This window comes from Deltaproteobacteria bacterium (assembly GCA_020848905.1).
Classification (GTDB): Bacteria; Myxococcota_A; Polyangia.
The window spans coordinates 1-57537 of the sequence record JADLHG010000029.1; the positions used below are offsets into that span (position 1 = coordinate 1).

General features: G+C 70.1%; 49 protein-coding genes and 2 tRNA genes. 22 read left to right on the forward strand and 29 right to left on the reverse strand.

The window, feature by feature from the left end; genetic code table 11:
- From IT371_11335 to IT371_11350, 4 genes are all read right to left on the reverse strand, one after another.
- On the reverse strand, window positions 1-214 hold a 214-nt coding region (locus tag IT371_11335), incomplete at its 3' end, for a pilin (GenBank protein ID MCC6748246.1).
- A gap of 262 nt (window positions 215-476) precedes the next feature.
- Window positions 477-1832: a sigma-54-dependent Fis family transcriptional regulator gene (locus tag IT371_11340; protein ID MCC6748247.1), complete on the reverse strand. Its 1356-nt coding sequence runs from the start codon at window positions 1830-1832 to the stop codon at window positions 477-479.
- 68 nt (window positions 1833-1900) lie between these two features.
- Complete coding sequence (locus tag IT371_11345; protein MCC6748248.1) at window positions 1901-4147, reverse strand: hypothetical protein; 2247 nt, start codon at window positions 4145-4147, stop codon at window positions 1901-1903.
- Window positions 4144-5850, reverse strand: coding sequence for a hypothetical protein (locus tag IT371_11350; protein MCC6748249.1), 1707 nt, complete (start codon window positions 5848-5850; stop codon window positions 4144-4146). The genes IT371_11345 and IT371_11350 overlap by 4 nt, the downstream gene beginning before the upstream one ends.
- 50 nt (window positions 5851-5900) lie before the next feature.
- Here IT371_11350 and IT371_11355 point away from each other — a divergent pair, with 50 nt between their 5' ends.
- The gene (locus tag IT371_11355; protein ID MCC6748250.1) at window positions 5901-7706 is read left to right on the forward strand and encodes a tetratricopeptide repeat protein; all 1806 of its coding nucleotides are present in this window, start codon (window positions 5901-5903) and stop codon (window positions 7704-7706) included.
- Window positions 7707-7708: 2 nt separating this feature from the next.
- The gene (locus tag IT371_11360) at window positions 7709-9910 is read left to right on the forward strand and encodes a hypothetical protein (GenBank protein MCC6748251.1); all 2202 of its coding nucleotides are present in this window, start codon (window positions 7709-7711) and stop codon (window positions 9908-9910) included.
- 4 nt (window positions 9911-9914) lie between these two features.
- Here IT371_11360 and IT371_11365 read toward each other — a convergent pair whose 3' ends face one another.
- Together IT371_11365 and IT371_11370 are read right to left on the reverse strand one after the other, a co-directional pair.
- Window positions 9915-10631, reverse strand: coding sequence for a class I SAM-dependent methyltransferase (locus IT371_11365; protein MCC6748252.1), 717 nt, complete (start codon window positions 10629-10631; stop codon window positions 9915-9917).
- Window positions 10628-11776, reverse strand: a complete 1149-nt coding sequence (locus IT371_11370; GenBank protein MCC6748253.1) for a glycosyltransferase family 4 protein — start codon at window positions 11774-11776, stop codon at window positions 10628-10630. Before IT371_11370 ends, IT371_11365 begins: the two co-directional genes overlap by 4 nt.
- A 126-nt stretch (window positions 11777-11902) precedes the next feature.
- On the opposite strand from IT371_11370, the gene IT371_11375 reads away from it, so the two are divergent.
- Both IT371_11375 and IT371_11380 read left to right on the forward strand, forming a co-directional pair.
- Window positions 11903-13204 (forward strand): response regulator, encoded by a 1302-nt coding sequence (locus tag IT371_11375; GenBank protein ID MCC6748254.1) that lies wholly within the window; start codon window positions 11903-11905, stop codon window positions 13202-13204.
- Between the two features lie 40 nt (window positions 13205-13244).
- A complete protein-coding gene (locus IT371_11380) occupies window positions 13245-13823 on the forward strand; it encodes an isochorismatase family protein (GenBank protein MCC6748255.1) in 579 nt (192 codons plus the stop codon).
- A gap of 37 nt (window positions 13824-13860) precedes the next feature.
- Here IT371_11380 and IT371_11385 read toward each other — a convergent pair whose 3' ends face one another.
- The gene (locus tag IT371_11385) at window positions 13861-15144 is read right to left on the reverse strand and encodes a Stp1/IreP family PP2C-type Ser/Thr phosphatase (protein MCC6748256.1); all 1284 of its coding nucleotides are present in this window, start codon (window positions 15142-15144) and stop codon (window positions 13861-13863) included.
- Between the two features lie 99 nt (window positions 15145-15243).
- The gene (locus IT371_11390) at window positions 15244-15876 is read right to left on the reverse strand and encodes a histidine phosphatase family protein (GenBank protein ID MCC6748257.1); all 633 of its coding nucleotides are present in this window, start codon (window positions 15874-15876) and stop codon (window positions 15244-15246) included.
- Window positions 15877-16035: 159 nt separating this feature from the next.
- Here IT371_11390 and IT371_11395 point away from each other — a divergent pair.
- Together IT371_11395 and IT371_11400 are read left to right on the forward strand one after the other, a co-directional pair.
- Window positions 16036-16106, forward strand: a tRNA-Gln gene (locus IT371_11395).
- A gap of 6 nt (window positions 16107-16112) precedes the next feature.
- Window positions 16113-16184, forward strand: a tRNA-Glu gene (locus IT371_11400).
- A 34-nt stretch (window positions 16185-16218) separates the two neighbouring features.
- On the opposite strand, the gene IT371_11405 is transcribed toward IT371_11400, so the two are convergent.
- The gene (locus IT371_11405; GenBank protein MCC6748258.1) at window positions 16219-17976 is read right to left on the reverse strand and encodes a tetratricopeptide repeat protein; all 1758 of its coding nucleotides are present in this window, start codon (window positions 17974-17976) and stop codon (window positions 16219-16221) included.
- A 33-nt stretch (window positions 17977-18009) separates the two neighbouring features.
- Between IT371_11405 and IT371_11410 the strand changes: the two genes are divergently transcribed.
- Window positions 18010-19470, forward strand: coding sequence for a dipeptidase (locus IT371_11410; protein ID MCC6748259.1), 1461 nt, complete (start codon window positions 18010-18012; stop codon window positions 19468-19470).
- A 58-nt stretch (window positions 19471-19528) separates the two neighbouring features.
- Here the strand turns inward: IT371_11410 and IT371_11415 are convergent, their stop codons facing one another.
- A complete protein-coding gene (locus tag IT371_11415; protein MCC6748260.1) occupies window positions 19529-20494 on the reverse strand; it encodes a hypothetical protein in 966 nt (321 codons plus the stop codon).
- A gap of 163 nt (window positions 20495-20657) precedes the next feature.
- Here IT371_11415 and IT371_11420 point away from each other — a divergent pair, with 163 nt between their 5' ends.
- Genes IT371_11420 through pyrF form a run of 3 tightly spaced genes read left to right on the forward strand, consistent with a single transcriptional unit; the run spans window position 20658 to window position 23718 of the window.
- Window positions 20658-21842, forward strand: a complete 1185-nt coding sequence (locus IT371_11420; protein MCC6748261.1) for an acyl-CoA dehydrogenase family protein — start codon at window positions 20658-20660, stop codon at window positions 21840-21842.
- A gap of 10 nt (window positions 21843-21852) precedes the next feature.
- Window positions 21853-22992: an acyl-CoA dehydrogenase family protein gene (locus tag IT371_11425; protein MCC6748262.1), complete on the forward strand. Its 1140-nt coding sequence runs from the start codon at window positions 21853-21855 to the stop codon at window positions 22990-22992.
- The gene (gene pyrF / locus IT371_11430; protein ID MCC6748263.1) at window positions 22993-23718 is read left to right on the forward strand and encodes an orotidine-5'-phosphate decarboxylase; all 726 of its coding nucleotides are present in this window, start codon (window positions 22993-22995) and stop codon (window positions 23716-23718) included.
- 10 nt (window positions 23719-23728) lie between these two features.
- Here the strand turns inward: pyrF and IT371_11435 are convergent, their stop codons facing one another.
- Window positions 23729-25132: a hypothetical protein gene (locus IT371_11435; GenBank protein ID MCC6748264.1), complete on the reverse strand. Its 1404-nt coding sequence runs from the start codon at window positions 25130-25132 to the stop codon at window positions 23729-23731.
- Between the two features lie 120 nt (window positions 25133-25252).
- On the opposite strand from IT371_11435, the gene IT371_11440 reads away from it, so the two are divergent.
- A complete protein-coding gene (locus IT371_11440) occupies window positions 25253-26185 on the forward strand; it encodes a L,D-transpeptidase (protein MCC6748265.1) in 933 nt (310 codons plus the stop codon).
- Window positions 26186-26213: 28 nt separating this feature from the next.
- Here the strand turns inward: IT371_11440 and IT371_11445 are convergent, their stop codons facing one another.
- Both IT371_11445 and IT371_11450 read right to left on the reverse strand, forming a co-directional pair.
- Window positions 26214-27602: a hypothetical protein gene (locus IT371_11445; GenBank protein MCC6748266.1), complete on the reverse strand. Its 1389-nt coding sequence runs from the start codon at window positions 27600-27602 to the stop codon at window positions 26214-26216.
- A 258-nt stretch (window positions 27603-27860) separates the two neighbouring features.
- Window positions 27861-28943: a hypothetical protein gene (locus tag IT371_11450; GenBank protein MCC6748267.1), complete on the reverse strand. Its 1083-nt coding sequence runs from the start codon at window positions 28941-28943 to the stop codon at window positions 27861-27863.
- Between the two features lie 163 nt (window positions 28944-29106).
- On the opposite strand from IT371_11450, the gene IT371_11455 reads away from it, so the two are divergent.
- Genes IT371_11455 through IT371_11465 form a run of 3 tightly spaced genes read left to right on the forward strand, consistent with a single transcriptional unit; the run spans window position 29107 to window position 31969 of the window.
- Window positions 29107-29823, forward strand: a complete 717-nt coding sequence (locus tag IT371_11455) for a hypothetical protein (protein MCC6748268.1) — start codon at window positions 29107-29109, stop codon at window positions 29821-29823.
- Between the two features lie 11 nt (window positions 29824-29834).
- Window positions 29835-30320 carry a TlpA family protein disulfide reductase gene (locus IT371_11460; protein ID MCC6748269.1) on the forward strand — a complete coding sequence of 162 codons (486 nt, stop codon included), beginning with the start codon at window positions 29835-29837 and terminating at the stop codon, window positions 30318-30320.
- 14 nt (window positions 30321-30334) lie between these two features.
- The gene (locus IT371_11465) at window positions 30335-31969 is read left to right on the forward strand and encodes a hypothetical protein (GenBank protein MCC6748270.1); all 1635 of its coding nucleotides are present in this window, start codon (window positions 30335-30337) and stop codon (window positions 31967-31969) included.
- 19 nt (window positions 31970-31988) lie between these two features.
- Here the strand turns inward: IT371_11465 and IT371_11470 are convergent, their stop codons facing one another.
- Together IT371_11470 and IT371_11475 are read right to left on the reverse strand one after the other, a co-directional pair.
- On the reverse strand, window positions 31989-32510 hold the full coding sequence (locus tag IT371_11470) for a YceI family protein (GenBank protein MCC6748271.1): 522 nt from the start codon (window positions 32508-32510) through the stop codon (window positions 31989-31991).
- The gene (locus tag IT371_11475) at window positions 32507-34756 is read right to left on the reverse strand and encodes a hypothetical protein (protein ID MCC6748272.1); all 2250 of its coding nucleotides are present in this window, start codon (window positions 34754-34756) and stop codon (window positions 32507-32509) included. The genes IT371_11470 and IT371_11475 overlap by 4 nt, the downstream gene beginning before the upstream one ends.
- A gap of 71 nt (window positions 34757-34827) precedes the next feature.
- Between IT371_11475 and IT371_11480 the strand changes: the two genes are divergently transcribed.
- Entirely contained in the window at window positions 34828-35553 is a 726-nt protein-coding gene (locus tag IT371_11480) for a hypothetical protein (GenBank protein MCC6748273.1), read from the forward strand.
- A gap of 171 nt (window positions 35554-35724) precedes the next feature.
- Here IT371_11480 and IT371_11485 read toward each other — a convergent pair whose 3' ends face one another.
- The gene (locus tag IT371_11485; protein ID MCC6748274.1) at window positions 35725-36270 is read right to left on the reverse strand and encodes a DUF2058 family protein; all 546 of its coding nucleotides are present in this window, start codon (window positions 36268-36270) and stop codon (window positions 35725-35727) included.
- Window positions 36271-36363: 93 nt separating this feature from the next.
- Between IT371_11485 and IT371_11490 the strand changes: the two genes are divergently transcribed.
- From IT371_11490 to IT371_11505, 4 genes are all read left to right on the forward strand, one after another.
- Window positions 36364-38364, forward strand: a complete 2001-nt coding sequence (locus IT371_11490; protein ID MCC6748275.1) for a hypothetical protein — start codon at window positions 36364-36366, stop codon at window positions 38362-38364.
- Window positions 38365-38439: 75 nt separating this feature from the next.
- Window positions 38440-38796, forward strand: coding sequence for a hypothetical protein (locus tag IT371_11495; GenBank protein ID MCC6748276.1), 357 nt, complete (start codon window positions 38440-38442; stop codon window positions 38794-38796).
- A 204-nt stretch (window positions 38797-39000) separates the two neighbouring features.
- A complete protein-coding gene (locus IT371_11500; GenBank protein ID MCC6748277.1) occupies window positions 39001-39672 on the forward strand; it encodes a hypothetical protein in 672 nt (223 codons plus the stop codon).
- A gap of 9 nt (window positions 39673-39681) precedes the next feature.
- Window positions 39682-40461 (forward strand): hypothetical protein, encoded by a 780-nt coding sequence (locus IT371_11505; GenBank protein MCC6748278.1) that lies wholly within the window; start codon window positions 39682-39684, stop codon window positions 40459-40461.
- A gap of 20 nt (window positions 40462-40481) precedes the next feature.
- On the opposite strand, the gene IT371_11510 is transcribed toward IT371_11505, so the two are convergent.
- The 7 genes from IT371_11510 to IT371_11540 all read right to left on the reverse strand — a co-directional run bounded on the left by IT371_11510 (window position 40482) and on the right by IT371_11540 (window position 49195).
- Window positions 40482-42563 carry a glycosyltransferase family 39 protein gene (locus IT371_11510; protein MCC6748279.1) on the reverse strand — a complete coding sequence of 694 codons (2082 nt, stop codon included), beginning with the start codon at window positions 42561-42563 and terminating at the stop codon, window positions 40482-40484.
- A gap of 117 nt (window positions 42564-42680) precedes the next feature.
- Window positions 42681-43271 (reverse strand): hypothetical protein, encoded by a 591-nt coding sequence (locus IT371_11515; protein ID MCC6748280.1) that lies wholly within the window; start codon window positions 43269-43271, stop codon window positions 42681-42683.
- A gap of 77 nt (window positions 43272-43348) precedes the next feature.
- Window positions 43349-44143 carry a phosphoribosylformylglycinamidine synthase subunit PurQ gene (locus IT371_11520; protein ID MCC6748281.1) on the reverse strand — a complete coding sequence of 265 codons (795 nt, stop codon included), beginning with the start codon at window positions 44141-44143 and terminating at the stop codon, window positions 43349-43351.
- Window positions 44136-47159 (reverse strand): phosphoribosylformylglycinamidine synthase, encoded by a 3024-nt coding sequence (locus IT371_11525; GenBank protein ID MCC6748282.1) that lies wholly within the window; start codon window positions 47157-47159, stop codon window positions 44136-44138. Before IT371_11525 ends, IT371_11520 begins: the two co-directional genes overlap by 8 nt.
- Before the next feature lie 2 nt (window positions 47160-47161).
- Window positions 47162-47722: a hypothetical protein gene (locus IT371_11530; protein MCC6748283.1), complete on the reverse strand. Its 561-nt coding sequence runs from the start codon at window positions 47720-47722 to the stop codon at window positions 47162-47164.
- A 92-nt stretch (window positions 47723-47814) separates the two neighbouring features.
- On the reverse strand, window positions 47815-48825 hold the full coding sequence (locus tag IT371_11535; protein ID MCC6748284.1) for a serine/threonine protein kinase: 1011 nt from the start codon (window positions 48823-48825) through the stop codon (window positions 47815-47817).
- A 94-nt stretch (window positions 48826-48919) separates the two neighbouring features.
- Window positions 48920-49195, reverse strand: a complete 276-nt coding sequence (locus tag IT371_11540; GenBank protein ID MCC6748285.1) for a hypothetical protein — start codon at window positions 49193-49195, stop codon at window positions 48920-48922.
- 140 nt (window positions 49196-49335) lie between these two features.
- On the opposite strand from IT371_11540, the gene IT371_11545 reads away from it, so the two are divergent.
- Together IT371_11545 and IT371_11550 are read left to right on the forward strand one after the other, a co-directional pair.
- Window positions 49336-50748 (forward strand): hypothetical protein, encoded by a 1413-nt coding sequence (locus tag IT371_11545; protein MCC6748286.1) that lies wholly within the window; start codon window positions 49336-49338, stop codon window positions 50746-50748.
- Window positions 50745-51890, forward strand: a complete 1146-nt coding sequence (locus IT371_11550) for a hypothetical protein (GenBank protein ID MCC6748287.1) — start codon at window positions 50745-50747, stop codon at window positions 51888-51890. The genes IT371_11545 and IT371_11550 overlap by 4 nt, the downstream gene beginning before the upstream one ends.
- Here IT371_11550 and larE read toward each other — a convergent pair.
- The 6 genes from larE to IT371_11580 form a co-directional block, all read right to left on the reverse strand.
- Entirely contained in the window at window positions 51884-52768 is an 885-nt protein-coding gene (larE, locus tag IT371_11555) for an ATP-dependent sacrificial sulfur transferase LarE (protein ID MCC6748288.1), read from the reverse strand. The two genes, IT371_11550 and larE, sit on opposite strands and share 7 nt — an antisense overlap.
- Before the next feature lie 23 nt (window positions 52769-52791).
- Window positions 52792-53154, reverse strand: a complete 363-nt coding sequence (locus tag IT371_11560) for a PilZ domain-containing protein (protein ID MCC6748289.1) — start codon at window positions 53152-53154, stop codon at window positions 52792-52794.
- Between the two features lie 21 nt (window positions 53155-53175).
- Window positions 53176-53613 carry a hypothetical protein gene (locus IT371_11565; protein MCC6748290.1) on the reverse strand — a complete coding sequence of 146 codons (438 nt, stop codon included), beginning with the start codon at window positions 53611-53613 and terminating at the stop codon, window positions 53176-53178.
- Window positions 53614-53622: 9 nt separating this feature from the next.
- Window positions 53623-53931: a hypothetical protein gene (locus IT371_11570; protein ID MCC6748291.1), complete on the reverse strand. Its 309-nt coding sequence runs from the start codon at window positions 53929-53931 to the stop codon at window positions 53623-53625.
- 101 nt (window positions 53932-54032) lie between these two features.
- Window positions 54033-55571: a right-handed parallel beta-helix repeat-containing protein gene (locus IT371_11575; GenBank protein ID MCC6748292.1), complete on the reverse strand. Its 1539-nt coding sequence runs from the start codon at window positions 55569-55571 to the stop codon at window positions 54033-54035.
- Complete coding sequence (locus tag IT371_11580; GenBank protein MCC6748293.1) at window positions 55558-56802, reverse strand: response regulator; 1245 nt, start codon at window positions 56800-56802, stop codon at window positions 55558-55560. Before IT371_11580 ends, IT371_11575 begins: the two co-directional genes overlap by 14 nt.
- A 164-nt stretch (window positions 56803-56966) precedes the next feature.
- Between IT371_11580 and efp the strand changes: the two genes are divergently transcribed.
- Window positions 56967-57530 (forward strand): elongation factor P, encoded by a 564-nt coding sequence (gene efp / locus IT371_11585; GenBank protein MCC6748294.1) that lies wholly within the window; start codon window positions 56967-56969, stop codon window positions 57528-57530.
- The last annotated feature ends 7 nt before the right edge of the window (window positions 57531-57537 follow it).

The window sequence follows — 57537 nt, forward strand, 5'->3', positions numbered from 1 at the left end:
CGGCCGTGTCGTAGTGGTCCGCCTGGAAGTACTGCGACGCGCCGACCTTCACCTTGTCCAGACCCTCGGTGGCCTCCACGGTCTTCGACTTCCTGAGGTACTTGATGAAGGCCGGGATGGCCACCGCAGCCAGGATGCCGATGATCGCGACCACGATCATGAGCTCGATCAGCGTGAAGCCGCCCGTCTTGCGATTCTTCAGTCTGCTCAACATCGTCTGCTCTCCTCCTTGCACTTCGTCGAGAGATTCTGCGCTGAGCCCTCGGCACTCGCCGTGGCTCGTTCCGTTCGATGCGGACGCAGGTTGCTTAAGCAATTGCCTTGCCAAGACTCGAGCTGCGCGCCGATCGGTCAAGGCCCGGCGGCCACGGAAGAAAGCGTGATGCGGGATCCGCACGCGCTCGGACGAGACGCGCTCCAGGGACAAGTTTTGTCAGGTGGGCCGACAAATTCCGTCGGCGCGGCGTTCTCTGGGGTCAGGGACGGCTTTCGGCTCCGGGCTTCTCCATGCCGAACTTGGCCAGCCGGTAGCGCAGGGAGCGCAGGCTGATGCCGAGCAGCCGGGCCGCCTCGGTGCGGTTCCCGTCGGTGCGGTCGAGCGCCTGGAGCACGAGCACGCGCTCGATCTCCGTCATGTGCATGTCGAGATCCAGGCCGGCCTCCGGCAGCGCCGCCGGTGATCCCGCAGCCGGCAGGGTTGGCCGTTGGCGCAGCTCGGGGAGCGCCGACGCATCCAGTTGATCGCCCGGGCTGAGAGTCACCGCGCGCTCGATCATGTTCTCGAGTTCGCGCACGTTGCCAGGGTAGTGGTAGCTGCAGAGGAGCGAGAGCGCCTCGGGGGTCACGCCGCGGATGGCGCGCCCTTGCGCCGCCGCGAACTTCCGCACGAAATGCTCCACGAGCAGCGGGACGTCGGCCCGTCGCTCGCGCAGCGGCGGTAGGCAGACCGGGATCACGTTCAGGCGGTAGAAGAGATCCGAGCGGAAGCGCCCAGCGGCCACCTCTTCGTCGAGGTTCCGGTTCGTGGCAGCGACGATCCGGACGTCTACCGGGAGCTCGCTGACGCCGCCCACCGGCTTGATCGTGCGCTCCTGCAGCGTGCGCAAGAGCTTCACCTGCATGGCGGGGCTGAGCTCCGCGATCTCGTCGAGGAAGAGGGTCCCGTGGTTTGCGGTGGCGAAGAGCCCCTCCTTCGTGCTCGTGGCCCCGGTGAAGGCCCCCCGCACGTGCCCGAAGAGCTCGCTCTCGAGCAGGGCGTCCGGGATGGCACCGCAGTTCACCGCCACGAATGGGCCCTCGGCGCGGTCGGAGTGGGCGTGGATCGCGCGTGCGGCGAGCTCCTTGCCCGTGCCGGATTCGCCCATGATGAGCACGCTGGTCTTCGTTACCGCCACCTTCCGGATCAGCTCGAAGACCTGCTGGATCCCCGACGACCGCCCGACGAGGCTGCCGAGGTGGAAGCGATCGCTGAGCTGCGCCCGCAGGGTAACGTTGTCGCGGACGAGAGCCCGCTTCTCGAGGGCGCGCTCGACGGTGACGAGGATCTCGTCCACCTTGAACGGCTTGGTGAGGTAGTCGTACGCGCCCTGCTTCATGGCGGCGATGGCGGTCTCCGCCGTGGCGAAGGCCGTGACCATCACGACCTCCGTCTCGGGGTGCAGGCGTTTCGTCGCCGCCAGGACCTCGAGGCCCCCCACCTTGGGCATGTTGAGATCCGTGATCACGAGGTCGAACTCCTCGGTGGTCAGGATCTCGCAGCCAAGCTCGCCGCCGTCGGCGGTGCGGACCTGATACGCGTTGCGCTTGAGCAGGATCTCGAGAAACTCCCGCATCGAGCGCTCGTCTTCGACTACCAGGATCTTCGCCTTGTGCGCCACGGCGGCATTGTAGCAGAAGGGGGTCAGGGTGCCGACCGGAGCTCGAGCGGAATCCGCTCCCCGCGCTCCACGGCGGCGGCTGTCACTTCGAAAGAGATCCGGCCGGCCGGCCAGACGAGGACCGCAGGCCCGACCGCACGCGTACGGTCGGATCCAGATCCGGGGCCGAACGCCGCCTCCCGCGTGGTCGGGTACGGCAGCCGGAACACCGCGCCTCCTTCGGAGCCCACGCGACGGCGATCCCGGAAGAGGAAAGGTCGGCCTCGGTTCGTGAGGAGCGGCAGCCGCAGCTCGACAGGCGTGCTCGGCGGCAGTCGGGCCTCGACGAGGGCACCCCGCACGCGGCGAAAGACCATGGTGCGTCCGGGGCGCAGGTTGCCGTGGCTCTCCCAGACGTGCTGCGCGAACCCGAGCGCCGGCACCCAGCGGCTTGCGAGCCAGGCTCCCGACCCGTAGTCGAGGTGGAGGCGGGAGGCCACGGCGCGCTGGAACTCGATGATCGGCAGCAGCTCCGAGGCAGTGCGGCCGATGAGGTCCCGCTGGCGCGCGAAGCTTCGCAGGGGGAGATCCTGGGTCAGGATCCACCCCACGCGGCGGCGTCCGAGGAGCGCCTCGGCCTCGCGCGTATCCGCGGTCAAGTAGAAGACGAGGGCGTCGCGGTTGGCCGGCCAGGTGGTCGGCTCGATGAGCGTGCTCCCCACCACCGGAAGGCCGCTGAGGTGGGCGACCGGCTGACCGGCGCTGAGCGGGACCATGACCCCCATCGGTAGCGGGTCGGCACGGTGCTGGGTCCGAAGCCAGCGGGCCGCGCGATCGCGACCACGGTGCGCCGGCCCGGGCAGGTGCTGCCCGTGCGCGAGGTAGTCGACCACCGGCCAGAGCAGACAGAGGCCGCCGAGCAGGACGACCCAGGGGAGGGCGTGGAGCAGCGAGGGGCGCGCGTGTCCGCGGGCGCGCTCGGTGCATCGCACGGCCACGCGCTCGAGCGCGAGCGCAGCCAGAGGGGCGACGAAGATCCAGGCCAGGGGCAAAAAGCGGATCTGGAGCAGCCCCACCACGAGCAACGGCGCACCGCAGGCCGCCAGGAACCCGCGCGCCTCGAGCCCCTGCGGCGCACGCACGGCGAAGGGCAGGAGGAAGGGGACGACGAAGACGAGGTACGTGCCGAGCAGTGGGATCTGCGGCCAGGGGAGCTCGAAGAGGGGCCGCTGTTCGCGCACCAGGCTCCAGAGCCCGCTCCGTTGACCGAAGGCCCAGGCCTCGACGACGGCGGCGCGCACCGGGGGAAGGAGCAGCACGAGCGCGCCCACGAGAGCGGCGAGCCCCGACGCGACCAGCGCGTCCTTCGCGGTCGAGAGCCGGGGCCCGTTCCGGCGTCGAACGAGCGAGATCCCGAAGCTGGCCACCAGTAGCGCCGCAAGGATCACGACGTGCGTGCGCGAGGGGGCATAGAAAACCCAGCCGTGGGCGGCGTGATGGCCGAAGGCCAGCGGCAGGAGGAGTGAAAGCGTCGACGAGAGCGCCCCGGCCAGGATCCTTCCGGGTCGCGGATCGCCGGGGCGCAGGATCTGCTCGGCCAGAAGCACTCCGGCGAGCAGCGCCACGGGGAAGAAGGCGCTCGGCCAGAGCCAGAAGCTCGCCCCGAGGAGCGCGCCCGCCGCCGCGCCGCGTGCGTAATGGCCCGCCGCGGTGCTCGCCCGCCGGGCACCGAGGAGGAGCAGCGCAGCCGCACCGATGAGGAGCGGCTCGGCCACGTGGTGGTCGAGTCGCCCCGCACGCGTGTACTCGATGTGGATCGGCGACAGCGCCAGGAAGAGCCCCCCGAGGCCGGCCCACGGGCGGCTCGCCCCTCCCCGTCGAGCGAGGGCGTAGGCGAGGAGCGCCGTCGCGGCCCCGAGGAGCACGACGATCCCCGTACCCACGAGGGGCAGCGTGGGGCTATCGGGACCCACCCCGCCCGCTCGCGCGAGGAGGGCGACCAGGTAGTCGAAGCCGGGCGGCCAGTGGAGCGCGTAGCCCTCCGGATGGGCGATCAGCGGATCGTGGCGCGGCGGCAAGGAGGGCAGGTGCCGAAGGGCGATCCCGATCCGTCGCGCGTGATAGTAGTCGTCCGGGTCGATGAGGCTGAAGTGCTCCGGCGGTCCGAGCGCCGGAAAGCCCACGCAGCGGACGGCCACGGCGAGCAGGAAGACCCCGGTGAGTCCGGCGACCGTCCCGACGAGCCGCGGCAGCATCCGCGGCCCGGGAGCCCCTGTCTCGAGCTCGGTCACGGGGGGGTCCCGCGCGCGTCCCGGCGGGCCCGAGTCGCCAGGTCGGCTGCCGTGCGCGGACAGCGCGGAAGCGAGAGGCAGCGCTGGAGGTGCGTCAGCGCCGAGGAGGCATCGCCTCGCTCGAGCGCGAGCAAGCCGAGTTCGTGCTCCGCGGAGGCGTGACGGGGATCCAGGGCGAGGGCGCGCCGCTGCGCTGCCCCGGCCTCGCGGAGGAGGGCCCCGGGGTCGCCGCCTCCCACGCGCGGGCCTCCCGGGCTGGCGCGCAGGCGCAGCAGGCGGCCGTGGTTGACCCAGGTGGTCGGTAGATTCGGGGCCCGCGCCAGCGAGCGGCGCAGGAGCCGGTCCGCCAGCTCGAGCTCTCCTTGCTCGAGCGCGAGGGCGCCGAGCGCGCCGTTGGCTACCGGGTGATCCGCGTCGTGCGCGAGCACGCCGCGCCAGAGCGCGACGTCGTCGCGCCACGTCTCGAGATAACGGTGCGTACCGAACGCGAAGAGAGGGAGGAGCAGGATCGGTGCGAGCGCCACGGCGCGAACACGACGGACCAGCCAGGAGACCCCGCAGCCGCCGAGGAGGGCGGCGAAGGCGAGGGGAAGGTAGAGGAAGCGGTCCGCTCGGAGCTGGCTCACGGGGAGGATCCCCGAGGTCGGCAGCAGGGCGAGGAGAAAACAGCCGAGGAGCCCGAGCGGCAGGGCCAGAGGCGGGCGGATGCGGAAGCGAACGGCAAGAGCCACGCCGAGCCCCCCGAGCAGCACGCTCCCCCAGGTGAAGGGATCCAGCAGCGCCGAAGCGGGCCAGAGTGTGTAGACGGGGGAGAGCTCGATGGGCCCGACGATCTGAGACACCGCGTGCAAGGGGCTCCCCGCCGCTCGAAGAAGCCGTTCGCCGAGCCCGAGATCGTGGAGCCCGATGACCCCGCTTCTTCGTCCGACGACGACGGCGAAGGTCAGGGCTGCGGCGCTCGCGAGGGCGATGAGGAGGAGCGCGCCGGCGACGCGCCGGTCTCGGAAAAGGCGAGGGCGTAGGCTGAAGGCCAGCCACGGACAGAGAACCGCCACGATGACCCCCGGGCCCTTGCTTGCCAGGGCGGCCAGCGCCGCGAGGAGCGAGACGCCGAGCCAGAGGGTCCCTCGACGCCCGGGGCGCCGGTGATACGCGGCGAGCGCCGCCAGGGCGGCGAGCACGAACAGCGCGCACAGGAGGTCCTTGCGACCCGTCACCCAGGCCACCGGCTCCACGGTGAGCGGATGGACGCCGAAGAACGCGGCGCTCCCCACCGCCGCGAGAGGGGAGAGGCCGAGGAGGCGGCCGAGCAGCGCCAGCAGCGCGACGGTTGCGAGGTGGAGCAGCAGATTCGTGCGATGGAAAGGGGCTGCCGGCAGCTCAGGACCTGCCGCCGCTGCATCCATGGCGTAGCTCAGGTCGCGAAGCGGGAAGTACTCCCAGAACCGCCCCTCGAGCGCGCGCCTCGGCGAGAGCAGGGCTCGCCACGCCCCCGCCTCGCCGGCGGCCACCGCGCGCACCTCTGCCCGATCGGTCACATAGATCGGATCATCCCACTTGAGAAAACGGAAGCCGCTCACGCGCGCGAAGAGAAGGCCCGTCGCCGCGAGGAGGAGCGCGAGTGCGAGCCACCACCCGGCGCCGCGTCCGCTACGCGTCGGCGGCCGCCCGACCTGCTCCTCCCGCGGATCCCCTGGGCTCACGTCGCATCCTTCGCGGCGACGTGTTACCTTCGTCGCCTGCACCCTCGCCCATGTCTAGCGCGCCCGATAGCCGCACCGGCTCGTTGTCGAAGGGCGAGCGACGTTTCGCCCGCCTGCTCGTCCCGGCCGCGCTGCTCGTCGGGGCAGCCCTGCCACTCGGGCTGGTCTTCCACGCGCGCGCCGCCAACGGAGTGCACGGTTTTCCGCTCGACGACCCGTGGATCCACCTGACCTACGCTCGCACCCTACACCAGCACCGGAGCTTCGCCTACTTCCCCGGGGATCCCGCGACCGCCGGATCCACGGCGCCGCTCTATACCCTGCTCCTCGCGGCAGGCTTCGGCGCGACGAGCGACGAGAAGCTGCTGAGCTACGCGCTAGGGATCGCCTTCCACCTCGGGTTCTTGATCCTCTTCGCCCGCTGGGCCTCGCGCAGCCTCGGTAGCGCCGCGTGGGCGCTGGGCGCGCTGCTCCTGGTCGCGCTCGACCGTCGTGTCGGCATCCTGACCGTCTCGGGGATGGAGACCTCGCTCTTCTTGCTGCTCGTGGCCTGGGCCTTCTGCGCGCGCCAGGCGCCTCGTGGCTGGAGCTGGGGGCTCGCGGTGGGACTCGCGGTCTGGGTGCGACCGGACGGGCTGGTGCTCGCGCTCGGGTTCGGCCTGCGCGACCTTTTCGCCTGGCTGCGCCGGCCGGCGGACACGGTCTTCGACGCGCGCTCGCGGCTCCTGCCCTGGGTCCCCCTCTCTCTGCTGGTGATCGGTTACGGCCTCTTCAACTTCAGTCTCGGTCGCGAGCTCCTGCCCAACACCTTCGCCGCGAAGACGGCGCTCTACGCGGCGAAGTCGAGGGGCGAGTTCGTCACCGGCCAACTCCAGAGCTTCCTTCTGGGACACGGGTGGCTGCTGCTGATGCCCTTCGCGCTCGTCGCAGGGGCGGTCACCGGCGGCCAGCTCCTCGGGCGCCGCGAGGCCCCGCTGGCCGACGAAGCTGCCTTCGGCCTCGGGCTTCCGCTCGCCTATCTCGCGCTGCTCCCCTTCGCCCACCGCTTCGAGCGCTACCTCGTGCCCGCCTTGCCCGCGCTGGCCATCCTGAGCCTCGGCGGGCTGCGACAGGCGCTGGCCTGGGTGCGTCGGCGCGCCCCCGCCCTCGCCGGTCGGGCGCTCCCGGTCAGCCTCGGTGCCGTGCTGGTCGTGGCCTGCGTCCTCCATGCGCAGGGAGTGGCGCTCGCGGTCACCGAGTACCGCTACTACTGCCACTATCACTATCAACGGCACGAACGGACGGGGCGATGGATCGCCGCGCACACGCCCCCGGGAGCCGTAGTCGCCGCGCACGACGTCGGCGCCGTCGGCTACTACTCCCAGCGACGCATCGTGGACCTGGCGGGCCTCGTCTCGCCGGAGATCGTGCGCCACATGGGCAAACCGGACTACTTCGAACAGCTCCACCGCATCTTCGGGCGAGAGAAGGTGACGCACCTCGCGCTCCTCCGGAGCTGGCTCGAGCTCGACAACGTCGAACCGCTCTTCGTCGCGCACCCCGTTCCCGAGGTGATGGAGGTCTACGCCTGGGCGCCCCCGCGGGCGCACCTCGTGCCACCGCACGTGACTGCGGAACGCAACCTCGCCGCGTACGAGCTCAGCTCCGGGCGCGTCGCCGTGGGTCACGAGCGCCTGAAGCGACTCGCACGTGAGGATCCGCAGAGCGCTCGCACCTGGATGCTCCTGGCGGAGGCGAGTCTCCGGCGCGGCGACCGCCCCGCGGGCCGCAAGGCGCTCGACCGCGTGCTCCGGCTGAACCCCGACCACCCCGTCGCCCGCGCCTGGGTTGCGCGTCTGGCCCGGGGAGCGACCTGACCATGCACACGCCCCCAGACCCCGCTTTCTCGCCCCGTCGACGCCTCGCCGTGCTGCTGGCGGCCCTCGTGCTCACGGCCCTCAGCTACGCCCGCTCGCTCGAGGGTACCTTCATCTGGGACGACGTCGCGCTGGTCGTGCAAAACCGCTATATCAAGAATACTCGCTATATCGGTCGCAACCTCTCGTCCACCTTCTGGGACGTGGGCATGGTCTCGACCGACCTCGACACGCGCTCGAAGACCAACATCTACTATCGGCCGCTCGTCACGCTGACCTACATGGCGGACTACTGGCTCTACGGTCTCAAGCCGTGGGGTTACCACCTGACCAACCTGCTCGCCCACCTGGTCGCCGTGGGGCTGGCCTTCCTGCTCGTGCGGCGCCTCTTTCCGGCCGACCCCCTGGCGGCGACCGCGGCGCTCCTGGTCTTCGCCCTGCACCCCAGCCGCTCCGAGGCCGTCACCTGGATCTCCGGACGAACCGACGTCTTGATGGCCATCTTCTTCATCCCGGCCGTCGTGCTGTACTGGGACAGTCTCGCGGCAGAGAGGGGGAGGGGGGTGCGCCTCGCCCTCGCCTGGCTCTTCTACGCCGCAGCCGTCCTCTGTAAGGAAACCGCGATCTCCCTGGCCTTGATGGTGCCGCTGCTCGACCTGCTCCTCGTGAGCCGGGGAGAGCGCGCCCGTTTCTGGCGCAACGCGAAGCAGGTTCATCTCCCGCTCGTCGCCATCACCCTCGTGTACGTCGTGCTGCGGCTCCTTCTCCAGCGCAAGCTCGTCGGGCCCCAGGACCCCTCCCCCCTCGGCCACTGGGCCATGACGGTCCTCGAGACCGTCGGTCGCTACGCGCTCCTGGTGGTGAACCCCTACCAGCCCAGCGTCCAGCACGCCGCGTACGCCACCGCCCGCACCCCGAGCTGGCCCATCCTCGCCCTCGGAGGCGCGATCCTCGTCGGGGGCGCCGCGGCCATCTGGCTCGCGCGACGCCGCTACCCGAAGGTGGCGTGGGCGCTCGTCGTGGCGGGCGCAGCCCTCGCCCCGGTCTCGAACGTCATCCCCCTCCGGCTCAACGTGCTCGTCGCCGACCGCTTCCTCTACCTCCCCCTCCTCGGGGTCGGGCTTCTCGTCGGGGCGGGCCTCGCGCTCGCGTCGCGTCGCCTGCGCCCGCTGCTCTTCGGGGTCCTGGTCCTCGTCGTGGCCACCTGGGGCGTCACGGCGCACGTTCGTGCCGGCGACTACACCGACAACCTGCGCTTCTGGCAGGCGACCGCCGAGAGTAGCCCGGGGAACCCCGTGGCCGAGGAGTCTCTCGCCGCGGCGCTCGTGAACAAGGGGCGCTACCGCGAAGCGGAACGCTGGCTCGCGATGGCCTTCCAGAACTGGACCCGCTACGAGCCGAAGGAGGGGCGTCCCCTCGAGATGCTCCTCCGGCTCGTGGACCTGCGCATGCGGGGCTCGGGGGGGCTCGACCGCGCCTTTCTCGAGGAGGTGGTGGCCTTCACCGGGCGACTGATCCACCTGGCCAAGGATACGAAGGATCCCGCGCGCCGAGTCACCCTCCGGATCGGGAAGGTCACGATGGTCGTGATGGTCGACAGCCCCATGGTCCACGAACGCCTCACCAAGGCCTGGGTGGACCTCCACGCGCTGCGGGGCTCGGCGCTGAGCTGGCTCGGACGGGATGCGGAGGCCCTCGCGGCCCTCAAGGAGGCCCTGCGGCGGAGTCCGGACGCGCTCGCCACGAACATCACCATGGCCATCGCGCACGCGCGGGCCCTCGAGCTGGAGGCGGCGCAGAGGCTCGCCCGGCGGGCACGCGACCTGGAGCCCGACGCCGAGGCGACCTCGTCGCTCCTCGGCGCGCTCGACCAGGCGGTACCCCGGATCCAGGCCCTCCGACGCCTCGGGTATCACGGGACCGCGACGCCTGCCTCGGACCCGCAGGTGCACCGGCTGCTGGGCGAGCTCTACGTGCTCCTGCGCGCTCCGCTGCGGGTGCGCGGTCACCTGGAGCGCCTCATCGCGCTGGATCCGAACGATCGAGCGGCCCGGGCCATGCTCGCGCTCGAGCTCGCCGCCGGTGGGGACCTCGTCGGGGCTCTCCGCGTGGTGCGCGACGCCCGTACGCGTTTCGGCAACGAAGGGGGACTCGAGCAGCTCGAGCGACAGGTGCGGCAGTCGTACGACGCGCGGAAGCGGTAGGCAGCTACTCCTTACGAAGCACGACGATCAGGAAGCCCCCGAGGCCGCGCAGCACCGGTGCATCCGAGGCCAGGCGCTCCGCTGCCGCAAAGACCGAACGCACGACGGGGAGGTCGTGGACGTGCGACACGGGGGTGACCACCCGCACGCCACGGACCGCGTGGAGGTGGATCCCCCGCGGGAGGTACGCCTTGATCTCCTCGATCGTGTCGTAGCGCGTGAACACATCGTCGTCGGTGTACGCGCTGCCCACGCGCGTCGGGCGCTTCACGCGCTTGATGAGGTGTCGCAGGCTGCGGCGGTTGTAGAACTCGAGCACCAGATGCCCGCCGGGCCGCGTCACGCGGGCGAACTCGGCCAGCGCGCCCCGGATGTTCGGCACGTGGGCCAGCACCTTGAAGCTCACCACTGCGTCGAAGTGCTCGTCGGGGAAGGGCAGGTGTTCCACGCTCCCCTGCAGGACCGAGAGCCCGCGCCGCCGGGCACCGCTCAGCATCCCCGACGAGAGATCGATCCCCACCGCCTGCTGTGCGCCCGGTGCGAGGCGCTTCAAGATGAGGCCGGTCCCGCACCCCGCTTCGAGCACGCGTCCGCCGCAGTAGGGTTCGGCGACGCGCACCTCGAGCTCGTCGATGAGGACGTGGTACCCCTCGTGGCGCCGGCGCTCGTACACCTCGCTGAAGTGATCGTAATAGCTCTTCGAACGCAGCTCCGTGGTCATCCTGATCCTCGTACAGCGGTCTGAAGGAGCTCCTCGTAGAGCTCTTCGTGTAACTCTGCCACACGGGCGATGCCGAAGTGGCTCTGGACGGCGAGGCGTCCTCGCTCGCCCATCCGTCGACGCGCGTCCTCGTTAGCGAGCAGCGTCCGGACCGTCTGGGCCAGGGCGGCCGGATCGCGCGGGGGAACGGCGGCGCCCACGTCGCCGACGAGCACCTCGTTCAGCGGTGGCACGTCGGCCACTACGATGGGGACGCGCAGGGCCAGGGCCTCGAGGAGCACGAGGGGGAGATCCATTTTCGCGTAGAGCGACTCCGCGGGCAGCACGCACAGGTCGCACGCCGCGATCAGCGCCAGGATGTCCGGCACGTCGTTCAGCAGCAGCGCTCGTGCGAGGCCGCCGTGCTCCGCCAGAAGGCCCCGGATCTCGGCTTCCTTGCTGCGCGAGGCCTCCTGCTTGATCCGGCAGGCGAAGACGACGTGCGCCTCCAGGTCCCCGAGCTGAAGCGCGGCGCGCGCGACCGTCTCCGCCGCATCCGAGAACTGGTAGTCCCCCGGGTAGATCACCACCGGCTTCCCCACCGGCAGCCCGAACCGTCGCCGCGTGCGCAGCCGCTCGTCCTCGGTCGGCGGGTCGGGGAGCTCGATCCCGGGCGGGATGACGCGCAGGCGCGACGGCGCCACCCCCGCGGCAAGGAAGGACGACTCGGTGTGCCGGGAGAGCACCACGACGCGGTCGGCGAAGAGCAGCCGATCGGGCCGCGCGAACGACTGCGGCGTGGAACAGACCGTCTGGACCGTCCGGCGCGAGCGGAGGCGCAGACAGAGGCGTGCGGCGAGCGAGGCCTTGGGGTTCGGTGCGAAGAAGAAGTGCGTCAGCGCCGAATCATCCGACCGCAGAAGGCGTCCCATCACGCGAAGGTTCTGCACGAGGGCAGGGGTGTGGGCCCCCCCTCCGCGGTAGAGCGGTTCGCTCACGATCCCCGGGCCCTCGAGCCGATAGTCCGAAGGCGTGAGCACCCGGTAGCCGAAGCGTCGCCCCGCGCGCGCGAGATCCTTCACCAGGTTCTTGCTGCTGTCGTTCCACGGCGGTGCGACGGGCTTCGAGACCATCAGGACCGTGGGACGCTGGAGACCGTCGCGCATCTGCGAAACCCTTCGCCGCACTCTCTACCGCAGCTGCCCCAACACGCACAAGTCCGTGGTTATTCTTGACGATCACAGGCCTGCGTGTTAGGCAGTTGGAAACGTCACGCGGCTGCGGAGGTCCGGATGGCGAAGAAGATCCTGCTCGCCGAAGACAGCGTCACCATGCAGCGAATCGTGGAGATGACCTTCGCGGCGGAGGACTTCACGGTGACCGCGGTCTCGACGATCGACGAAGCGCTGGCCCGGGCTCGCGAGATGAGTCCGGACATCGTGCTCGCCGACCTCTCCATGCCGGGCAAGAACGGGTACGACCTCTGTTCCGCGCTGAAACGCGAGCAGGTGGGGACACCGGTCCTGCTCCTGCACGGCGCAGGGGCGGCGTTCGACGACGCGAAGGCTCGCGCGGTAGGGGCCGACGGCGAGCTCGCCAAACCCTTCGAGACGCAAGCCCTCATCGACAAGGTGCGCAACCTCACCGTGGCGAGAGCCTCGCGTCAGCCGATGGGTCCCGTCGAGTCCCTGAGCTCACCGATCGCCGCTGAGGACATCGTGATCGAGACGGTTCCCTCCGCGGCCAGGCCCGCCCCCGCGGCAGCGCCGCATCCGGCGGCGGCTCGACCCGCTGGGGCGGTTCCGCGCGGCACGGCGCCGATCTCGTCGGTCCCCTCGCGGCCGAGCATGCCGGCGCCCGCTCCTGCACCGTCCGCAGCTCCGCCGGCCCCGGCCTTGGGGCGAACCCCGACCGCACCGTCGACCCCGCTCGCGGCGCCGGCCCGGCCGGTCACGCCGCTTCGACCGGCGGCGGCCTCCTCGCCCGGGGCGCCACCGCCGGCGGCTCGACCGATCCCCTCGGCCCCTCCGGCTGCGGCCCACACCGCACGTCCCTCGGCTCCCGTGAGCCCCCGGCCCCCGTCGTCCCCCGTGGCCGCGCCGTACTCGCGCCCGGCCCCGTCCGCGGGCCCGATGCCCGGCGGCAGACCTGCCGCGCCGCCGCCCATGGCCTCCGCTTCAGCCGGCGCCGCGGAGATGGAGATCGAGATCGACGCCGAGCCTCCTCCGCCGATGCCCGCGGAGTCGCTCCCCGACTTCACCTCGCCCTCCACCGGCGCGAGAGCCGGTGCCGTCATCGAGGCGACCCGCGAGGCCCGACCCGGCCGCACCCTCATGGGTGTCCGGGGCGAGCTCCCGGCGCCTCCCTCCGGCATGCCGCTCCCGCACGCGACGCCTGCCGCCCAGAGGCCCGCTCCCGCGGCTCCAGTGACGGCGGTCGAGCGTCGTGGAGATATCGACCCCGCCGTCTACGAAGCGGTCGTGAAGCTCAGCAAGGAGGTCATCGAGCGCATCGTGTGGGAGGTGGTCCCGGACCTGGCGGAGTCGATCATTCGCCAGGAACTGGACCGCCTGATCGAGAAGCGCGCGAAGTAAGGAGGCTGGCCAGCCTCCTAACCGTCCAGCGGGGTGCCGTATGCCTCAGGTCTGCTGCGAACTCTTCACCGACCGTACGGGCGTCTGCCTGATCGACATCCAGGAGAAGCTCGCGGCGGCGATGCCCGAGAAGGTGCTCAAGGGCACGCTGCGAAACTGGCTCAACCTGATCGAGACCGCGCGCGTTCTCGACCTTCCCGTGGTGGTCAGCGAGCAGTACCCGACCGGCCTCGGCCGGACCCTCCCCGTGGTAGCAGAGGCGGTGCTCCGCCTCCCCCGCGAGCGCGTCTTCTTCTTCGAGAAAGTGCAGTTCAGCTGCGCGCGCCTCGGCCCCTTCGATGCGTGGGTCAAGCAGAGCGGGCGAACCCAGTGGGTGCTGGCAGGCATGGAGACGCACATCTGCGTCTTCCAGACGGCCCGCACGCTCCGCAGCCAGGGCTACGACGTCCACGTCCCGCGCGACGCGGCGGTCTCTCGCACCATGGCGAACTGGGAGGTGGGGTTGCAGCTGATGCAGCGCTCCGACGCCGTCGTGACGAGCACGGAGGTCGTGATCTTCGACCTGCTCAAGCAGGCCGGCACCGACGCCTTCAAGATGCTGTCGCGGATCGTGCGGTAGAGCGCGGCCTCGCGGCGGGGGCCGCGCTCGGAGCCCGCTACTCCTCGAACTTGATCTCTTCGGTCAGATCCGGCAACGACTCGGCCATCCGGACGCCCGAGAGGTCCGCCGTCGTCTTGCGCAACCGCTCAGCCATCACCTGCACGAAGCTCCAGAGCAACTTCACCGAGAGTCTCGGCTCGTTCTTGATGATGTCCATGAAGTCCTGGCGCCGCATCACGAGCAGCCGGGCGCGCCCCTCCGCCGCGCCGCTCGCGCTCCGCAGAGACCGGTCCACCATCGCCATCTCGCCGAAGTGGTCGCCGCGCTGGAAGTAGGTGATGAAGGTCTCGTCCTTGAATAGCCGGACCTTCCCGTCCAGCACGATGAAGAGCTCGTCGGCCTCCGCCCCCTCGCGAATGATGAGGTCCTGGTCGGCGTAGTCCCGCACCTCGGTCAGGTTCATCACCCGGACCAGCTCCTTGTAGTTGAGGTGCCGGAAGATGGGCATCTTCTTCAGGACCTCGATCTTGAGCGAGACCTCCTTGGCGCGTTCCTTCTCCTTCTCCGTCTCGGCAACGCGGACGACCACCGAGGTGATGTTGTCGTGCCCTCCGCCGTCGTTCGCGAGCTGGATGAAGGCCTTGGTGACCTCCTTGACGTCGGTGGCCTCCGGCGTGGCCATGACGGTCGCGATCTTCTCGTCGTCCAGGTAGGCGTGCTGCCCGTCCGAGCAGAGCAGGAACTGATCCCCCGGCAGGACGTCGAAATCCAGCGTGTCGACGTCGACGGACTCGTAGACCCCGACGGCACGTGTGACCGCGTTCTTGTAGTCCTTGTAGGGAGAGCTATCGATCTCCTCCAGCTTCAGCTTCCCTCGACGAACGAGTTCGTTGACGAGGGAGTGGTCGTCCGAGAGCTGGTGCACCTGCCCTTGCCGCATGAGGTAGATGCGGCTGTCCCCCACGTGCGCGATGAAGCCGCGCCGCTCGACCAGCAGCAGGAGCGAGCAGGTGGTCCCCATCCCGCGCTTCTCGGGCTGGCGCTGCGCGCGCTCGTAGATGGCCGAGCAGGCCGCCTGGACCGCATGCTCGAGCATGCGCAGGATCTCGTTTCGGTCGACGCCTTCGCCGCGCCCGAAGCGTGCGATGAGGTCGGCGTTGGCCGCCACGGCTTCCTTCACGCGATGGACGCAGAGGCTCGACGCCACCTCGCCCGCGGCGTGTCCGCCCATCCCGTCCGCCACCACGAAGAGCTTGTGACTGCGGTCGACGAGGAAGTTGTCCTCGTTGTGGTCGCGCTGCTTCCCCTGGTCGGTGGCAGCCCAGTATTCGATGCGCACCTTGTCCTCCGCCGGGCGACGATACCCAGGAATGCCGCACGAAACAACGGGGATGGCGGGGCGATAGGGGGAGGATTGGGGCCGCCGCCGACGGGGAAGCTAGACCGCCCGCCGCGGCGCGATGATCTCCGTCACGGGGGCCGCCCAGTTCACGGCGAGGACGCGCATGCGCTGGAGGTCGGACTCGAAGCGCAGCACGGAGACCGCCCCGGGGCTGACCCGCAGTCGATGGAAATGACCGAGGGGCATGCCCAGGTAATGCGCGAGCAGGATGCGCAGAGGAGCGGCGTGGCTGACGAGGATCAAGTTCGTGGCCACCGGGTTGTCGGCGACGGCCTGCTCCACGGAGGCCACCACCCGCGCGCGCACCGCCTCGAGCCGCTCGACGGCGGGGGTCGTGCGCTCGTCGGTCAGGCTCTGTCGGAATTCGTCGTTCTCCCAGGCGTCGCGCAGGAACCTTCCCTCCCACGACCCCACGTCGAGGTCGGTGAGCCGCTGGTCGCGCGCGATCTGGATGCGATGTTGCTCCGAGAAGTACTCTGCCGTCTGGACGGCGCGCGAGAGCGGGCTCGAGAGAACCTCGGAGACCTCCAGGCCCGCGAGAGCCGCGGCCGCGGCCTGCGCCTGGGTGTGTCCCGCCGGGGACAGGCCCATGTCGCGACGCCCGAGCAGACGCCCCTGGGCTCGCCAGGTCGTCTCGCCGCTCCGCACGAGGAAGATGTTGATGAACACGGGAAGCCCTCGTTCCGGCACTGCGCGGCCCTCGGGAATGCCCCTCGTGACACCGCCGCACGGACCAGCATATCTAGTCCTCGGACGAGGACGCGTCAACCGCGGCTGCAAGTATTGACACCGTTGCCGCCCTGAGATAATAGCGGTCGAAGAAGTTGTTCGGGGATCGTCTAACGGCAGGACGCAGGATTCTGGTTCCTGCTATCTAGGTTCGAATCCTAGTCCCCGAACTCTTTGGCCCCATAGTCTAGTGGTTAGGACGTCGGCCTCTCACGCCGAAATCGCGGGTTCAAGTCCCGCTGGGGTCATTCGAGGGGACAGCGGAGACGCTGTCCCCTTTTTTTATGGCCGCGGCGAGGGTCTGCCCCGTGGGCCGGGCGGCAAAAGTCGCCGGACCTGCGCTGCGAGGCGGGGGTCCGTGAGGTAGCGGCGCAGGCCGAGGCCCGCCGCCGCGTCCATCGGAGTGAGCGCCCGCCGAAGCCGCCGCTGGGCATCATCGCCTCCGCCTTCGGGGACGCGCGCCAGCCCCTCGAGCGCCGCGCGAACGATCCGGTCCGCCCGGGCGACCGTCCCCGAGGCGTCCCCCTCCTGCGTGCGGGCCCCGAGGGCCGCCACCCCCACGAGCCGCAGCGCGCGCTGCACGTCGTCGGGATAGTGCCGGACCGCCTCCGCGAACCACCTCAGGGCGCAGGGCAGGTCCTTGGCCAGCAAGCAGCCCTGCCCCATGGCGCTCAGCACGCCCGGGTCCTCGGGCGGATAGGGAAAACGGCGCAGCGCCCGTTCGTACACGGCCACGGCCTCTCGGGGCCGCCCCCCCTGCGCCAGGGCGTCGGCGTAGGCCCAGTGGCTGGCGCGGTGCTGCGGATAGTGTTCCACGACGGTTCGCCAAAGAGACGCGGAGCTGGACCAGATCCCCGCCTGGACGAACCCGGCGAACCCGAGCACCGCGACGGCGACAGCGGCCACGACGTAAGTCGCCCGCAGGCGACCGCGTCCCAGCGCCGCGACCCCCGCGGCGACGCACAGCGCCAGCATCGCTCCGGGGAGGTAGAGGTAGCTGTCGGCCGGCCCCCGGCTGAGCGGGACCAGCCCGCTCGACGGAGCGAACAGGATGGCGCCCGCCAGAAGCCCGAAGAGAGCCCGGTCGGCCCGTAGGCGTCGCGCGAGGAGGAGGGCCGCCGCGCCGCCCAGGACGGTTCCGAGCCCCGCGAACCCCCACGCCGACAGCCATGGGCGTGGGAGCTCGAGGAGGTACTTCGGCGAGAGCTCCGTCGGCAGCACGAAGTTCCTGACCTGCAAAAAGAGGTGCTGCGAGGCGAACGCGAGCGGCGAGGCTGCCGAGGAGGCGTGCCCGCCGAGCGCCCCGTGGCCCGCCTGGCCGCGGTACGAGAGCCAGAGGGACGCGGCGGACAGCGCGACGGACCCGCCCAACAGGAGAAGCGATGCCCCTCGCCGCAGAGGTCGGCGGAAGACCCAGCTCTCCGCCAGGAAGAGGAGCGGCAGGACCACGGCCAGGGGCTTGGCCCCGAGACTGAGGAGCTGCAGCAGGAGCACGATGCCGACGGCGCGCCACGCCCCCTCGGTGCGCTCCGCCACCCTCCGATGGACGAGGAGGGCGCCGAGAAGGAAGGCGGCGGCGAGAAGATCCTTGCGCCCCGTGGCCCAGCAGACCGGCTCGGCCACGATGGGGTGCACGGCGAAGAGGGCGGCCCCAACGAGAGCCGGGAGCCGCGACAACCCGACCACCCGCAGCAGGCGCAGCACGAGCACTGCGTTGAGCGCATGCAGCAGGAGGTTGGTCAGGTGGAAGGGCCAGGGGCTGCCACCGCCGAGGAGGAAGTCGAGGTGCTGACTCAGTACGGTGAGGGGCTGAGGATAGCCCAGGCCGGGGGTGAGCAAGAGCTCCCGCAGGCCGCGCGAGAGCGGCGCCACGATGAGCGGGTTGCTGACGATGTAGCCCCGGTCGTCCCAGTCCACGAACGGGAAGCTCACCGCCTTGCCGAAGACCAGCGCCACGAGACCGACGAGCAGCAACGCGTGGGTCCAGCTCGACGGCGCGTCGCGCGGAGGCTCGCCTCGACTGATCGTGGGGGACGGCATGCGTTCGCCGGATCATAGGAGGCCGAGGGCGAGATGCCAAACGCCGCGCGCGCACAATTGCTTGAGACCCGTCCGCGGCGGTATGCTGCCGCGCGATTCCAGCGCGGAGGCACGACGGTGAAAGAGGTCCTGCACTTTCTCGATCAAGAGCGAAGTCGCCATCTCGATGAGCTGTGCACCTTCCTCAGCATCCCGAGCGTGAGCACGCGCTCGGAGCACAAGGGCGACGTCCGCCGGGCCGCGCAGTGGGTCGCGGACCAGCTCGGCGCCGCGGGACTGGGAGAGGTGACCATCAACGACACGCCGGGGCACCCCGTCGTGACCGCGAGAAGCCCCGAGAAGAAGGGCGCTCCCACCGTGCTGGTCTACGGGCACTACGACGTGCAGCCCGCCGAACCGCTCGAGCTCTGGCAATCACCTCCCTTCACCCCGGAGGTCCGTGGCGGCAAGCTCTTCGCGCGCGGCGCTGCCGACGACAAGGGGCAGGTCTTCATCCACCTCAAGGTGCTCGAAGCCTTCCGCCGCACCGTCGGCGAACTCCCGGTCAACGTGAAGGTGCTCATCGAGGGCGAGGAGGAGATCGGCAGCCCGAATCTCGTACCCTTCGTGAAGAAGCAGGCCAAGGCGCTCGCGTGCGACGTGATCGTCGTGAGCGACACGCACATGGTGGACATCCGCGTGCCCAGCATCACCACGGGCCTACGCGGGCTCGCCTCCCTGGAGGTCACCGTGCAAGGTGCCAAGGGCGACCTGCACAGCGGCAGCTACGGCGGCAGCGTGGCCAACCCGATCCAGGTGCTCGCGGAGATCCTGTCGGCCTGCAAGCATCCCAAGACCGGGAAGGTCCTCATCCCGGGCTTCTACGACCAGGTGCGGTCGCTCACCAAGGCGGAGCGCGCGTCCCTGGCCAAGGTGCCGCACAGCGACGACAAGCACGCCAAGTCGGTGGGCGCGCCGGCCGTCTTCGGCGAAAAGGCGTACACCACCCTGGAGCGAATCGGCGCCCGCCCCACCTTCGAGGTGAACGGGATCTGGGGCGGCTACACGGGCGAGGGGGTCAAGACCGTGCTGCCGAGTCAGGCGCACGCCAAGATCTCCATGCGCCTCGTGGCGGACCAGGATCCGGAGGCGATCGTGGCTCTCGCCGAGGCACACCTGAAGAGCCTCGCGCCGCCGCACGCCACCGTGACCGTCAAGCGCCACAAGAACCTGGGCTGGCCCGTGCGGGTCAGCACCGACTTCCCGGCGATGCGGGTGGCGGCCGACGCGGTGAAGACCGTCTTCGGCAAGGAACCGGCCTTCACCCTGGAGGGGGGCTCCATCCCCGTGGTCGCGGACTTCAAGCAGGTGCTGGGGCGCGAGACGATCCTGCTCGGCTTCGGCCTCCCCGACGACAACCTCCACGCCCCGAACGAGAAGTTCGATCTGCGGATGCTCGACAAGGGGATGAAGACGGTCACGCACTTCCTGGCCGGCCTCGGAAGGTCGGCCTAAGGAAGGGGGACAGGGGGGGAGGAGGGGAGGGAGCCCGAGGCTGGGCGTCCCCTGGAATCTAGCGCTTGATCTTGGCCGCCACCGCGGTGAAGGAGATGGCTCCCGAGATGCCGTCGTCCTTGTCGAGCTTGCCGTCGCCGTTCAGATCCACGTCGGGGTTCTTGATCAGGCTCATCACGGCGGCCGACTTCACCTCATCGGTCGTGACGTTTCCGTCCCCGTTGCCGTCGAACATGGTCTTCAGCATGGTCTTCGTCGCCGCGTCGACCTTCGTGTCCTTCAGGTAGGCGTTGATGAGCCCCGCCATGGCGGGCGCGAGCTTGGAGTCGAACTCGGAGACGGGGATCGCGCCGGCGAGGATACCGTCGCTGATGCCCGTGGTGCTCACCGTCCCGCGGATCACGGCCTTCTTCAGCGTGAGCAGGACCAGGTCTGCCCCCATGGGCAGCGGGAAGACCAGCTCGCCGCCGGAGCCCTCGATCTTGCCACCCGTGATCTTGATGTTCACCTTGGCGGCCGGCGGGCTCTTGGCGTGCACGCCGAACTCCTCGGTGCCGGAGAAGTTATCCGTGGCGTTCCCGTCCAGGTCCTTGCCGAGATGCACCTGGATCGACGCCGCCGGGTCATCCGTGAGCGCCTTGGCGAAGACCTCGGTCAGCACGAGGAGCTGTCCCGTCCTCAACGCCTCGTTCATCCCGATCTGCAGCTCGAGCTGCTTCATCGCGGCGAGGACGCCGCCGAGCTTGTTCTTCTTCCCCTTGCCGTCCACGTCCTGCGCGTATTCCGTGTCGGAGGTGGGCAGGGTGACCTTGCTCGCCACCCCCTGGAAGAGCCCGCCGGTGGTGCTACCGCTGTCGGGCGCGGGTCCACCCATGTCGCCCGTATGCCCCATGTCCCCCATGCCTCCCGAATCGTTTTGGGTCGTGGTCCCGCTGTCAGCCGTCGTGGTGCTGCTGCTGCCGCAGCCAACCATCGAGGCGGCCGCGAGGACACCGGGGAGAATCCATCCAAACCGAGTACGCATAGTCTCTACGCTCCTTTTTGCTCAATAGGCGGGCGTCACTATACTGACGGCCCTATGTCACACGCAACGGGGAAGGTCGCCCCGGGTATTCCCGACGCGCCGTGCTATAGTGCGACCGGCGCTGCCCACAGCTGTGCGCAGGGCCCTCGCGCAGGAGGCTGCCATGGATCTCTCATTCACCCCGGAACAGATCGCGTTTCGCGAAGAGGTGCGGTCGTGGATCGCCACCGCGCTGCCACCGCATCTGGCGGCGCTCGCTGCCGTGGACGCCCAGTACGGGATGAAGGAGTCCATGGAGTGGCACAAGATCCTCTACCAGAAGGGCTGGGTGGCGCCGCACTGGCCCAAGGAGCACGGTGGGCCCGGGCTTGACGCCACGCGCCGCTTCATCCTGACCGAGGAACTGGAGCTGGCCGGCACTCCGATCCTGAGTCCCTTCGGACTGCACATGGTCGGGCCGCTCCTGATGCAGTTCGGCGCAGAGGCCCAGCAGAAGCGCTTCTTGCCCCCGATCCTGGCGGGTGAGGAGGTCTGGTGCCAGGGGTACTCCGAACCGAACGCGGGCTCCGACCTGGCCAGCTTGCAGACGCGGGCGGAGGACGACGGCGCGGGACACTTCGTGGTCAACGGTCAGAAGACCTGGACCACCTACGCGCAGTACGCCGATTGGATCTTCTGCCTGGTGCGCACCGACGCGTCGGTGAAGAAGCAGGCCGGGATCAGCTTCCTGCTCATCGACATGAAGTCACCCGGGGTCACGGTGCGACCGACCCTGACCATCGGCGGGACGCCCTCCTTCTCGGACACCTTCTTCGAGAACGTGGTCGTACCCAAAGAGAACGTGGTGGGGCCGCTCAACGGCGGCTGGACGGTGGCCAAGGCGCTCCTCGGGCACGAGCGAACTCTCATCGCGGCCGTGGGCTATTCGCGACGGCAGCTCCGGCGGTGCAAGCGGATCGCCGCCGAGGTCATGATCGGCGGGAAGCCCGCGCTAGAGCACCCGTCGTACCGCGCGCGCCTCGCCCACCTCGAGATCAAGCTCAGGGCGCACCAGATGGCCAACTACCGCGCGCTCGCCGGAGCCCAGCTCGGCCACGCCCCAGGGCCCGAGTCGTCGATCCTGAAGCTCGTGGGGTCCGAGATCCAGCAGCAGTGCTTCGAGCTCGCGGCCGACATCATGGGGGAGAACTCGCTCTCGTGGTTCAACGACCCGGGCGTCGTGCCCCCGCTCGAACAGTGGGTCGCGCCGGCGTACTGCTACAACCGAGCCACGACGATTTACGGTGGGAGCAACGAGATCCAGAAGAACATCATCGCCAAGTGGATCCTCGGACTCCCGGACAGGTAATGGGTGCGCGATGAACTTCGAACTTACCCCTGATCAGAAGCTGCTCGTCGACACCGTCACGCAGTTCGTGCGAAAGGACTCGCCCGTCGCGCGCTTCCGGGCCCTGCGCGAGGATCCCCTGGGCTACTCGCGTGACGTGTGGCGCCAGATGGGCGAGCTCGGCTGGCTCGGCGTCTCCCTCCCCGAGGAGGCCGGCGGTTTCGGCGGCTCCTTCGTGGAGAGCATGCTGATCCTCCAGCAGTTCGGCACCACGCTGGTCCCGGAACCGTACGTCCCGTCGGTAGTCCTGGCCGGCACCGCGCTCGCTCGGGCAGGGTCTCCCGCGCAGCTCGAGCAATGGCTTTCTCCCATGCTGGCCGGACAGACGTCGCTGGCGCTGGCTTACGGCGGTGAGAAGAACCGCGGGCGCGCGGCGGAGCCCCCCGTCCTCGCGCAACGCAGCGGCGCAGGCTATCGACTCTCAGGCGAGGCGCGGTGGGTGCTCAACGGTCACGGCGCGGACCAGGTCGTGGTGTCGGCACGCGCCCCGGAGGGCCCGACGCTCTTCGTCGTCCCGCGGACCGCTCCCGGCCTGCGCGTCACCCCCGTCCGCACCATCGACGGCCAGCACGCGGCGACCCTCGCCTTCGGCGACGTCGAGGTGCCGGAGGAGTCGCGCCTGGGAGCGCCGGGATCTGCCGGTCCGCTCCTCGAGGACCTCGTGGATCTCGGCGCCGCGGCCGCCTGCGCGGAGGGCCTCGGCGTGATGGAGCGCATGCTGCGCCTCACCGTCGAGTACCTGAACACGCGGGTGCAGTTCGGCGTGAAGATCGGCGTCTTCCAGGCGCTGCAGCACCGCGCGGTGGACATGTTCGTGGCCACCGAGCTCGCCAAGTCGATGGCCATCATGGCGGCGATCCGGGTCGGAGATCCGGACGTCGGCGAGCGGCGCTACGCCGTCTCCGCGGCCAAGGTCCAGCTCGCGCAGTCCGGTCGTTTCGTCTCGCAGCAGGCGATCCAGCTCCACGGAGGCATCGGCATCACCGACGAGCACGACATCGGCCTCTACTTCAAGCGCCTCCACGCCCTCGGCGTGCTCTTCGGGGATGAGGAACACCACGTGGAGCGCTTCTCGCATCTGCCGGTCTTCACGGCCGGCCTCGGGGGCTAGGTGGAGCTTACGCCGGGGCAGCGGGCGGCGCGCGCGCGGCTCTGCTTCGCGCTGGACGTGCCCGAGCGGGGGGCGGCGCTCGAGCTGGCGGATCGACTCGCTCCGGCAGTGGGCTGCTTCAAGGTCGGTCTCGAGCTCTTCGTGGCCGAGGGTCCCGACCTCGTGCGCGAGCTCGTACGCCGCGGGGCGCCGGTCTTTCTGGACCTCAAGCTCCACGACATCCCGGCCACCGTTGGGCGCGCCGCACGGGTGGCGGAGTCTCTCGGAGCGTGCTACCTGACGGTGCACGCGGACCCCGGAGGCCGTTCGGTCGACGCAGCGGTTCGCGCCGCACCCGGGGTGAAGATCCTGCTGGTCACGGTCCTCACGAGCATCGGCCCCGCCGACCTGGCGCCCGACCTTGCGGTCGGGGCGGCGCAGCTCGCCGAGCTCGTGAGCTCCCGCGCTCGCCTGGCGCGCGAGAGCGGCTGCGCCGGGGTGGTCTGCAGCGGCGGAGAGACCGCGCGCGTGCGCGCCGCGCTCGGTGCGGAGCTCCTGATCGTCAATCCCGGGATCCGCCCCGCGGGATCGGATCCCGGGGACCAGCGCCGGGCGGTCACTCCGGCCGAGGCCATCGCGGCCGGTGCCGGGTTGCTCGTCGTGGGCCGGCCGATCCGTGACGCCGCGGATCCATTGCTCGCCGCGCAGGGCATCCTCGCGGAGATGGCCCAGGCCGCGCGCCGCTGACGACCGGAGGCTAGGGCCTGGCCCCCCCGGCTCCTACCCCCGCGTCGGCGGGACTCGCCGTCGCATCACGGCCCGAAGAACGGGGCGAGGCGGCACCGTCGGGCGGCACCCGGTCCCGCATCCCCGGCACCTGCACCTGCGGGATCGCGGCACGGAAGGCCTCGAGCACCCCTCGCACCTGATCTCCCGTGAGAGTGGCCGTCACCATCACCTCCCGGCCCCGGCGCTGAAAGCGCAGCGCGTCGAGGAGCTCCACCGCCCCGAGGAGCCGCAGCAGGACCGACTGGCGGGCCTGCTCGATCTTGGCCGGCACCACGGTGATGAACGCGCGCGCCTGCCCCTCGTCGGCGAAGCTGAGCGCGGCCTCGCAGCGCGCCGGGGCCTCCGCGGGGAGGACGGCCTGCAGCCCGAGCGGCACCGGCACGTCGGCCGGCAGGCGAACGAGCCGCGGGAGGTTCACGGCCTGAAGGAGCAGCCCGGGGTCGCTCGCGGGGCTATGTCCCTCGCGATGCAGATCCTTCAGCCGGTCGATCAGGCCCTGCGGGGACCCAGGTCCCGCATCCGCCCGCGCCGACGCAGCGGCCGCCTGCAGGAGCGAGAGGTGTTTCGGATCGGTGAGGAGCGCCAGCCCCGAGCGCAGGACCACGACGCGCCGATCTCCGGCGAGCCGCGGAGGGGAGGGGACCTGTCCCTGGAGGCCCCCGCCTTCGCCTGCGCGCCACCGCAGGTGTTGACCGCCGTACTGGCCGCTCTTCTCGAAGGCCTGCTTCAGGCGACGCTCCGGCAAGGCGTGGCGAACGACGAGAAAGGTCTCGGTGACGCGATAGGGGTTCGGCGTCGCGATGAGCAGCGCCTGAAAGTCCCGGACCGGGTCGAGCTCGGTCGACCAGAGGAGCGTCTTAAAGTCGTAGAAGACGCCGAGCAGGCGCCGTACGGCATCGGCGTAGGGCGAGCGTCGGATGCGATCCATGCGCAAGACCAGCATCAGCGCGGCCTGGGGTGGCGCCAGGCGTGCCAGGGCCACGCGCGAGGTCCCGCCGCCGGGCGGCCCGGCGTCCGCGCGCGCGAGTCCCGGCGCGGCATCGAGGATCGGCTCCGAGGCGTCGGCGCCCCCCGCATCGCGCACCGAAACCGACGCTCGCAGCGCGCGCTTTCGCCGAAGGGGCGGCGGCGCCGGGTCCTGGGCGGCCGACGACGACAGCTGCGGCTTCTCCGGGGCCGCCTCCGGGCGCTGCATTGGGGCCACACCCAGCACGTTGTCCTGATCGAGCCAGGTGACGTCGAGCCGGGGCCAGCGGACGAAGCCTCCGCGCCAGGCCAGGCCCAGCGCGACGAGGAGGTGCAGCGCCAGCGAGACGCCGACGCACGCCGCGGTGCGCGAGAACCGGGAGCGAAGGGGGGCTTCATCGGCCATGGAACCGTGAGTAGACTACTCGGCGGCGGCGCATCCACAACCCCGGCGCGTCAGGACCCGGCACGGAGCAGGGTGACCGTGTCGTGGTGGTCGAGGGGTGCGGCCGCCGAGAGGAACGTCGTGGCAGCTGACCGCCAGTCTCGTCCGCGTCAGCGCCCCGCGCGCGCCGAGTTCGCGAGGTGGCTCGCTTGCGGCCTCGTCGTGTCGACCCTCCTCGTCCCCACCTCGGGAGCGCCGGGGGTCTTTCCGCGCATCGTCATCTCGCGCGCAAGCTATACGCTACGGCTCGAGCAGAGCCCGGGACGCGTGCGCGTCTTCCCCGTCGGCCTGGGGCGCAGCCCTCGCGAGGAGCGCGAAGGGCCGACCGGAACCCTCTTCACCGGTACGGACCCCGAGGACCGCGAATTCTACGACCCCGCGCGACGCGAGCCCGCCTACCTCGGAGGGCTGCCCTTCCTGCGCCTCGACGGGGTGACGCGTCGCCAGGCGGGACGGATCGTGCGCCCCTACGGCATCCACGGGCCCGTGACACCGACCCTCATCTGGGGGCCCGTTTCGGCGGGCTGCGTGCGCATGCGACCTTCGGAGCTCCGGGAGCTCTTCCGGCTCGCACGTCGCCGCCCCCGGATCCCCGTCGTCTTCACCGACGCACCCGACGCCGAGGCGGAGCGCCGCCTCGCCGCCGCGGGGAACTCGACGGACTGCCCTGAATCCGGAATCGGAGTGCGCCGCATGGGGCGCCTCGGGCCGGGCGCGGCGCATCACGACCGGAGCTGCGGCGGCGTGGACCATTGGTACGCCATCACCTTGCAGTCGGGCGATCTCGTCTCCGCCGAGCTGGACCACGACGGCTCGCTGCGCCTCGAGCTCTACGGGCTGCGCGCCATCAGCACGCTGGCAAACGGAACGCGTCGGGTGCTGCACCGGGTCCCGCGGCTAGCCCGTTACCGCGGAGAGCGCTACCTCCGGGTCGTCGCACCCGCCTCGCCGGGCAGCCACCCGAGGGGCGCCGTTCCGTATTCCCTGCGGGTGGCGGTGCTCGGCGCGCCGTAGCGCCGGCCCCCGCCGGCGCGTCCCGCCGTTACAGACCTAGGCGCGACTCGGCGCGCGTCTTGATGGCGTAAGCGCCTCGGTGGTGGGGCTGCACGCGCAGCACGGCGAGGGCCCTCGTGCGGGCGAGGCGCCAGTGCTTCTTGCGGAGCGCCTGGCGCGCCCCCGCGAGGTTCTTGCTCACGTTACGGCGCTGCCCAACGCTCAGCTTCGCCTTCGTCTTCGCGTGGCTCCGGAGCGCTTTTCCGGTGCGCGTGGCGGTGGCCGGTTCCTCGCTCGCCCGCTTCTCGTCAGCGGCCTCACCCGTCGGCGCGAGCTTCGACGGTGCGGAGGAGGAAGCGACCGCCGGTGACTCCGACCGCCGGCTCGACGCCGTCGGCACGGGAGCCGGATCCGGCGCGCGCTTCGCCAGGACCACCGCGACGACCACGCCGAGCGCCACGCCCACGGCGAGCCCGGTGGCGAAGCGGCGCGGATTCACGGTCCGTGCGCGCAACCGCGCCACCGACCCGGGTCGCGCCCCGGCCGTCGAGCCGCTCCAAGATGCCGCCACGGCGACCGTCGCTGACGCCTCGGCCCGCGGAGCGAGGGCGTCACCCATCGGAGCGAGGACCGGCATCACCGGCACGGCCGGCATGGCAAGCACGACAGGCGCAGTCGGCATGGCGGGCGCGATCGGAGCGGCTGGCGCCGCCGGAAGGGCCTGCGGCTCCGACGCGACCGGGGGCGCAGCGGGCTCCACCACGGGCACCGCCACCCCCTGGATCACCGCCTCGGGCCGCGTAGAGAGGAAGGCCTCGAGGATCCGCGCGGGGGGCGTCGGAGGAGAGAGCTCCAGCGCAAAACGCCGGTACTCCTCGGCAGAGAGCTTCTCCGCCTGACGGATGAGCTGCGCGTGATCCGCCAGCGCGGTCTCCGCCCACTCGGGGGGAAGCTCCACGCCATCCTGGCTCAGCTCCTCCCCGCGCGCGAACCACGCGGCCTCGATCTCGCGGGTCATCACGCGCCGCCGAGGCAGGTCCTCGGTCCCGAGCTCCAGCTCCTCGGTCAGCTCCTCCAAAGCCGTCAGATCGACCGGCTGCGTGACCAGGTGCGGCAAGAACGCCCCGAGCGCCGGAAGGGTCGCCACGGGAACGGGTGCCGACGCGGGAACGGGTGCCGGGACGGGGAGGGGGACAGCCAGCGAAGGGGCAGGGACTGAGACGAGCCGGGGCGGAGTCACGGGGACGCCCGCCAGCGGTGTCGACGGCTCCACCACCTCGTAGGCCTCCTCGGTGACCTCTCCCTCGCGATCCAGGCCCACCCGGACGTGGGTCCGCTTGAGCGCATTCATGTCGTAGACGACGTACCGGAACCCGGGCCCATCGGGGCCGGCAAGCTCGAGCACCACGTAGCGCCGGTCGAGGATCTTACCGATCATGAGGCTGATGCCACGGGTGGCCGATGACAGGGCGGGTTGGTGGTCCGACATGTGCGGGAAATGAAGCAATCGCCGTACCATGGCGGTGGGCGAGACCGTGCGCTCCGTGGTGCTGGCGCGGCGCGGAGTTGCGCCGGAATTCCCGCACGCTCCGGGCCCGCGGGTGGAGACTCGACCCCACGATTCCTGGGAGCGAGCACCCCACCCCGTGGCCCGCAGGCACCGGTGCGTGGTCCGGCGCAGGACGGGGAGTGCAGCCTACGGGAAGCAGGTGTCCAGGGTCTTCCGGGTCGGATCCTCGGGCAGAGGCTTCGTCTTCATGCAGAGCTTCGTGTTCTCGCCCAACGACGAGAACTTCCCGCACGAATAGCCGTCGGGGCACTTGCCCTCCGCGTCGCAGGGGGTCGCGCAGTAGTCCTCGCGGGAGTACGAGTTCAGACGGAGGCAGAAGCCTCCCGCCACGCAGCCCCCCTCTTCGGCCACGGTGAACTCCGTGTTCCCCTCGGGCAGGGTGTAGTGCGCGACGCAGGGCTCGCAGAGCTTCGCCTCGGGCTTGAAAGCGTATCCGGCCTTGTGCCGGCACTGCAGCTTGCCGTTCCCCACGTCCTCGCAGGTGGCGAAGGGAGGACAGGTATTCCCTCCCTTGACGCAGGCCTTGCTGCAGTACTTCTTCTGATTCACGTCCGCGATGCACAGATTGGCCGCATCGCCGCACTGGTCCTCCACTGCGCACGGGTGTCCGAACTGACGGCGCATGCAGCGTTTTTCTGCCGGTCGGTTCCCCGTCTGGGCGGAGGCGCAGCGGAAGGCCGCGGGGCAATCCTGGTCCGTCTTGCAGGCCGGCGCGCAGTACCGCTCGGTGTCCCCGGGGACGCCCATGCACTTGTAGCTCTGCGCGCATCGCCCATCGATCGAGCAGTCGTGTCCCATGGTGTAGGGGCGGCTGTCGTACCGCCGCGCGTAGCACGAGGTCTTCCCGGGTTCTACCTCGCCGCAGTCGAACGCCCGAAGGCACTCGTTGGCGACGCAGACGAGCCCCGGGCCGCAGCTCTTGTCTTTGGGATCGCAGGGACCCCCGAGCGTACCGGCGCGCTTGCTCGGGTTCGGGTCGCTCCGCACCGGCGGGCATTCCGCCTGCTTGCGACAGGCGCGCGAGCAGAACTTGTCCACGCAGAGCTTCGAGCCGCAGTCCTCGTCCTTCGCACAGGGCAGACCGTAGGCGGCCGGCCCGGCGTCGGCTTGTCCGCCCCCGTCGGGCCCGGCGGGGCCACCGCCGTCGGAGCACGCGGCACACGCGAGCCCGAGAGCCGCGAACCATGCACGGAATGTCGATGATCTCATACGATTGCCTCGGTCTGAGAAAAGCGGCACGAACATGGGGCGAGCGCCTCCCGCGAGTCAACGGAATTCGCCGCCCCACGCGTCCCCGGTCGTCCCTGCCCGCCTTGACAGCCCCCCTGCCCTGGGCTACCAACAACGAAACCCATTGCGAATGGAGCAGTACATGCTCAGGCCGGTCGGTTGGTTCCTCATCGCTGGGCTGCTCGGGGGAGGCTGCTCGGGTAACAACTCCGCTACTCCAGACGGAGGCACCAAGGGAGATGGGAAGGCGATGATCGCGGACCTGGGCCTCGCTCTCGACGGCCCGGGCGCGTGCGGCCCGAGCACCTATCCCTGCGCCCCCTACGGTACGCGGAACGACGAGGTGGCCAGTAACGAGACGTTCCTGGCCTTCGCAGACCCCGGCGGCTTCTGCAAGACCCACCCCGACGAGAAGATGGATGCCACGACCGTCAGGCAGATGGGCTTCCATAGCTGGTACCAGTGGGACAGCAAGTGCCCGACCAAGAAGGCCAAGCTCGCCTGGTTCATGGTCTCGGCGGGGTGGTGCGGGCCGTGCTGGAAGGAGATCCAGGCCGCGAGCGACCAATATCGTGCGGGTGCCATCGACGATCGTGTGTCGATCGTCGAGATCGTGTTCGAGGACGACCAGCACAAGCCTGCCACCGCCGAGTGGACCAAGAACCTCTGGATTCCGAAGTTCAACATCCCGTTCCCGGTGCTGATCGACCCGGCCTTCAAGATGGGCAAGTACTTCAACAAGGAGGCCGTGCCCTTCAACATGCTCGTGGACCTCTCCACGATGAAGATCTACTACCAGCAAACGGGTGGTGACTTCAAAACGATCGGCGAGAAGATCCAGGCCTTCCTGAACAAGTAGGGTAGCGGACCATGCGGCGGCTTCTCGGTGCGGCTCTCGTCGGCGGACTATTGCTCGTTGCACCTTGGCCGGGCGGCGCCGGGACGACGAACTTCACCGTGCGTGACCTGAACGGACGGTACCTCCGTCTGAGCGACTACGACAAGAACGTCGTCTTGATGAGCTTCTGGACCACCTGGTGCAAACCGTGCCTCGTCGAACTGAGACATCTGGACAAGTTCTATCGCAAGTACAAGGACAAGGGCTTCGTCGTGCTGGGCGTCGCGATGGACGGTCCGGAGACGCAGGCCAAGGTCTCTCCGACGGTGCGCAGCTATCGTCTGGGCTTCCCGGTCTTCATCGACACGGACAGCCAGGTCGTGAAGCTCTACAACACCAAGCGCGCGCAGCCCTTCTCGGTGCTCATCAAGGGAGGCAAGGTCGTCAAGACCCGCGCAGCCTTCCAGCTCAGCGATCTCCCCGAGATCGAGCGCGAGATCCAGGCCCTGCTCAAGTAGCGATCCTCCTCGGCGTGGTGCTGCTCGGGCTCGGCGTGCCCCGGGCCGCGAGCGCGTGGGACTTCAAGATCAAAGGGCAGGAGTTCAACCTCGGCGTCACCAACACGCTCGCCTACACGTACCATTTCGACAACGACGAGAACGGCGGCGAGGTGGATGAGGACGACAAGTTCCACCAGTTCATGAACACCCTCGACGTGAGCCTGGCCCACCGGGAGTTTCGACTCGGTGGACGCTTCGACCTCCATCTCTTCGCCAACACCCCGTTCACGCAGCGCTGCCCCGGCGGCGCGAACGACCCGAGCTGGTGCGCACGACGCGACCGTCGCTACGTGAACAGCTTCGTCCCCGAGCGCGTCTTCCTCATCGTGGCGCGTCCTGACTTCGATCTGACGCTCGGGGACTTCTACGTCTCCTTCGGCAAGGGGCTGGCGCTGAACGTGGTGAAGATCGACGACCTAGGACAGGACACCACGATCCGCGGGGGCAAGTTCGTCCTGCACCAGTGGGACCTCGGCCTGACCTTCGTCGCCGGCGAGTTCAATCCCCTGAACCTGGACGAGGCCACCGGACGCAAGGCGCCCTGGGCGGCCGAACCGATGGTCGGCGGGCGCATCGAGTATCGCTTCTTCGACCGGGTGCTGGCGGGCCTCCACGGCGTCTGGGTCCTCACCGACGACCCGAACTCGCCGGGCGCGAAGAAGTACACCACGGACCACGACGCGATCTTCGGCCTCAGCCTCGAGGTGCCGCAGCTCATCGACGGCCGGTTGAGCCTGGCCGCCGAGGTGGACCTCCAGCGCACCGTCCGGCTCGGAGAGGTCGTTCGCGGGCCAGGAGCCGCAGGGGACTTCAAGGGGCTCGCGGCCTACGCCACCGCGACGCTGCAGCTCGGAGACCTCACGCTACTGAGCGAGTTCAAGTACTACGACGACTTCGCGCTGCGCGCGCCGGGCGCGGTGGACGAGCCGTACGCGCTCTACTACCACCAGCCTCCGACTCTCGAGCGGGTCAACGCGCTCGTCTCGGATAACCTGAGCGTGAGCGGCACGCGCCTGCGCGCCGACTACAACTTCGGGGCGCTCGGTCCGGTGGAACTCATCACGTACCTCAGCATGGGCTTCTTCCAGAGCTGGGGGATCCCCGGCCTACACCGCGTCTTCGATCCCTACGCCGGCTTCGAGCTGCACTGGAGCGAAGGGAAGGGGCACCTGAACGGCATCGGCGGGGTGCGCCTCGAGCAGGACCGCGAGGACGGATCGACCTACACCCGGGACATCCACCTCGACGTGGATCTCGAGCAGGCGATCCGTGGCAGCCACTCGGTCAAGCTCAACGCGCTCTGGCAGAAGCGACAGCGCAAGGGCCTCTTCGACGCGCAGAACTGGAACGAGATGGACCTCGTGCTGGAGTACAAGTGGTCACCATACCTGGCAGCCGCCTTCAGCTACGAGCGACAGGAAGATCCGTCCGTCGTCATGGAGGGGCACCACTACTTCGGCGGGACGCTGAAGTACTTCTTTACGACCAGCAGCTTCGTGAGCGTGCGGGCCGGTCAGAACCGGCCGGGCCTCAAGTGCTTCAACGGCATGTGTCGGCAGTACCCGGCGTTCGCGGGCCTGCAGGCGATGGTCGTGGGGCGCTTCTGACGGAAAACGACTCGCCGGCTCACACCGTCGCGTCGTCCTCGAGATCGAAGACCAGCTCGACCCGGTCCTGCAGCTTCAGCGCGCCGAGAAGCGCCTTGTAGGGCGCGATGCCGAAGCGACTCGGCGTGAGGACCACCTTCCCCCGGACACGACCCCCTCCGCGCTCGAGCTCGATCGCGAGAGGCTGACGCTGGCCGACGAGCTCGAGAGTCCCGGTGGCGCGCGGTCGCTCTGCCGTGGAGAGGTCCAGCTCCCCCTCGAAACGCACCTCGGGAAAGCGTCGGATCTGGAGGATCTTCTCGCGCGCGGTCTCCTCGATATCGCGCCGATCTCGCGCGCCGAGAACGTCCGGCTGGAGCTGCGTGCCGACCATGGCCCCTTCGAGCTCGAGGCTGTCGCTGCGGAAACGTGCGCTCACCTTTCGCTCCTCGACCTGCACCTCGAACCGCGTCACGCGGAAACGCAGGTCGTGGCCGAGTCGTGAGAGAAGCCCGTCCTTGAAGGTGAAGACCTGTACGCTCCCGTTCCGGATGACGCTCATGGATCGACCTCGAGGGTTCGCTGCGCGCGCACCGCGTCCTTCGCCTCCCAGCCTCGCGCCCGCGCCAAGGACAGCGGGTAGCGACGGTAGAGCAGGGTCACTCGCACGGTGATGCGCGCGCCTGCCGCTGCGGCTGCGTCGAAGGAGTGCTGCGTGGTGGCCGGCTTCCCGGGCGGAAGCCGATTGTCCGAGCGGAACTCCACCGCCCGGAAGAAGGGCACGTCCAGCGCCCCGTCACGGTCCTGCGTGCGCTTCGCGAACAGCGTTCCCGGCGCTCCGGCGAGCGCCGCCGTAGGCCGTTCGCTATCCACCGCCAGCGCACCCACGGTGGCCGCGTCGCCGACGAGGGCCAGCGCGCCGTCCGCGATGGGGCCAAGGTCCCGGTCGAGCGTCAGCTCGCCGCCGCTCACCGCCTGGATCTTGGCCACCCCGAGCGGCTGGTGGAGCTCCATCCCCTTCTCCTTCGGCGTGCGGCCCGGCACGCCAAACCAGCGCAGGGCAGGGTAATCGTCGAAGAGGCCGGTGGGGTTCACGAAGCGCACCCACGCCTCCTTGACCGCCGCCGGCCAGCTCGCCCCCGGGGGGGCGCGTAGCGTTTTTCCGACGAGCTGCGCCCGACCGGGCCCCAGCCGCTCTTCGGCCAAGCTCCCCGCCCACGCGGGAACGGTGTGCCCCCCCGTCGCCCGGAGAGGTTCTCCCTTGGCCTCGGCTTCCACGAGCAGCACGAGCTGCCGCATCGGGCTCCCCGTCGGAATGCTGTGCCCGGCACCCTCGTTCGTCAGTCGGACCGTCACGTCCAGCTGCGCCCCCGAGCGCTGCGCCGTCACGTCCACCTTCACCGGGTCGCGAAGGCTCTCGCGCGTGGGATCCCCGGGCGCCGCCGTATATCCCGCCGGTGCCGGGGGCAGCCGGCCCGCGAAGAGGTGCTGCCGCACGTCGCCGTAGGGCCGATACCAGCCCATGACCCCCGACGGCACCGGGGTCAGGCCCTTAAACTCGAAGGTCTCGGTCTTCTCCGTCGCCGCAGGAAGGTGGCAGTGCTGGCACTCGAGCCCGCGCTGCGCGGCCTGGCTCTGCGTCCATTCGAAGTACGTGTCCTGGATCGGCAGCCCCGCGGGCCACTTCGTCCGGCTCACATGCGGCACGTCCTCGGGGCGAAAGCCGGGCTCGGACCACTGGTGGCAGGCCGAACAGAACTCGGAGCGCGCGAACTGCGGCGCATAGATCGCCCCCATGATGATGACCGTGGAATCCGAGTGCGGACCGAACATCGTCTCGGGCTCGGAGAACCCGGTTCGGCCTGCCGGCCCCGGTCGGAGCATTCGAATGGCCCCGTCGCGCCCCGGCCGCTCGTTCACCAGGACCTCCTGGATCTTGTGGCAGAAGTCGCAGTGGATCCCCTTCTCGTAGGCGATGCCCCGCACCCGGTTGAGGTTCGTCGCGCCCGGCAGATGCTCGCGGCTGGCCGGCGCGTGGCAGTCGGCACAGCGCCCGGTCTGCGTGGGTCTCGCCTCGGGCGCAGCCTCGGGGTCGTCGCAGGTCGGGCGGCCCTCGCCACCGCAACGCGCGGCGTTCAACGTGTCGAGCACGCCCCCCTCGGGCACGTAGCACTTCTTCACCCGCACCGGCGCTCCGGGGGCCTGCCCCTCGCGCCAGGCTCCCCCCGCGGCACGGCAGCTGGCCTCGTCGCGAAAGCCGGACGCGGTCCCGTTGTACACGTCGTGCAGGTTTGGATTCCGCGCGGCCCCCGCGTGGGCGGACCGTTTCCAGGTCTCGAGATGCATCGAATGGCAGTGCCGGCAGTGCGGCGCCGCGTCGAAGGCGTCGGGCGACTTGAACTCGTAGTTCGGATTGTCCACGACCGCCACGCGCTCGAGCTCGAGCCGCTGCGGGAGGCGCGGATCCAGGACCTCGATCCCCTTGTTGAAGAAGCCGACCTTGCCCGCCGTGAGGGCGATCTCACGAAGCGGCACCGGCGGATCCTTCACCGTGAGCTCGAAGCGCCCCTCCGCGCTCGTCACGACGCTCTCGGGTCGCCCGCCGAAGCGCACGATCGCGCCCTCCACAGGCTGGCCTCCGCTGGTCACCATTCCGACGAGGGGCCCCGTCCAGACGCTCGGTGGAGGTGGGCCGTCCACGCTTCCAGCATCGGGCGCGACGGCCGGGGAGCTCCCGCAGCCGTATCCGAGCCATCCCAGCACGAGCACCAGGCTTGCCCGCTCGAGCTTTCCACCCAGCGCGCGCATCGGTCGCGAACGCTAGCACCGCTCCAAGTCGCTGTCCAAGCCTGTCCCGCAGCGGTATAGTGAAGCTTCCGATGGGCGAATCCCCTCACGACGCCGGGTCTTCCTACCCGCAGCTCAAGGTGGAGCACAGCGAGGGCGAGACCCTCGTGGTGGCCCAGATCGACAAGCCCGCCGACTTCGCCTACCGGCTCTTCTGTGACGTGGACGCCATCCCGAAGTGGCTGTGGGTCGTGGGTACCGCGGTCGTGCGCCGTCGCGACGCCCGGGGCCGCGCGCTGGAGGTGGACTTCCTCGGGAGCCTCGAGCGTGCCTCGGTCGCCTACACCCTCTGCTACACGTACAACGACGCCGTTCAGGAGGTGCACTGGCACACGAAGGCCAGCGGGGCAGTGCGCAAGCTGCGCGGAGCCGCGCGCTTCACCCCCTCGGGCGATAACGCGTGCGTGTTACGCTACAAGCTCTCCACCGAGCTCACCACCTCGCTGCCCCCCTGGGGAGACCACATGTACCGCGTACGACCCGCGGAGACGGTGGTCCTCGACTTCTGCGAGTGGCTGGCGCAGGAGTGGGCGAAGCAGGACGAGAAGATCACCACCAAGTTCTCGAAGCGCGACACCTGGGACGACGAAGCGGACCGGATCACGCCGCCGCTCACTCCGATCCTTCCTTGTGATACCGACGAGGATGTCGTGTCGGTCAGTGCGGCGGTCAGCGCCACGCCCGAAGCGAACGACGAGCCGACCACGCGAGGTCCCGCGCCTGGCGCGCCGGGCGACGAGGAACTGGACCCGGACTAACCCTGGCCGCAATGCATCCCGCCGGGCTGTGTTGCGCGCTGCGGTGCCTGCTCACCTACCAGAAGTAGGCTCCGCGGGCTCCTCGCGCGCGCCTTGCCCGACGGGCGCCTCGCAGCCAGGGCGATGGTTGGTGAGCACCGAGCAAGGTGGGCCTGGTCAATTCCCCGTCGGTCAGCGGTCGGCTCCCGACCCGTACGCCGGCAACGTCTCGGTTCCCGCCCCCGGCTTGTTCCAGAAGAGGATCATCTCGGGACCGAGCTCCTCGAGGCGACGGACCCCCGCGGCCTCCACCACGGCGTACCCGCGTTTCTCATGGTGCGGCGCCTCGACGATGGCGAGCTCTCCCAGGATCAGGCGGTCTGCCACGTCGAAGGTGGTGTGTAGGCGTCGGATGTGCCCGTCTCGTAGAAGGAAGTGGAATGCACGCTCGTCCCCGGCGATGCGCCGCACGGTGTGGGCGTCCACGAGCTGCCGCAGACGGTTCGCGCGTTCTTGCTCCGCGCGCGCCGCGTTCGCCGCTTCCTGCTGTGCGCGCTGCAGCGCCGCCTGCGCGGCGACCTTCTCCTCGTAGTCGCGCTGCCGCTGGGCCTCGGCCTCGAGCTCGGCCTTCAGGCCCCCCTGGTCCTTCCGATCCCGCCGCTCTTCGGTCTTCGCCTGGCGGGCGGCCTGCTTGGACACCACCCCCGCCTGACGCAGCTTGTCCCGCAGCTTCTGCATGCGTCGTCGATCATACCCGGCGATCGGCCGAGCACAACGCCAAAGCTCGCGCGTGCTATGCTGCGCGGACCACCCGCAAATCGAGCAGAAGACATGCGCCAAAGCCACCGGCGAAGCCCCGTTACAGTCACCCTTACTGCCATCACCACCGCCGTCGTGCTGTCGGCGTCAGCTCGCGTCGGAGCTCAATCCGCCTCGGCGCCAGCCGGCCTCAAGTACCTGCCACCCGCGTCGGTGCACGGGGTCGTCAAGGGGAACGCGGTGTTCACCGTCTTTGACGAGCTGCGAACGCTCTTCGCGGAGCACAAGATCCTCGGCCGGCCCGTGATGGGCCTCGTCGAGGCGCAGCTCACGGCCCTGCTGGGCTTCGACCCCACTCGGGCGGCGAACTTCGAGCGCCTGGGCATCGACCTCTCGGAGCCCGTCGTGGTGTCGCTGTCGAGCTACGACGCCAAGGCGCTCGGGGCCTGCAACCGGCACCTGCAGCAGGTGGTCGGGCACGCCTTCATGAGCAAGGCGCCCTGGCGCGAGCGTCTGAAGGGCCAAAACCCCGGCGATCGGGCGACGGGCTACCTCGCGGATGCCCCGCCGGCGCTGCTCGGGCATCGCGCAGTGCTCCGGCTCAAGGAGCGCGACGTGCTCGTGGCCTGGCTCAAGGAGCAGCAGAAGAAGGGGGGGCGCCTGGTGGTGCTCGAGGAGGCCGGAGGGCAGGGTGCCGATGCGTTCGCCCCGGTCTTCTCGCTCTCGGCCGCCGACGCGCAGAAGGTCGCAGCCGAGCTCAAGAGCGCGCAGGTCCTCGCGGTGGCGCGCCCCGAGCGGTCGCTCCTGCTCGCGCTCCGGGTGGTCGACGGCTATCTGATCGTGGATGCCGCGACCCCTTGGTACCAGGTGCCGCGAAGCGGCGACGACCGCAAGCTGGCCGAGGCCTTCAAGGCTCTCTTGGTACTCCCCCGCAAGCCCGCCCTGGACGTCGGGCGCGACACACTCGCAGCCAAGCTCGCTGTCACCGACGCGTCAGCCACCTTCCTCGTCGGGGCCCGCCCTCTGTCGGCCCTCGCGGAGCTCTCGGTGCAGCGGCGGGCGGCGCTCGAGGTCGTGGGACTCTCGCCCGAGGAGTCCCGCCGGCAGCACAAGACCCAGCAGGCCGACCGAAACAAGGCCCGTGCGCTCTGGGCCAAAACGGGGCTCACCGGCGACGTCGCGCTCCAGTTCCGTCTGAGCCGCCGCGCGTGGCACGCCCGCGCCTGGTGGAGGCTTCCGGCCGCCGCCGTGACCGCGCTCGGACGCGGGCTGGCCAAAGAGGACCTCATCGATCCCACGGCCTACGCGAGCTCCGCCGTGGCCCTCGCCGGCACCAACCTGGACCTGAGTCAGGTGGCGAAGACCGTCGGGAAGGGCCCCTTCGCCCTCGGGCTCGACAAGTTCGCCCAGAGCGCCGCCCGGGTCAGCGAGGTAGCCATGAGCAGCCTGCTCCTCGGTAGCTGGGTGGGCCTCCTCGGCGTGATGCGGGCGGAGCTGGCCGGAGACGCGGCGCTCGGTCCGCTCACGGGCGGCCTGCGCAATGCGGCGGCGCTGCTCAAGACCATGCCCTACGTCTGGCCCGCCGCCTCGGGGACGCGGCGCGTCTTTCCGCCGTCGCTCCTTGGCTACGCCGTGGTGGACCAGAAGGAGAGCAAGCGCGTGAAGGACAAGGTCAAGGAGCTCGCCACGCGAACCTACCCGCAGCCCCAGAACCTCACGCACGGCGGTCGCAAGACGATCCTCTACAACAACCTGACGGGAGCGCTGCAGACCTACGCCCTGGCGGTCACGGAGCTCGGCAAGGGGGCGCTCGGTCTGACCCTGGCCACGCGCTCGTGGGAGGTACCCTGGTTTCTGCAGCAGCCTGCCCCCAAGGAGACGATCCTGCCGCGACAGATCCTCTTCTTCGCGCACGGAGACATGGGAGCCGTGGCGGCCGGCTTGGCCCGCATGGCGGATGGGGCCGAGAAGGACCTCCTCGCGCGGCTGGCCCAGCGGGCAGGGAAGCTCGGTGCAAATGTCGCGGTGGACGGTAAGCTCTTGTCCGTTCAGGCCAATCTCGACCTGCGCTGACCTTCCGAGCCAGGAAGTTGCGATGGGTGGGCAGTTACCTACAATGTAGGATAACAACCCCCGCCGGGAGATGCCATGCAGGCCGAACGTCGCAGAAAACGGACGAGTTACTACGCGTTGGCGCTCCATTACTGGCTCGCTGCGGAGGCTGCGCGCTTCCGGATGTTCGGCCTGGTCTTGGCCGACGCCGCCGGGCTGCTCGTGGCCAGCAGCTTCCGCGGCCCCGAGGCGGAAGAGCTCGCGGCCCTCGCGCCGCTCCTCGTGCGAAACGGGGGGGACGGCAAGCGTCCGGTCCCCGGCGCGCCCCTGTCCGTCCAGCGCCTCACCGTGGACGGCTCGACGCTCTACCTCTGCGCGGTCGGGCGACCGCTCCCGACCGCGGGGTCCCTCGACGACGCCGCGCAGGGGATTCACCGCATCCTGACGGTGTGACGGCCTGAGGGCCGAGCGTGGCCCCACGCGACGAATTGCGCGGCCTCCGTGCGCGATCGGCGTCAAAATACTGAGGCGCGGCTCGTCGGCCCCTCCACGGGCGGCCGGCGATTTCAATCATTGCGCGCCCTGGGGGGCGGACGCGTCTCGGCTCGCGGCTTGCTATGCCCGAGGCGACGCGCCGCGCGCGGAGGTGCAGGCCACGTGACCCGTACGATCGCCCTGCTGTGTCTCGTGTGGCCTCTCGCCGCACGCGCCTCCGAGCCCGACGAGCCCGGCGCCGCCGCTGCCGCACGCCGGGACGAGCCGGCCGAGGCGGCCTCCGCCCTCCCGCGCGTCACAGCTCCACCCGCGTTGCGGCCCACCGGTCCGCGCTTCCGCCTCGAGCTCGCCTTCGGCTATGCCAGCCTGGTGGTGGATCCAAACCTGAAACAGGGCATCGGCGCGGGGATGTACGTCGCGTATGGTCTTCGACATCGCGTGGGAGTCGAGCTGACCGTCTTCCTCTCGAGCAACGCGTACACCGGGGAACTCGGTCTGCTGAGCTCCCCGCTCCTCGTAGGAAACGTCACCCTGGGGCCTATCGTTCAGCTCACCCGGCCGGGGGGACGGGTGATGCTCACGGCCGACCTGGGCCTCGGCACCTACGTGGTCGCGCAGACCCTCCAGCCGATGGTCTGGAGCCTCGGCCTCTCCGCCGGCCTCACCTTCGGCTACCGGATCAGCTCCTGGTTCGGCGTCGGAGTGAAGTGGCGCTACCATCTCTACAACCTGGCCACCCTCGGCAGCCCGGACCTCCTCGACATCAAGTCCTTCACCAAGGTGGGCGTGCTGGATCGAATGGAGATCCCGGCCTACCTGGCCTTCTACTTCTGAGGCGAACCCGTGCCCCCTCGTCGAGCCGTCGCCGTCGCCTCGAGCGCCCTGCTCCTCCTCGCCGCACAGGCCTGCGGCCTCACCGTCACCAACGAGAGACCCTCGTACGACGAGCTCCAGCCGGCCGAGAAGGACGTCGTCCAGACGGTGCTCGCCGAGCTCACGGGGTTCGATGCTCAGCTACGAGCGCGTACCGGAGACACCATCGCGTCGGTCTTGAATCCGGAACGCATCGACGTGGCCTTCCGCGGCCTCATCTTCACCGGAAACGTAGGGGACGGCGTGGTCCACGTCTCGACCTGGGAAAACCTCACGGACGAGCAGCGGAACCGGGTCAAGGAGTGGTTCGCCCAGCCCACCCTCGAGGGGGCGCGCCAGACCTACGCGCGGTTCTTCTACCGCTTCCTGGCCGTGAGTCAGGGAGCCAAGCAGTTCATGTACGAGGTGCTCACGCCGGCCTGGCTCTACGAGCACCGCTCGCTCTTCAGCATGGAACGGGACTCGGTGCGGACCACGATGGCCTACTACGCCGCGGTGGGACGGCAGAACGAGATGTGGCCCTTCGTCACCTCGGCCTGTGCGCCGATCCTCGCCAAGCAGGGGCCGGTCTACGGGCCGCACTTCGACAAGACCTACCTCATCGACCACTTCCACGAGCTGGCCAACCCGCGCGACCCGACGGGCTACATGTATTTCCTCTGCCGATGGATCGGGCAGGGTGTGCTGGAGGCCGGGGATCTCTCGAACGAGCTCAACTGGCTGAAGCACGATTTGCCGCGACTGCCCTGACGGGGGCGCGGCACGCTCGCTCAGATGTCCGCCATGGCCAGGACGTAGTGGACGTTCGAGTCGTCCACGATGCGGAGCGTCTGCCTGCCACGGTCGGAGGGGAGGATGCTCGAGAGCGAGCCGTAGCGTCCCCGTTCCGTGATGAAGAAGAAGCGACGGTTCGGTCGCTCCTTGAGCCACTGCGTGATGGCCGCGTTGTCGAGGCTCTTCGAGACCACCACCTTCGCCGCGGTATACCAGGTCTCGCCGCGCCAGTTGAACTGCCACGCAATGAGCTGGTCCTCGGGGCTCCGCCGGAGCTTGTAGTAGGTCTGCAGTACCTTTTTCTGACTCCAATGCGGCCCGCACTTCACCTGATACCAGTTCAAGGTGTAGGCCCCGACAGTGAGCGCCACCGCGACGGTGCCCCATACCGCGACCTTCCGCAGGCGCGGCACGAAGTAGAGCAGGAGCGCCCCGCCCGAGAGCGCCGCGTAGAGCAGGATGGGACCGGCCGCGGGAGCGCCGTCACCCCAGTTCCCGCCGTAGAGGTAGGTGTACATCCAGACCCACTGCGCCGGCTGCTTGACCAGGTCGAGCGCCACCATGGCCAGCAGGCCACCGGCGAGGATCAGGGAGGCCCAGAGGCCGCGAGCCCGCTGCTCGATGAGGTCGTCCAGGTAGATACCGATCAGGATCGCCGCCGGCGGAATGGCCGGAAGGATGTAGTGGTGGTACTTGGTCAGCGTCAGCGTGAAGAGCGCGATGGCCGTCACGAACCAGACGTAGATGAAGAGCCGCGCACGGTCCTGGGCGCTCCGTCCCTCCCGGTGCGGAAGCAGGAAGCCTCGGACCAGCGCGCCGGGGAGGAAGGCGATCCACGGGAAGAGCCCGTACCCGAGCTGCCCCACGTAGTACTCGAAGGTTCCCTTGGCCTGACTCTGCTCGCCGATCGTCAGGCGGCGGAACTGCTCGGTGCCGAAGAGCTCGTTCCAGAAGGCCTGGCCGTACCGCGTGACCATGCCGTGATACCAGGGGGCGAAGACGCAGAGGGCGATGAGGATCCCGCGCATCAGCGCCAGGTCGGCCAGGACGCGCCACTCGCGGCTCGCGAGCAGATAGACGAGGAACACGAGCCCCGGCTGGAGCGAGCCGATGAGCCCCTTGGCCACCCCGGCGTACGCGATGGCCATGTAGAAGCCGTAGAGATAGAGCTCGTTCCGCGTCTGCGTCTTGCGCGACATCCAGACCACGATCGCCGCGAGGACCGCGTAGACCAGCATGACCAGCGCGCCGCTCACCTGCCGTCCGCCGAGGGTGAAGGCGAGCGGCACGCGGAGCAGGGCGGGGACGATGGCCAGCATCAACAGTGCGAGGACGCCGAGGAAGGCCAGGAGGAAGAAGTAGTAGGACGGCGCGTGGGGCCAGCTCAGGGAGCGTTTTCCGAGCCGGAGGGTTCGGCGAGGCAGCTCCTCCCGCTCGCCGAAGATGGCCAGCGCGAGGAGGGCGATGCCGCCGGACATGAGTCCCACGTAGGGCATGTCCGTCATCGCCTGCCGGCCGATCATGAAATACATCGGCGCGGTGGCCATGACGATCGCAGAGAGCAACCCGGCCCGGCGGCCGAAGAGTCGCGAGACCATCAAGAAGCTGCAGTAGATGCCGAAGAGGGCGCACAGGAAGAAGGGAAGCCGCACCGCCCACTCGATGCGCCCCATCGTGATCTGCTCGCCCGTCGTCTGCCCGTCGTACCCGAAGAGGCGAAGACTCAGGCCGGAGAGCCAGAAACTACCCACGGGCTTCGACCAGAAATTGGTCTCCGAGAGCCCCTCCGGGCCCGTCCCGTTCTGCCACCAGGTGGAGAGCCAGTCTCCACGCACCATGAACTGGCGCGCGACCTCGGTGTAGTGCGTCTCCCACGGGTCGAACATGCCGAAGCTGCCGAGGGTCGGCATGTAGACGCCGGCGCAGATGAGCACCACGGCCAGGGTGTGGCGCCAGCCCGGTCGGCCGAGCGGGGCGCGCGGCAGGGCGGTTTCACCTCGAGGTTCGCTCTCGGCGGGTGCGGGGGGCGAGTCGCCTGCTTCGTCCGGTTGCACGGGTCGGGTGCTCGTCTTCGCCATGACCTTCGGTCGTGTTGGGCCGTCGGCGGACTGGCAGAGCGCGTCCCCCGCCGAGCAGCGGCGCGCAGGATACTACACAGGTCCAGCGGCACTGCAAGAGCGCGCGCGGGGCGCGGCTTACCCCGGAATGCCCGGTCCGGACTCCCGCTCGGAGAGAAGGCCCACGCCGGCCGCGATGGACCAGATCCAGGCCCCGAGGATGGGAAGAATCCCGACCAGCTTCGACCAGCCGGGCACGAAGAAGAAGAGCAGCACGCCGAGGAGCAGCAGCCCCAGCATCCCGAGGCCCGACATGCGGCCGCAGACGAGCGATCCCACGCCGGGCAGGAGCACGTTCAGCACGAGCCCGTTCACGTTGCGCCCCTTCGCGGGGGCGGCGCCGGGTCCTCCGTAGATCGGGGCTCGCGGCAGGGCCGCCGGGTCGTGCAGTCCCCCCGTGCTCCTCGGCTGCTGCCCGCTCTCGAGCGCCAGGTGGGCGGGCGCCGTTCCCGGAGCCGGGCGGTTGGGCATGACGTAGTAGGTGTTCCCCGCCTGGTCGGTGGCCTGCTGGAGGGTGCCGTTCAGCTCCAGCGACAGGAGGTGCTCCTGGGCCTCCTCGATGGGCAGGTTCAGGTGATAGGCCACGTTGGCCGCCGTGATCACCGTGTCCGTCTGCACGACCAACGAGAGGAACCGCTTGTCGAAGTCGGCTTGCGCGAGCTTGGTCATGATCACCCCTGCGAGGTGTTGGCCTGAGTGCCGCAGAGGATAGCACCCGGCGGTGACGGGTCAAAGGTCGAGGGCGGTCAGGCTCCGTCGCGCCGGCACGCTTCCACGGCGTTCTCGAAGAGGACGAGTCCTTCGCCCCGCCGCGGGGGGCGGCGTCGCCAGGCCGGGTGGTTCTCCCGGTAGAGGAAGGCCTCCGGGTGGGGCATCAGGCCGAAGAGCCTCCCCGACCGGTCGCACAGCCCGGCCATGCCGCCCGTCGAGCCGTTCGGGTTCAGCGGCCAGACCTGCGTGGGTCGCCCCGTGGCAGGGTCCACGTACCGAAGGGGGACGAGCGCGTCGCTTTCGAGCTCCGCCACGACATGAGCGGAACCGAGCAGCTGCCCTTCGCCGTGCCGGCAGGGGAGCTCGAGGCGGTCGATCCCCTTCGTGAAGACGCACGGCGAGCTCGGATCCGCAGCGAGCGTGACCCATCCGTCGTAGAAGGTGCCGCAGGCGTTATGCGCGAGCGTCACCTTCTGGGGACCCGGTCGGCCCGCGGGCAGTAGGCCCAGGCGTACCATCGTCTGGAACCCGTTGCAGATGCCGAGCACGAGGCCGCCGTCGGCGATGAAGCGCTCGAGGGGGCCCGCGAGACGCGCGCGCAGACGATTAGCGAGCGCCCGCCCCGCACCGAGGTGGTCCCCGAAGGAGAAGCCTCCGGGGAAGGCGAGGAGCTGGGCCTGCGCGAGCTGCTCCGACCGCTCGAGCAGGTCATTGACGTGCACGACCTGCGGCTCGGCCCCCGCCAGGCGAAAGGCGTGCGCCGTCTCGGCCTCGCAGTTGATCCCGAAGCCGGAGAGCACCAGCACGCGGACGGGGCGAGGGCTAGACATCGGCCGCTGCTCCGCCGAAGGGTTCCTCGTAGCGCGCGCGCAGCTCGGAGAGCTCGCACGCGAGCACCGGTCGGTCGCCACGGGTTACCCGGAGCGTGCTCCCCGCCGTGAACCGTCCGAGCCGGCCGAAGGGCAGCTGCCGCGCGCGGAGGTGCGCCTCGAACGCCGGAGCGTCCGACGCGGTCACGCCGAGGAGAAATCGGCCGCCGGTCTCCGCGAAGAGCGCGACACGGGGATCCAGCACCCTGCCCGGCGAGGCGACGCGTTCCAGCTCCACCTCGCACCCCAGACCTCCGGCGAGAGCCATCGTGGCCAGCCCCACGCCGAGGCCGCCCAGATGCAGCGCGTGGGCGCACGTGATCCAGCCCTCGGCGTGCGCGTCGGCGACCGCCTCGCACGCGCGTCTACAGACCTCGGGCGAAACCCGCGGCACCGCGCCCCCCAGCGTGCGCACCTCGCCGCGGCTCTCGGCCAGCATGGCCCAGAGCTCGGATCCGCCGAGCTCGGCCCCCGTCTCGCCGACCAGGTAGAGCTCCTCTCCAGCGCCGCCCGGAACGAGATCCAGGGCGCGCGCCGCGTCGGGGATCCACCCCAGCGCAGAGAAGAGGAGGGTAGGGGGGATCGAGATCTTCACGCCCCCCTTCACCGAGTCGTTCTTCATGCTGTCCTTGCCCGAGATGAGCGGCACACCGAGGGCGCGCGTCATCTCCGCCAAGGCCTCGCAGGTCCGCACCAGGGCGCCCAGCTTCTGACGACCGTCGGGGGTCTGCTCGGACTGCACGGGGTCGGGCCAGCAGAAGTTGTCGAGCCCCGCCATCGCGCCGAGGCGCCCGCCGCCGGCCACGATCCGCCGCACCGCGAGATCCACCACCCAGGTCGTCATGGCCGCGGGATCCAGGTCGGCCAGCCTCGGGGCGATCCCCTCCGCGAGGAGGATCGCCTCGTCGCGGCCGTGCGCCACGCGCATCACCGCGGCGTCGGCACGGAGGTCCCCGCGAACCCCCACGAGGGGCTTCACCACCGAGAGGCCCTTCACCTCGTGGTCGTACTGCCGGCACTTGTCGGTCCGCGCGCAGAGGTTCAGACGTCCCACGAGCCCGAGGAGCAGCGCCCCCGGCTCCTGGACCGCGAGCTCGATACCGAGCTCGTCGGGGGTCGGAGGGGCGGGGCTCTCCCAGCTCGCCTCGAGCTCCATCACGGGACACCCGCCGTGGAGGAACTCCAGGTCCAGCTCACCCACGCAGCTCCCGGCGTACCGCAGCCGCAGGCTACCGTCGTCGGTGAAACGCCCGATCGCGGTGGCTTCCACCTCCCGCGCCCTGCAGAGGGCGAGCAGCGCCTCGAGGCTCTCAGCGGGCACGGCCAGCGTCATGCGCTCCTGCGCCTCGCTGAGGAAGATCTCCCAGGGCATGAGGCCCGCGTACTTCAGCGGGCATTTCTCGAGGTCGAGCTCCGCGCCGCCCGAGAGCCGCGCCAGCTCCCCCACCGAGGAGCTGAGGCCCCCCGCGCCGTTGTCTGTGATCGCCCGGTAGAGCCCGAGGTCGCGCGCCTCGAGGAGCGCGTCGGTCATCATCTTCTGCGTGATCGGGTCGCCGATCTGTACCGCCTGCGCCGGTGAGGCCCCGTGAAGCGCCTCGCTCGAGAAGGTGGCGCCGTGGATCCCGTCCTTGCCGATCCGGCCCCCCACCATCACGACCAGATCCCCCGGCAGGATCGCCTTCTGCTCGCTCGGCTGACCGCGCACCAGGGCGGGCATGAGGCCGACCGTGCCGCAGAAGACGAGCGGCTTGCCGAGGAAGCGCGGGTCGAAGAGCTCGAAGCCCCGCGCGTAGGGGATCCCGCTCTGGTTACCCCCGTCGATGACTCCCCGGTGCACCCCCTCGCGGATCCGCCGCGGGTGCAGCAGACCCTCGGGAATCGGCCCCTCGTGGAACGGCGACGCGAGGCAGTAGCCCCAGACGTTGGCCAGCAGGCTGGCGCCGATCCCCGTCCCGAAGGGGTCGCGGTTCACTCCGACGATCCCGGTGATCGCCCCACCGTAGGGATCCAGCGCGCTCGGCGAGTTGTGCGTCTCGACCTTGTAGGCCACGTGCAGCTCGGGAGCCACCCGCACCACGCCGGCGTTATCGTCGAAGACGGAGACCAGCCAGTCCACCTGGCGCGCGAGCTCGCGCGTGGGCTGCACGATGAAGGTCTTGAAGAGGGACTGGATCCGCGAGCTGCGCCCGGCCTCGTCGGTGTAGACGATGTTGGCGGCGAAGATCTTGTGCTTGCAGTGCTCGGACCAGGTCTGGGCGAAGCATTCCAGCTCGAGGTCCGTGGGCGACGGGGGAAGCCCCGCGGCGCTCCGTCGGTCCGCCACCGCCGGATCCTGGAAGTGCGCCCGGATCGCTCGCAGCTCGCCGACGTTGAGGGAGAGCATGCGGTCCCGACTCAGGGCCTGAAGGCCTTCGGCGTCTTCCGGCAGGGGTACCGCCACCGCCACCGGGTCCACCGTCGCCCCGGCGAGAGGCAGTTCCAGATCCTCGGGCGCCGCCTCGTAGTCGGCCCTCGAGAAGCACCGCACGCGCTCGATGAGCTCGTTCGCCAGGAGCTCGCGGCCGAGTCGCGCCGCCCCCTCGGGGGTCAGCGTCGGACCCTCCACGAGATAGAGCGTCTCGGTATAGACCTCGGGTCGGCCGGCCACGTCCTCCGCGTGGAGCTCCAGCAGATCGGCCACGAAGGTCCGTGCCGTGTGGGCCACGTTGTCGGTGACGCCGGGTCGATACCCGACCGCCACGACCCACGCCGCGCCCTCCAGGGGGAGGCGTCCGCAGGCGGATTCCTCGACGATGGGGTCGGTCAGCGCCTCCCGGATCCGGGCCAGCTGCTCGTCGCTGAAGGCCCCGTGGAGCTTGTAGACGGTGCGCGTCCGCACGCGGGTGACGGGTAGCTGAAGGAACTGCCGGGCCGCCCGCGCCGCCGACTCACCGCGAGGATCGGGGGCCCCGGGACGGGCCCCGACTTCGAGTCGCACGATCACGGCGTGACCCCGTCACCCGCCTCCCGTTCGGTCACGGCGCGAGCGGGGGACGCGCGTCCGGGGGCAGGGCTCCCTCCGCCCAGGCGACGCGCGAAGACGAAGGTGCCGCTTCCCTTGCACACCACCACGAGCCGCGCGCCGTCCCGGGCGAGCTCACAGCGCACGCTTCGCACCTCGCCCAGCGTGCACGGGCCACCGCTCCGCTTCTCGAGCACGGCGCGGAAGCGGCCCTCGCCGTCCGAGGCCGTCCCGCTCACGCGCGAGGCGAGCCGCTCCTCGTAGGCCAGCCGGCCGTTACAAAGGAAGGGCTGCCCGTTCCAGGAGGCCCACCGCACCGAGCGGTGCCAGACACCCGCGAGCCGCCCGTCGTGCTGCTCGAGCTGCAGCTCGTGGCGGTCGATGCGCTCGTCCCCTTCGGCGTCGAAGCGTCGCTCGACCAGGTCCCACGCTCCGGCGAGGCCTCGGGGTCCGTCCGGCGAGGCCGAAAGACGCGGACCATGCGCGCAGCCGCCGACGGCCACGCAGAGGAGAACACCGATGGAAACCGGGTGCGGCAAAGCGCCCGATTCTTACCACAGCCGCCCGCCAAGCACGGGACAAAAACGGGGCCGGTCCGCCCGAGGGCCGGCGCAACCTCGCGGGGCGCGGCTCAGACGATGGTCGTGCCCTGGCGCTCGAACTCGGAGGGATCCGCGGCCGACGGCGTAGGTTGCTCGTAGATGCGGGCCAGCGTTCCCGTGTGCATGAGGTGCCCAAGCTCGGCGCGCAGCTGGGTGACGGGGGCCAGGAGGCCGTGCGTCGCGCCGCACGCATCCAGGTCGCGCAGGATCTCGGCCGCCTCCTGGTACCGCTCGTCCCGGTCCCGCCGGAGCGCCTTCAAGATGATGCGGCTCAGCGCCTCGGGGCAGTCGGCCCGCGCCTGGCGCGGAACGGGGATGGGGGCGTGCAAGATGCGCGTTACGGTCTGGCTCTCTGAGCGGGCCCGGAAGAGCGGTCGGCCGAGCGCCATCTCGTGCATGATGATCCCGAGCGCGAAGAGATCCACGCGCTGGTCTACCGGCAGCCCGTCGAGCTGCTCGGGAGCCAGGTACGCGCTCCGGCCGCGAAAGTCCCGTCGCACGTGGGCCTGGCTCATCCCCGCGGCGCGTGCGATGCCGAAGTCGAGCAATCGAGGCTCGGCGTCCGGATCCACGAGGACGTTGTGGGGCGCCAGGTCCATGTGGATGATCTGCAGCGGCCGCCCCTCGAGGTCCTTGCGGGCGTGCACGTATTCGAGAGCGCGCGCCAGGCGCGTCGCGAGGTGGAGGATGAGGGGGATAGAAAGCTGGCGGTGCCGCTGGAGGGCCGAGGCCAGAAGGCGCACCAGGGTAGGGCCGCTGATGTACTCCATGGCGATGTAGTACTGCTCTCCGAGGCGCCCGAGCTCGTAGGTCTGCACGACGTTCGGGTGGGAGAGCAGCGACGCGATGCGCCCCTCGTGGACAAAGTAGCTGACGAAGTCGGTGTCGCGCGTGAGGTGGGGGAGGATGCGTTTGACCACCACGAGCCGATCCACCCCCTCGGCGTTGCGGTGGCGACCGAGAAAGATCTCGCCCATACCGCCCACGGCGAGACGGGTCAGCAGCCGGTAGCGTCCGAATTGCTCGGGGAGCTGGATCACTGAACACCAACCTTGTATGCATTCTTACACATACGAGGCTGAGAGAGCAAGGCCTCCCCGCGCCGAAGATGCGTCGCGCGGCGGCCCGGCCCGTCTACAAGGAAGGCGTGCCGCCGGCCCCCGTCCCGCGCCGCGCATAGACCCGGTCCACGATCTCCGCCACCCGCTGGGCGTGCGGCGGCTCGCCGTGCAGCTCGAAGTCCCACCGCGCGTTGCCCCGCAGACGCTCCTGCGCGTCGGCCTTACTGTAGCCGAGCCGGTACAAGAGCGCCGCGCGCTCCGCCAGCTCGGCCTCGTACATCAGTCGGGCCTTGTCACCGGCCCGGCGATAGCTCTCGGGAACATCGGGTACGTACCAGGGGAAGCTCATGGGACCGTCGCCCTCGGGGTTGTCGAGGCCCGGACTCTACACCGCACGCGAGGAGCGCTCAAGGAACTGCGTCGCGCGTGCCGCTCGCCGCCGCGCGCCTTGCGGTCCCCGGTCCCCGTCCGTAGACTGCGACCCACTCCATGGGCCGACCGCTCGCATCGCTCTTCGTCGGCTCGGTGATTCTGCTGCTCTCGGTCAGCCCGGCCCTGGCCTACGACTTCGAGGTCAGCGCCCGCACCGAGGCCTACGGCTACCAGCTCCGACGCTACGACAGAGCGGGGCTGCTGCTCCTCAACCGGCGACGCGTCACCCAGTACCTCGGCCTGCGCGTCTTCAACCTCCTCGAGCCGGGGGAGGCCCCGCGAGCTGGCCGCCCCCCCGCCTTGCTGCACCTGCACGGGCTCATGCGCTTCTTCACGGACTTCGGGGACTACGCGCGAGCTCCCGAGCCGATCGCCGAGCTCCGCGACACGTCGTTCGAGCTGCTCAGCCTCGCCCTCGAGGGGCGCAACCTCCTCGGCTGGATCGACTTCACCGCGGGGCGCCAGTACGACCTCGAGCTGATGGACTTCTACGGCTACGACGGGCTGCGGCTGCGGATCAACACCCCCTGGCGCCTCTTCGTCGAGGGACACGTCGGGGCGCAGATCCACCGGGCGCGTCTATTTTCGCCGGCGGTCTTCGAGCCCGACGGGACGAGCGGCGATCCCGCCGACGGGGCGTGGGCTCCCACCTTCGGTGTCGCCCTGGGGGTGGAGGACCTGCGGCACTTCGACCTGCGCTTGGCGTACCGTCGCACCGTCTCCCACGCCACGATGCCGCTCTTGCCCGAGCCGGCGCGCACGCAAGGGCTCTGGTCGGTGGACCAGGAGCTCCTCTTTGCCGCCCTCGGCTATCGCATCCCGCGCCTCACGTCGGAGGTCAGCGCCAACCTGCGCTACAGCCTGCTCACGGGCCTCTTCGAAGAGCTGCAGCTCCTCCTCTCGCAACCCCTCGGTACGCGCCACCGCGTGCACCTGGAGCTCGGTCGCTACCGTCCGCACTTCGACGGGGACTCGATCTTCAACGTCTTCGCCGTCGAGCCGTACAGCGAGCTCGCTGCCCGGTACGCCGTGGACGTCGGCGAGCGCTGGCAGCTCGAGGCCCGAGGCGGGTATCGCTGGTTCTATCGCGCGGCCGTCGAAGCGGACCGCGGCGGGACGGGCGCCCTCTCCCTGTCGCTCGGTGCGGTGGCACGGTTTCCGAGGCTGCGCGCCGCCGCGGAGGCCTTCTTTCTGAGCGGATGGGGAGGGCGACGCGCGGGGGGGGACGCGGATCTCAACTGGCGCCTGGCCCGCTGGCTGAACCTGCAAGGCCGCGTGTCGGTCGCGTCCTTCGCCAACGACGAGCGCCCGAGCGACCCGCCGCTCACGAGCCTCGGCGTCGAGGCGGGGGCGACCCTTCGTCCGCTGCGCAGCGTGGCGCTGCACCTCACGGTGGAGGACAACGTGAGTCGGCTCTACCGGAGCGCCGTGCGGATGCTCGCCGTCCTGGACGTGGAGTTCGCGCCATGACCCGGCTCGGCGCACTCGTGGCCTGCCTCGTCGTGGGACTGGCCGCATTCCCCGCGGATGCCGAGAGCCCGCGATCGATGCTCTATCCGCGTCCGCGCACCGGAGTTCGTTTCGAGCACGCTCGGCACGCGAAGGTCGCGTGTCTGCGTTGCCACGCCTCGGTCGTGCGGAGCGTCTCGGCCGCGGATCGCAACCTACCCCTGGAAGAGGTCTGCCAGCCGTGCCACGCGAAGGAAACCCGCCCGCTCTCCGGCGGGAGACCGCAGCACGCGCTCGCCGGCTGCACGACGTGTCACGTCGGCTATCGCGGCGGTCCCACGGCGCCGCCCCAGGAGCCGCACCCCGAGGCGCGGGTCCACTTCAGTCACCGGCTGCACGGGGAGCGAGGCGTCGGGTGCGAGAGCTGCCACCCCCTGCAGCAGGGGTCCCCGACGCTCCCGTCGATGAGCACGTGCCTCGCCTGCCACGAGAAGACCCGCGCTCCGTCACGCTGCGGCAGCTGCCACCTGACCACGAAGGAGGGGCTCCTCAGGACCCGCTTCGGATCTGAGATCCTGCTGCCGCGGGGCACGCTGCGGGCCGACGCGCACGACGCGGGTTTCCGACGGCAGCACGCAGCGCAGGCGCGGCGCGCTCCGAGTTATTGCGCGAGCTGTCACGCCTCGGAGCAGTGCCTGCGCTGCCACAACGGAACGCTACGGCCGCTCGAGCTGCACCGAGGAGACTACGCCTCGTTCCACGCGCAGGACGCGCGACGCGACCAGCCTCGCTGCGCGAGCTGTCACCGCAGCCAGACCTTTTGCCTTGGCTGCCATCAGCGGAGCGGGGTCGCCTCGAGCGCCGGAGGAGGTTTCAAGCCTTCCACCGGCCTCGTGTTTCACCCTCCGGGCTTCTCCTCCGTGGTCCCAGGCCCCACCCACCACGCGCACGCCGCCCGCAGGAACCTCCGCACCTGCACGAGCTGCCATACCGAGGAGAGCTGCATTCGGTGCCACGGCAGCCGCGGGGTGGGCAAAGGCGGGTTCTCCCCGCATGGCCCCGGTTTCGTCCGCTCACCAACGTGCAGAATGCTGGCGGCGCGGAACGTGCGGGTCTGCCTTCGGTGCCACGCGGGGAGCGACCCCAAGCTGACCTGTCAGTGAGGGGGATCGACGACCCGCTGGGCCTTGCGGACCTCTTGCTCGTCGGGCCCTCGCAGAGCTTCCGAGAGCGTCTCGTTCATCGCACCGGTACGGTAGCCCGCGAGATCGATCGTGACGTACGCGAAGCCGAGACGGCGACCGAGGGCCACGAGCGCTCCCCGAACCTCCGGCTCCACGGCTCGAGCGAGCTGCTCGAGCGGGAGCTCGATCCGCGCCACGCTCTCGTGGAACCGGACGCGGCTGCCGCGAAAGCCGAGGTCGGCGAGTCCGTCCTCGAAGCGCTCCACGCGGCCGAGCCGCTCGACATCGATGGCCGTCCCGTACGGAAACCGCGACGCGAGACAGGCGAGCTGCGGCTTGTCCCAGGTCGGCAGGCCGAGGTCGCGCGAGAGCTCGCGGATCTCCTGCTTGCCGAGCTCCGCCTCGACGAGGGGATGCCGCGCGGCGGCCTCGCTCGAGGCCTTGAGGCCCGGCCGGTGTCCACCGAGGTCGTCACAGTTCGTGCCGAGCAGGACGTAGCGCGCCTGCTCCTCGATCCGCACCGCCTCGGCGAGCTGCATCAGGGCCGATTTGCAGAAGTAGCAGCGGTCGGTCGGATTGGCCGCATAGCGAGGGTCCGCCACCTCCGACGACTGGCGCTGCAGGTGCCGCACCCCGAGCGCGGAGGCCAGGGACTCCGCCTCTCCTCGCTCGCGTCCTGGCAAGCTGGGAGAGATGGCCGTGAGCGCCACGCAGCGGGGGCCGAGTTCTTCGAACGCCACCTTCAGCAGGAAGGCGGAGTCCACGCCACCCGAGTAGCAGACCACGACGCTGTCCATGGCGCGCAGGATCGCTCGCAGCGCGTCCAGCTTGCTCTGCGAACTGCTCGTAGCTGGCATGCCCGTCTCCTGGTCGCGACGACCTAGCGCCCGGAGGTCCGCCGCAGCAGCGCCTCGAGGCGCCGAACGTTCTCCGGATCGATGTCGAGGAACTGCAGGCCGAACCCGGGGCCCGTGGCCTTGGTCCCGACCGGCTGCGTGCGCACCACCTTGGCCCGACAGCTCACGTCGTCGCCGAGCTCGCTCCCCTCCGACGCGAAGATCTGCAGGTCCACGACCGCGCCCACCCGGAGGTCCGGGTAGTCGGCAGGGCTCCCCTGGATGAAGACGCCACCGCGGCTGATGTTGGAGGTGGACATGATGTGCACCTCCGCGTCCTGGGAGATCTGGACCTGTGCGAAGACCTCCGCTCGAGGGAACTCTCGCTTCTCGTGGTGTGCGCTCATGAACGTCCTATCGCCGGGCCCTCAATCATCTGGGTCGCCCGTGTAAGGTTTGCCACATTCACGGCAACGTCCATCGGCCCCGACCACGCCGATGCAGGTCCCGTCCGAACACAAGATCCGGTCCTCGAGCGCGACCGTGTCCGACGCGCCGTCCGAAGATCGGGCTTCGGCGCGCGGTGCGGGGCGCAGGTCTGCCGCCGAGACCGGGCGTCGTACCGTCTCGGGGAGCTCCCCCGACGCGCCGCAGACCTTGCAGCGGCCGTCCGGTCCCACGACGCCGACACACGTCCCGTCCGAGCACAGGACCCGGTCCTCCAGGTCCGGACTGCTCTCGTCCGCCGGTTCTCCGGGCTCTGCAGCCTCTGCCGTGGCCCCGCGCGCCTCCTCCCCCTCGGTGGAGGGGCCGGGCTCGGGGGTCGAAGGCGCCGCGGAGGCCGCCTGCTCGTCGTGCTCCGCCACGCAGCCCTCCTATTTAAGACCCTTGAAGAGGTCGTCCAGCTTCGACTTCGCACGCCCGATGGTGTCGTCCACCGGAGGAGGGGCGAGGCGCTGCACGATCTCGTAGTGGGCGCAGAAGTTACCCGCCTCGCGGTCCCGGATGAACTCGGCCTGGTTCTCGCGGCACTCGTTGTGCATTCCGGGATCGTAGAAGCGGCAGTTCTTGCACGCGTGCAGGTCGGCGGCGCAGTGAGGGCATGTGTCGAGACGGCCCACCTTGACACCTACCTTCACGGCGAACTCGAGCTCGTTACGGCACTTCCAGCAGTAATAGGCCATCGACGCGCTCCAGCGTTAGTCGCTCCCTGGGGTGTAGCACCGGGGGGAGGGGGCGGTCAACGCGAGCTCTGGCCCACGAGCTCCGGCCCGCGCCGGCCCGCTCAGGGCAGCATCCGCACCCCGTCGGGCCCTCCGTAGAGGCCCACGTCGCTGCACGAGCCGTCGCGATCGCGGACGGCCGGGTCTCCGCCGTCTCGAACGGGGGAGTCGGGCAGCGGACGGTAATCGGGCGCGCCCCCCAGCCTGGGGTCCAGCATCCGGTTCCCTTCGATCCCGTCGAACGCGAGCGGGATGCACGGCAGGCCCCCGGGACGACCTCCCTGACAGGCGTCGGCCGCGCGGTTGTCGAAGAAGAAGTTGTAGGCCACCCGGAACCGGTCCGCCGAGGCGTTGAACCAGAGGCCCGTCCTCTTGCCCACCCATTCCTCCTGCGCGCGGCCGTTCCCCATCACCACGTTGTTCACCAGCCGCCCCCGGACGGTGCTGGTCCAGGCCGCGACGCCCGTCGTGCCGTTGTCCACGACCACGTTGTTGTCCGCGAAGAGCGTCGCCTGATCGGTCACGACGACCCCCCAGCCCACCTGTCGCCGGACCAGGTTGTTTCGCGCGTGCACCACGCTGCGTCCGAAGGCTCCGATCCCCTTCCAGTAGTTCTGCACCACGCTGCCGGTCACGGTGAGGCTCGCGTCCCAGGTGGCGGCGATCCCCACGCCTCGCCCGTGCCGCACCACGCAGTCCACGGTGCAGCCGACCCGGCACGAGGTCACCTCCGCCCGCGGCGCGCCGTCCACCGCCTCCGGGTCTCCTCGGTAGAGCACGATCCCGTCCCAGCTGTTGTCCTCCACGATCGAATGCGCCACCACCAGCCGGGCCCCCTCGCGCCCGACAATCCCCGCCACTCCCACGACCGGGCCCTCGGCCGGTCGGTCCACATGCTGCTCGGGGCGGCGCAGCCCGTCGTTTCCCACCACGCGGACCCGGTCCACCACGAGCTCACTCCGGCGCACGACGATGGCCCCATTCGTCGCGCGGCCGTCGGGGTCGCGACGCCCTCCGGTGACGGTCACCCCGTGCACGCTCGACCGCCCGGCGTTCTCGAAGACCAGGCCGTAGCCCGCCGAAGTGACGAGGAGCGTGCGCTCGGCCTGCTCACCGACGAGGTGCAGCCCCTTGCCGGTCACGAGGAAGCCGCGCGTGGCCACGATCGGCTCGCGAAAGGAAGCGTCCCCGCAGTTGCCGCAGGTGGGATCCACGTAGCGCGTCGGGCGCGCTCGATACGTTCCAGCGCGCAGGAAGAGGGTCGCCCCCGAGGGCGCCTGGTCCATGGCCCACTGCAGGTCACGGTACGGATCGCCGAAGCTCCCGCTCCCCACCTGTCCGTCCTCGAGGCTCGCCACGTGCAGCGCCGTCGGGGGCAAGAGGTCAGCGCCGACGTCGAGGAGCCACGCGTCGGGGGACCGGGCGTCGGCGCGACGGGCGCGGTCCGCCCGCGCCAGGTCCCGCGGAGCTCCGTCGAGAGAGGGGAGGGCGCCATCCGTCGGCGGCGCCGAGGAACCCCGGCAGCCGGTGAGGAGGACGAACGAGGCAACCGCGGCGACGCCGAGAAGCCCGAGTTCTCGTAGCCCGCTATGCCGGCGCATGCGAGGGAAGGCCGGGGAGCCGCGCCTCGAGGCAGTTGCCGCCGAAGCCCTGTACGACGCGGAGCTCCCCGTGCTGCCGATCCAGGATGTCCCGCACCACGCTCAGCGTGAGCGCCGGCTCGTCGGCGAGCGCACCTTGCTGAAAGGGCTCGAGGGCGCTTTCCCCTCCGCCACCGAGCATCGCGGGCCCGCTGTCCACCACGCGCAAGACCACCTGCTCTCCGTCCATACAGGTTGCGAGGCGTATCACGTGCCCGCCCTCGGCCTCCGGTCTGCCTGCCAGCACGGAGCGTCGCGCGTTCAACAACAGGTTGAGCACCGCCTGCGCGAGCTCGCGCGGCCGGGCCTGGACCCGGCTCACGGGACCGAACTCGACGTTCAGCTTCGCGCGACCGTCCAGCTCGTGCCCGACCAGGTCGAGCAGCCCCAGGCAGAGCGCGTTCAGATCGACCTCGGCGGTCTCCTCCTGGTCGCGCCGCGAGAAGAGCTGCAGGGTCTTGACCACCTGGACGATGCGCTCCACCCCCTCCAGACAGCGGTCCACCATGCGATCGAGGTGGTGTAGCTCCTGCTCCACCTCGAAGGAGGACGCGCCGGCCTCCTTGGCCCGCTCGGCCAGCGTCCGCGCCCCGCGCTTGATGTACTCCAGGTTCGGCAGGATGAAGCAGGTCGGGTTGTTGATCTCGTGGGCCACGCCGGCTGCCAGCAACCCGAGAGAGACGAGCTTCTCGCTCTCCGCGAGCCGCGTCTGGGTTCGCAGGAGCTCCGCCAGCGTGCGCTCGAGCTCCTCTCCGCGGCGGGCCAGCTTCTCGTTCGCCGCCTCGAGAGCCGCGCGCGTCTCCTCGCGCTCGCGCACGAGCCGCACCCGGTCGAGGGCACGACGCACCTTGAGCAGGACCTGCGGCTTGCTCAGCGGCTTCGGCAGGTAGGCGTAGACGTCCTCCTCCACGGCCTGGATGGCGCTCTCCACCGACTGGTCGGCGGTGATGACGATGCGCGCCAGGTCGGGTCTGACGTCGCGGGCGGCCCGGAGGACCGAGAAGCCGTCCTGCCCGTCGAGATTCTTGTCCACCACGAGCAGGTCGAACGGCTCCAGCCGCAGCAGTTCGAGCGCCTCCTCGCCGGTGGCGAGGCACCGCGTGTCGTACCCCGCCTCGTCCAGGACGAGCTGCAGGTAGTGACGAATCGTGAGGGCGTCGTCCACCACGAGGATGCGTTCGCGACGGGCCATCGAAGGGTTAGCCTGAACCCAGCGCGTCCGCCTGGCAAGAGGTCCGACGAGCCGTGGAGTACCGCGCGCTTTTCGGCCAGCCAGACGTCACCGCCCGCACGTTGACAGGCGCGGCGTGGATTTGGTCTACTCACGCCCCATCAACGCCCCACCAAGGCAGAGGCATGTACGACACATCAAGCATTCGCAAGGGGCTGAAGATCCAGCTCGACGGTGACCCTTACATCGTTGTGGATTTCCAGTTCGTCAAGCCGGGCAAGGGCACGGCCTTCACCAAGACGCGCATCAAGAACCTGATCACGGGCGCCGTCCTCGAGCGCACCTTTCGCTCCGGCGAGAAGCTCGAGCCAGCCAACGTGGAAGAGCGCGAGATGCAGTATCTCTACCGGGACGGCGAGAACTTCTGCCTCATGGACAACGCGAACTACGAGCAGATCTACGCCAGCCAGGACGTGGTGGGGGACTCGGCCAAGTTCATGCCGGAGAACCTGAACATCACCGTGATGCTCTACAACGAGCGCCCCGTCGGCCTCACGCTGCCGAACTTCGTCGAGCTGCAGATCACGCACTGCGAACCTGGCGTCCGCGGTGACACGGCCTCCGGTGCCACCAAGCCCGCCACCCTCTCAACGGGCGCTATCATCCAGGTCCCTCTCTTCGTGGAGGAGAGCACCTGGGTCAAGATCGACACCCGCACCGGCGAGTACGTGGAGCGCGTGAAGAAGTAGTCCAGTC

Coding starts and splice junctions, on each gene's coding strand:
- IT371_11340 (MCC6748247.1), bottom strand. CDS start 1,832: ATGCGGGAGTTTCTCGAGATCCTGCTCAAGCGCAACGCGTATCAGGTC.
- IT371_11355 (MCC6748250.1), top strand. CDS start 5,901: ATGTCTAGCGCGCCCGATAGCCGCACCGGCTCGTTGTCGAAGGGCGAG.
- IT371_11360 (MCC6748251.1), top strand. CDS start 7,709: ATGCACACGCCCCCAGACCCCGCTTTCTCGCCCCGTCGACGCCTCGCC.
- IT371_11365 (MCC6748252.1), bottom strand. CDS start 10,631: ATGACCACGGAGCTGCGTTCGAAGAGCTATTACGATCACTTCAGCGAG.
- IT371_11370 (MCC6748253.1), bottom strand. CDS start 11,776: ATGCGCGACGGTCTCCAGCGTCCCACGGTCCTGATGGTCTCGAAGCCC.
- IT371_11375 (MCC6748254.1), top strand. CDS start 11,903: ATGGCGAAGAAGATCCTGCTCGCCGAAGACAGCGTCACCATGCAGCGA.
- IT371_11380 (MCC6748255.1), top strand. CDS start 13,245: ATGCCTCAGGTCTGCTGCGAACTCTTCACCGACCGTACGGGCGTCTGC.
- IT371_11405 (MCC6748258.1), bottom strand. CDS start 17,976: ATGCCGTCCCCCACGATCAGTCGAGGCGAGCCTCCGCGCGACGCGCCG.
- IT371_11410 (MCC6748259.1), top strand. CDS start 18,010: ATGCCAAACGCCGCGCGCGCACAATTGCTTGAGACCCGTCCGCGGCGG.
- IT371_11415 (MCC6748260.1), bottom strand. CDS start 20,494: ATGCGTACTCGGTTTGGATGGATTCTCCCCGGTGTCCTCGCGGCCGCC.
- IT371_11420 (MCC6748261.1), top strand. CDS start 20,658: ATGGATCTCTCATTCACCCCGGAACAGATCGCGTTTCGCGAAGAGGTG.
- IT371_11425 (MCC6748262.1), top strand. CDS start 21,853: ATGAACTTCGAACTTACCCCTGATCAGAAGCTGCTCGTCGACACCGTC.
- IT371_11435 (MCC6748264.1), bottom strand. CDS start 25,132: ATGGCCGATGAAGCCCCCCTTCGCTCCCGGTTCTCGCGCACCGCGGCG.
- IT371_11445 (MCC6748266.1), bottom strand. CDS start 27,602: ATGATCGGTAAGATCCTCGACCGGCGCTACGTGGTGCTCGAGCTTGCC.
- IT371_11450 (MCC6748267.1), bottom strand. CDS start 28,943: ATGAGATCATCGACATTCCGTGCATGGTTCGCGGCTCTCGGGCTCGCG.
- IT371_11455 (MCC6748268.1), top strand. CDS start 29,107: ATGCTCAGGCCGGTCGGTTGGTTCCTCATCGCTGGGCTGCTCGGGGGA.
- IT371_11460 (MCC6748269.1), top strand. CDS start 29,835: ATGCGGCGGCTTCTCGGTGCGGCTCTCGTCGGCGGACTATTGCTCGTT.
- IT371_11470 (MCC6748271.1), bottom strand. CDS start 32,510: ATGAGCGTCATCCGGAACGGGAGCGTACAGGTCTTCACCTTCAAGGAC.
- IT371_11475 (MCC6748272.1), bottom strand. CDS start 34,756: ATGCGCGCGCTGGGTGGAAAGCTCGAGCGGGCAAGCCTGGTGCTCGTG.
- IT371_11480 (MCC6748273.1), top strand. CDS start 34,828: ATGGGCGAATCCCCTCACGACGCCGGGTCTTCCTACCCGCAGCTCAAG.
- IT371_11485 (MCC6748274.1), bottom strand. CDS start 36,270: ATGCAGAAGCTGCGGGACAAGCTGCGTCAGGCGGGGGTGGTGTCCAAG.
- IT371_11490 (MCC6748275.1), top strand. CDS start 36,364: ATGCGCCAAAGCCACCGGCGAAGCCCCGTTACAGTCACCCTTACTGCC.
- IT371_11495 (MCC6748276.1), top strand. CDS start 38,440: ATGCAGGCCGAACGTCGCAGAAAACGGACGAGTTACTACGCGTTGGCG.
- IT371_11510 (MCC6748279.1), bottom strand. CDS start 42,563: ATGGCGAAGACGAGCACCCGACCCGTGCAACCGGACGAAGCAGGCGAC.
- IT371_11515 (MCC6748280.1), bottom strand. CDS start 43,271: ATGACCAAGCTCGCGCAAGCCGACTTCGACAAGCGGTTCCTCTCGTTG.
- IT371_11520 (MCC6748281.1), bottom strand. CDS start 44,143: ATGTCTAGCCCTCGCCCCGTCCGCGTGCTGGTGCTCTCCGGCTTCGGG.
- IT371_11540 (MCC6748285.1), bottom strand. CDS start 49,195: ATGAGCTTCCCCTGGTACGTACCCGATGTTCCCGAGAGCTATCGCCGG.
- IT371_11545 (MCC6748286.1), top strand. CDS start 49,336: ATGGGCCGACCGCTCGCATCGCTCTTCGTCGGCTCGGTGATTCTGCTG.
- IT371_11550 (MCC6748287.1), top strand. CDS start 50,745: ATGACCCGGCTCGGCGCACTCGTGGCCTGCCTCGTCGTGGGACTGGCC.
- larE (MCC6748288.1), bottom strand. CDS start 52,768: ATGCCAGCTACGAGCAGTTCGCAGAGCAAGCTGGACGCGCTGCGAGCG.
- IT371_11560 (MCC6748289.1), bottom strand. CDS start 53,154: ATGAGCGCACACCACGAGAAGCGAGAGTTCCCTCGAGCGGAGGTCTTC.
- IT371_11570 (MCC6748291.1), bottom strand. CDS start 53,931: ATGGCCTATTACTGCTGGAAGTGCCGTAACGAGCTCGAGTTCGCCGTG.
- IT371_11575 (MCC6748292.1), bottom strand. CDS start 55,571: ATGCGCCGGCATAGCGGGCTACGAGAACTCGGGCTTCTCGGCGTCGCC.
- IT371_11580 (MCC6748293.1), bottom strand. CDS start 56,802: ATGGCCCGTCGCGAACGCATCCTCGTGGTGGACGACGCCCTCACGATT.
- efp (MCC6748294.1), top strand. CDS start 56,967: ATGTACGACACATCAAGCATTCGCAAGGGGCTGAAGATCCAGCTCGAC.